The organism is Pseudomonas triticifolii (genome assembly GCF_014358015.1).
Classification (GTDB): Bacteria; Pseudomonadota; Gammaproteobacteria; order Pseudomonadales; family Pseudomonadaceae; genus Aquipseudomonas; species Aquipseudomonas triticifolii.
In genome coordinates this window covers 114,195-171,222 of the sequence record NZ_JACONV010000008.1, presented here as the reverse complement: position 1 = coordinate 171,222, position 57,028 = coordinate 114,195, and the positions used below count along the sequence as shown (strand labels likewise).

52 protein-coding genes (1 of these 52 running past the window's edge) are annotated in these 57,028 nt (G+C 59.7%); 28 read left to right on the top strand and 24 right to left on the bottom strand.

What is annotated here, in order from left to right:
- The 12 genes from H8S56_RS13770 to ssuE all read left to right on the top strand — a co-directional run.
- On the top strand, nt 1-74 hold the final stretch of the coding sequence (locus H8S56_RS13770; protein ID WP_024688849.1) for a low molecular weight protein-tyrosine-phosphatase. It extends 379 nt beyond the left edge of the window; only the last 74 of its 453 coding nucleotides appear in the window; the start codon falls outside the window, past its left edge; it ends in the stop codon at nt 72-74.
- Nucleotides 75-2,291, top strand: a complete 2,217-nt coding sequence (locus H8S56_RS13765) for a polysaccharide biosynthesis tyrosine autokinase (RefSeq protein WP_024688850.1) — start codon at nt 75-77, stop codon at nt 2,289-2,291.
- A 45-nt stretch (nt 2,292-2,336) separates the two neighbouring features.
- The gene (locus H8S56_RS13760; RefSeq protein WP_187518944.1) at nt 2,337-3,125 is read left to right on the top strand and encodes a WbqC family protein; all 789 of its coding nucleotides are present in this window, start codon (nt 2,337-2,339) and stop codon (nt 3,123-3,125) included.
- Between the two features lie 4 nt (nt 3,126-3,129).
- The gene (rfaH, locus tag H8S56_RS13755; protein WP_024696025.1) at nt 3,130-3,642 is read left to right on the top strand and encodes a transcription/translation regulatory transformer protein RfaH; all 513 of its coding nucleotides are present in this window, start codon (nt 3,130-3,132) and stop codon (nt 3,640-3,642) included.
- Nucleotides 3,643-3,769: 127 nt separating this feature from the next.
- The gene (locus tag H8S56_RS13750) at nt 3,770-4,771 is read left to right on the top strand and encodes a glycosyltransferase (protein WP_024688853.1); all 1,002 of its coding nucleotides are present in this window, start codon (nt 3,770-3,772) and stop codon (nt 4,769-4,771) included.
- Nucleotides 4,768-6,018 carry a glycosyltransferase family 4 protein gene (locus tag H8S56_RS13745; protein WP_187518943.1) on the top strand — a complete coding sequence of 417 codons (1,251 nt, stop codon included), beginning with the start codon at nt 4,768-4,770 and terminating at the stop codon, nt 6,016-6,018. Before H8S56_RS13750 ends, H8S56_RS13745 begins: the two co-directional genes overlap by 4 nt.
- A 58-nt stretch (nt 6,019-6,076) precedes the next feature.
- Complete coding sequence (locus tag H8S56_RS13740; protein WP_187518942.1) at nt 6,077-7,390, top strand: hypothetical protein; 1,314 nt, start codon at nt 6,077-6,079, stop codon at nt 7,388-7,390.
- A 79-nt stretch (nt 7,391-7,469) separates the two neighbouring features.
- Nucleotides 7,470-8,585: a glycosyltransferase family 4 protein gene (locus H8S56_RS13735; protein WP_024696022.1), complete on the top strand. Its 1,116-nt coding sequence runs from the start codon at nt 7,470-7,472 to the stop codon at nt 8,583-8,585.
- Between the two features lie 73 nt (nt 8,586-8,658).
- Complete coding sequence (locus tag H8S56_RS13730; protein WP_024696021.1) at nt 8,659-9,879, top strand: glycosyltransferase family 4 protein; 1,221 nt, start codon at nt 8,659-8,661, stop codon at nt 9,877-9,879.
- A 12-nt stretch (nt 9,880-9,891) separates the two neighbouring features.
- Entirely contained in the window at nt 9,892-11,301 is a 1,410-nt protein-coding gene (locus H8S56_RS13725; RefSeq protein WP_187518941.1) for an undecaprenyl-phosphate glucose phosphotransferase, read from the top strand.
- Between the two features lie 164 nt (nt 11,302-11,465).
- Nucleotides 11,466-12,554, top strand: coding sequence for a polysaccharide biosynthesis/export family protein (locus tag H8S56_RS13720; RefSeq protein WP_187518940.1), 1,089 nt, complete (start codon nt 11,466-11,468; stop codon nt 12,552-12,554).
- Between the two features lie 249 nt (nt 12,555-12,803).
- On the top strand, nt 12,804-13,385 hold the full coding sequence (gene ssuE / locus H8S56_RS13715; RefSeq protein WP_187518939.1) for an NADPH-dependent FMN reductase: 582 nt from the start codon (nt 12,804-12,806) through the stop codon (nt 13,383-13,385).
- 228 nt (nt 13,386-13,613) lie between these two features.
- On the opposite strand, the gene H8S56_RS13710 is transcribed toward ssuE, so the two are convergent.
- The 3 genes from H8S56_RS13710 to H8S56_RS13700 all read right to left on the bottom strand — a co-directional run bounded on the left by H8S56_RS13710 (nt 13,614) and on the right by H8S56_RS13700 (nt 15,632).
- The gene (locus H8S56_RS13710; protein ID WP_024694274.1) at nt 13,614-14,222 is read right to left on the bottom strand and encodes a LysE family translocator; all 609 of its coding nucleotides are present in this window, start codon (nt 14,220-14,222) and stop codon (nt 13,614-13,616) included.
- Between the two features lie 125 nt (nt 14,223-14,347).
- On the bottom strand, nt 14,348-14,629 hold the full coding sequence (locus H8S56_RS13705; protein WP_073165555.1) for a hypothetical protein: 282 nt from the start codon (nt 14,627-14,629) through the stop codon (nt 14,348-14,350).
- Between the two features lie 109 nt (nt 14,630-14,738).
- Nucleotides 14,739-15,632, bottom strand: coding sequence for a LysR family transcriptional regulator (locus H8S56_RS13700; protein ID WP_024689221.1), 894 nt, complete (start codon nt 15,630-15,632; stop codon nt 14,739-14,741).
- Between the two features lie 126 nt (nt 15,633-15,758).
- On the opposite strand from H8S56_RS13700, the gene H8S56_RS13695 reads away from it, so the two are divergent.
- The 3 genes from H8S56_RS13695 to H8S56_RS13685 all read left to right on the top strand — a co-directional run bounded on the left by H8S56_RS13695 (nt 15,759) and on the right by H8S56_RS13685 (nt 18,837).
- A complete protein-coding gene (locus tag H8S56_RS13695) occupies nt 15,759-16,460 on the top strand; it encodes a CoA transferase subunit A (RefSeq protein ID WP_004887055.1) in 702 nt (233 codons plus the stop codon).
- Nucleotides 16,461-16,518: 58 nt separating this feature from the next.
- The gene (locus H8S56_RS13690; RefSeq protein WP_024689222.1) at nt 16,519-17,175 is read left to right on the top strand and encodes a CoA transferase subunit B; all 657 of its coding nucleotides are present in this window, start codon (nt 16,519-16,521) and stop codon (nt 17,173-17,175) included.
- A gap of 243 nt (nt 17,176-17,418) precedes the next feature.
- A complete protein-coding gene (locus H8S56_RS13685) occupies nt 17,419-18,837 on the top strand; it encodes a short-chain fatty acid transporter (RefSeq protein ID WP_187518938.1) in 1,419 nt (472 codons plus the stop codon).
- Nucleotides 18,838-18,853: 16 nt separating this feature from the next.
- On the opposite strand, the gene H8S56_RS13680 is transcribed toward H8S56_RS13685, so the two are convergent.
- The 4 genes from H8S56_RS13680 to H8S56_RS13665 all read right to left on the bottom strand — a co-directional run bounded on the left by H8S56_RS13680 (nt 18,854) and on the right by H8S56_RS13665 (nt 21,548).
- Nucleotides 18,854-19,345, bottom strand: a complete 492-nt coding sequence (locus H8S56_RS13680) for a MarR family winged helix-turn-helix transcriptional regulator (RefSeq protein WP_024695622.1) — start codon at nt 19,343-19,345, stop codon at nt 18,854-18,856.
- Nucleotides 19,346-19,466: 121 nt separating this feature from the next.
- On the bottom strand, nt 19,467-19,787 hold the full coding sequence (locus tag H8S56_RS13675) for an antibiotic biosynthesis monooxygenase family protein (protein WP_187518937.1): 321 nt from the start codon (nt 19,785-19,787) through the stop codon (nt 19,467-19,469).
- On the bottom strand, nt 19,784-20,506 hold the full coding sequence (locus tag H8S56_RS13670; RefSeq protein ID WP_214654094.1) for a CTP synthase C-terminal region-related (seleno)protein: 723 nt from the start codon (nt 20,504-20,506) through the stop codon (nt 19,784-19,786). Before H8S56_RS13670 ends, H8S56_RS13675 begins: the two co-directional genes overlap by 4 nt.
- A 109-nt stretch (nt 20,507-20,615) precedes the next feature.
- The gene (locus tag H8S56_RS13665) at nt 20,616-21,548 is read right to left on the bottom strand and encodes a 2-hydroxyacid dehydrogenase (RefSeq protein WP_187518936.1); all 933 of its coding nucleotides are present in this window, start codon (nt 21,546-21,548) and stop codon (nt 20,616-20,618) included.
- Nucleotides 21,549-21,871: 323 nt separating this feature from the next.
- Here H8S56_RS13665 and H8S56_RS13660 point away from each other — a divergent pair, with 323 nt between their 5' ends.
- Both H8S56_RS13660 and pssA read left to right on the top strand, forming a co-directional pair.
- The gene (locus H8S56_RS13660) at nt 21,872-23,026 is read left to right on the top strand and encodes a glycerophosphodiester phosphodiesterase (RefSeq protein ID WP_187518935.1); all 1,155 of its coding nucleotides are present in this window, start codon (nt 21,872-21,874) and stop codon (nt 23,024-23,026) included.
- Between the two features lie 207 nt (nt 23,027-23,233).
- Nucleotides 23,234-24,577, top strand: coding sequence for a CDP-diacylglycerol--serine O-phosphatidyltransferase (pssA, locus tag H8S56_RS13655; RefSeq protein ID WP_024695617.1), 1,344 nt, complete (start codon nt 23,234-23,236; stop codon nt 24,575-24,577).
- 48 nt (nt 24,578-24,625) lie between these two features.
- On the opposite strand, the gene H8S56_RS13650 is transcribed toward pssA, so the two are convergent.
- From H8S56_RS13650 to ku, 4 genes are all read right to left on the bottom strand, one after another.
- A complete protein-coding gene (locus tag H8S56_RS13650; RefSeq protein ID WP_187518956.1) occupies nt 24,626-25,444 on the bottom strand; it encodes an aldo/keto reductase in 819 nt (272 codons plus the stop codon).
- 178 nt (nt 25,445-25,622) lie between these two features.
- The gene (locus H8S56_RS13645; protein WP_187518934.1) at nt 25,623-26,918 is read right to left on the bottom strand and encodes an NTP/NDP exchange transporter; all 1,296 of its coding nucleotides are present in this window, start codon (nt 26,916-26,918) and stop codon (nt 25,623-25,625) included.
- A 161-nt stretch (nt 26,919-27,079) separates the two neighbouring features.
- Nucleotides 27,080-29,677 carry a DNA ligase D gene (gene ligD / locus H8S56_RS13640; protein ID WP_187518933.1) on the bottom strand — a complete coding sequence of 866 codons (2,598 nt, stop codon included), beginning with the start codon at nt 29,675-29,677 and terminating at the stop codon, nt 27,080-27,082.
- A 20-nt stretch (nt 29,678-29,697) separates the two neighbouring features.
- Nucleotides 29,698-30,645 carry a non-homologous end joining protein Ku gene (gene ku / locus H8S56_RS13635; protein WP_187518932.1) on the bottom strand — a complete coding sequence of 316 codons (948 nt, stop codon included), beginning with the start codon at nt 30,643-30,645 and terminating at the stop codon, nt 29,698-29,700.
- A gap of 265 nt (nt 30,646-30,910) precedes the next feature.
- Here ku and ssuD point away from each other — a divergent pair, with 265 nt between their 5' ends.
- Nucleotides 30,911-32,050, top strand: coding sequence for an FMNH2-dependent alkanesulfonate monooxygenase (gene ssuD, locus H8S56_RS13630; protein ID WP_024689234.1), 1,140 nt, complete (start codon nt 30,911-30,913; stop codon nt 32,048-32,050).
- Complete coding sequence (locus H8S56_RS13625) at nt 32,050-33,156, top strand: sigma-54 interaction domain-containing protein (RefSeq protein ID WP_024689235.1); 1,107 nt, start codon at nt 32,050-32,052, stop codon at nt 33,154-33,156. The genes ssuD and H8S56_RS13625 overlap by 1 nt, the downstream gene beginning before the upstream one ends.
- 13 nt (nt 33,157-33,169) lie before the next feature.
- On the opposite strand, the gene H8S56_RS13620 is transcribed toward H8S56_RS13625, so the two are convergent.
- Nucleotides 33,170-33,517, bottom strand: a complete 348-nt coding sequence (locus tag H8S56_RS13620) for an antibiotic biosynthesis monooxygenase (protein WP_187518931.1) — start codon at nt 33,515-33,517, stop codon at nt 33,170-33,172.
- Nucleotides 33,518-33,605: 88 nt separating this feature from the next.
- Between H8S56_RS13620 and soxR the strand changes: the two genes are divergently transcribed.
- Nucleotides 33,606-34,067, top strand: a complete 462-nt coding sequence (gene soxR / locus H8S56_RS13615; protein ID WP_187518930.1) for a redox-sensitive transcriptional activator SoxR — start codon at nt 33,606-33,608, stop codon at nt 34,065-34,067.
- Nucleotides 34,068-34,079: 12 nt separating this feature from the next.
- Here the strand turns inward: soxR and H8S56_RS13610 are convergent, their stop codons facing one another.
- Together H8S56_RS13610 and H8S56_RS13605 are read right to left on the bottom strand one after the other, a co-directional pair.
- Nucleotides 34,080-35,486 (bottom strand): FAD/NAD(P)-binding protein, encoded by a 1,407-nt coding sequence (locus H8S56_RS13610; RefSeq protein WP_187518929.1) that lies wholly within the window; start codon nt 35,484-35,486, stop codon nt 34,080-34,082.
- Nucleotides 35,487-35,531: 45 nt separating this feature from the next.
- Nucleotides 35,532-36,101 carry a helix-turn-helix domain-containing protein gene (locus tag H8S56_RS13605; RefSeq protein ID WP_024689239.1) on the bottom strand — a complete coding sequence of 190 codons (570 nt, stop codon included), beginning with the start codon at nt 36,099-36,101 and terminating at the stop codon, nt 35,532-35,534.
- Nucleotides 36,102-36,203: 102 nt separating this feature from the next.
- Between H8S56_RS13605 and H8S56_RS13600 the strand changes: the two genes are divergently transcribed.
- The 7 genes from H8S56_RS13600 to H8S56_RS13570 all read left to right on the top strand — a co-directional run bounded on the left by H8S56_RS13600 (nt 36,204) and on the right by H8S56_RS13570 (nt 43,365).
- On the top strand, nt 36,204-37,127 hold the full coding sequence (locus tag H8S56_RS13600) for a DMT family transporter (protein WP_187518928.1): 924 nt from the start codon (nt 36,204-36,206) through the stop codon (nt 37,125-37,127).
- Between the two features lie 156 nt (nt 37,128-37,283).
- Entirely contained in the window at nt 37,284-40,202 is a 2,919-nt protein-coding gene (locus H8S56_RS13595) for a monovalent cation/H+ antiporter subunit A (RefSeq protein ID WP_024689241.1), read from the top strand.
- Nucleotides 40,202-40,546: a Na+/H+ antiporter subunit C gene (locus tag H8S56_RS13590; protein WP_024689242.1), complete on the top strand. Its 345-nt coding sequence runs from the start codon at nt 40,202-40,204 to the stop codon at nt 40,544-40,546. The genes H8S56_RS13595 and H8S56_RS13590 overlap by 1 nt, the downstream gene beginning before the upstream one ends.
- Nucleotides 40,543-42,228 (top strand): monovalent cation/H+ antiporter subunit D, encoded by a 1,686-nt coding sequence (locus H8S56_RS13585; protein WP_024689243.1) that lies wholly within the window; start codon nt 40,543-40,545, stop codon nt 42,226-42,228. Before H8S56_RS13590 ends, H8S56_RS13585 begins: the two co-directional genes overlap by 4 nt.
- Nucleotides 42,225-42,713: a Na+/H+ antiporter subunit E gene (locus H8S56_RS13580; protein ID WP_024689244.1), complete on the top strand. Its 489-nt coding sequence runs from the start codon at nt 42,225-42,227 to the stop codon at nt 42,711-42,713. Before H8S56_RS13585 ends, H8S56_RS13580 begins: the two co-directional genes overlap by 4 nt.
- Nucleotides 42,710-42,988 carry a K+/H+ antiporter subunit F gene (locus tag H8S56_RS13575; RefSeq protein ID WP_024689245.1) on the top strand — a complete coding sequence of 93 codons (279 nt, stop codon included), beginning with the start codon at nt 42,710-42,712 and terminating at the stop codon, nt 42,986-42,988. The genes H8S56_RS13580 and H8S56_RS13575 overlap by 4 nt, the downstream gene beginning before the upstream one ends.
- Complete coding sequence (locus H8S56_RS13570) at nt 42,985-43,365, top strand: Na+/H+ antiporter subunit G (RefSeq protein ID WP_187518927.1); 381 nt, start codon at nt 42,985-42,987, stop codon at nt 43,363-43,365. The genes H8S56_RS13575 and H8S56_RS13570 overlap by 4 nt, the downstream gene beginning before the upstream one ends.
- A 19-nt stretch (nt 43,366-43,384) precedes the next feature.
- Here H8S56_RS13570 and H8S56_RS13565 read toward each other — a convergent pair whose 3' ends face one another.
- Nucleotides 43,385-43,852 carry a hypothetical protein gene (locus H8S56_RS13565; RefSeq protein WP_024689247.1) on the bottom strand — a complete coding sequence of 156 codons (468 nt, stop codon included), beginning with the start codon at nt 43,850-43,852 and terminating at the stop codon, nt 43,385-43,387.
- Between the two features lie 443 nt (nt 43,853-44,295).
- Between H8S56_RS13565 and H8S56_RS13560 the strand changes: the two genes are divergently transcribed.
- Complete coding sequence (locus tag H8S56_RS13560) at nt 44,296-44,532, top strand: DUF2789 domain-containing protein (protein ID WP_024695611.1); 237 nt, start codon at nt 44,296-44,298, stop codon at nt 44,530-44,532.
- A 35-nt stretch (nt 44,533-44,567) separates the two neighbouring features.
- Here the strand turns inward: H8S56_RS13560 and H8S56_RS13555 are convergent, their stop codons facing one another.
- From H8S56_RS13555 to iolD, 9 genes are all read right to left on the bottom strand, one after another.
- On the bottom strand, nt 44,568-46,049 hold the full coding sequence (locus H8S56_RS13555; protein ID WP_024689249.1) for a T6SS phospholipase effector Tle1-like catalytic domain-containing protein: 1,482 nt from the start codon (nt 46,047-46,049) through the stop codon (nt 44,568-44,570).
- Between the two features lie 228 nt (nt 46,050-46,277).
- Nucleotides 46,278-47,507 (bottom strand): methyl-accepting chemotaxis protein, encoded by a 1,230-nt coding sequence (locus tag H8S56_RS13550; protein ID WP_408003816.1) that lies wholly within the window; start codon nt 47,505-47,507, stop codon nt 46,278-46,280.
- Nucleotides 47,508-48,034: 527 nt separating this feature from the next.
- Nucleotides 48,035-48,439, bottom strand: coding sequence for a TraR/DksA family transcriptional regulator (locus H8S56_RS13545; protein ID WP_004883780.1), 405 nt, complete (start codon nt 48,437-48,439; stop codon nt 48,035-48,037).
- Nucleotides 48,440-48,752: 313 nt separating this feature from the next.
- Nucleotides 48,753-49,778: an ABC transporter permease gene (locus H8S56_RS13540; RefSeq protein WP_024689251.1), complete on the bottom strand. Its 1,026-nt coding sequence runs from the start codon at nt 49,776-49,778 to the stop codon at nt 48,753-48,755.
- Nucleotides 49,779-49,845: 67 nt separating this feature from the next.
- Nucleotides 49,846-51,423, bottom strand: a complete 1,578-nt coding sequence (locus H8S56_RS13535; RefSeq protein ID WP_187518925.1) for a sugar ABC transporter ATP-binding protein — start codon at nt 51,421-51,423, stop codon at nt 49,846-49,848.
- Nucleotides 51,424-51,485: 62 nt separating this feature from the next.
- The gene (locus H8S56_RS13530; protein ID WP_024689253.1) at nt 51,486-52,415 is read right to left on the bottom strand and encodes a sugar ABC transporter substrate-binding protein; all 930 of its coding nucleotides are present in this window, start codon (nt 52,413-52,415) and stop codon (nt 51,486-51,488) included.
- Nucleotides 52,416-52,891: 476 nt separating this feature from the next.
- Nucleotides 52,892-53,911: a Gfo/Idh/MocA family protein gene (locus tag H8S56_RS13525; RefSeq protein WP_187518924.1), complete on the bottom strand. Its 1,020-nt coding sequence runs from the start codon at nt 53,909-53,911 to the stop codon at nt 52,892-52,894.
- A 67-nt stretch (nt 53,912-53,978) separates the two neighbouring features.
- Nucleotides 53,979-54,989, bottom strand: coding sequence for a Gfo/Idh/MocA family oxidoreductase (locus tag H8S56_RS13520; RefSeq protein ID WP_187518923.1), 1,011 nt, complete (start codon nt 54,987-54,989; stop codon nt 53,979-53,981).
- A 60-nt stretch (nt 54,990-55,049) separates the two neighbouring features.
- Entirely contained in the window at nt 55,050-56,987 is a 1,938-nt protein-coding gene (gene iolD, locus H8S56_RS13515) for a 3D-(3,5/4)-trihydroxycyclohexane-1,2-dione acylhydrolase (decyclizing) (RefSeq protein WP_187518922.1), read from the bottom strand.
- Between the last annotated feature and the right edge of the window lie 41 nt (nt 56,988-57,028).

The following is a 57,028-nucleotide window of genomic DNA, read 5'->3' as shown; positions in this document are numbered from 1 at the left end:
AGCAGACGTACCAGCATCTTTCGCGATGCATCGACGACTGGCTTCCCCATCTTCAGTCAGGAGAAACAAGATAAATGACCGTCATGAACCGTCCTTCCCTGGACTACTACCAGGATCCCCGGATCGATTTGGCAACTATCTTGCGCATGTTGTTCGATCACAAAGCGTTGATCATCTGGATCGTCAGCCTGTTCTTTCTCACGGGGCTGGCCTACGCCATTCTGGCCACGCCCGTGTATCAGGCAAGCGCCATGATCCAGATCGAACCCAAGAAGGTCGGCATTGAGGGCACGCCCGAGGTCAACAACAAGCCGTCATCGGTCTCCCAAGCCACGACTGAAATCGAGTTGATCAAGTCGCGTGCGCTACTGGGCAAGGTGGTCGATGACCTGAAACTGAATCTGGGGCAGACGCCCGACTTTTTTCCGGTGATAGGCCCCTATCTGCACCGCACCTTCCAGCCCGAGTACGAAGGTCAACTGGCCGAACCTCTGTTCGGTTTGACGCAATATGCCTGGGGTGGCGAGAAAGTCGATGTCTTCCAGCTGGAGGTTCCGGAAGCACTCCTGGGCGAAAAGCTGACGCTGGTGGCGGGCAAGCCCGGTCAGTTCTCGCTGTATGACAGCGACCACAATCTGCTGCTCAGCGGTGCCATCAACCGGATCGTCGAAGGCAACGGTGTGAAGATTCAGGTCGCTGCGCTGCATGCCCATCCGGGCACCGAGTTCACGGTATCCCGGCAGCGCACGCTGAACTCGGCGTTGATCTATCAGAATCGTTTGAAGATCACCGAGGCGGGCAGAGACTCGGGGATCATTTACCTGTCCATCGAAGATCAGGACGCCGACAAGGCCAACCAGATTCTGGACGAGGTCAGCCATCTGTATGTACGCCAGAACGTGGAGCGCAGTTCGGCCGAAGCGGCCCAGCGCCTGCAGTTCCTGCGGTCACAGTTGCCCATGGTGCGCAAACAGCTGGAGGCTTCCGAAGTCGCCCTGAACAACTTCCAGACCAGCGCCAAGTCGGTGGACCTGAGCATTGAGACCAAGGGTGTGCTCGATCAGGTCGTCAAGCTCGATTCGATGCTGTCGGAGCTCAAGCTCAAGCGCGTCGAGATCGAACGGCTGTACACCCAGGAGCACCCGACCTATCGCAGCCTGATGAGCCAGATGAGTCAGCTGGAACAGCAGAAACAGGGCCTGCTGAAAAAAATCGAAGCCCTGCCGATGACGCAACAGGAACTCCTGCGCCTGACTCGCGACATGCAGGTCACCAGCCAGACCTACACCCTGATGCTCAACAAAAGCCAGGAGCAGGACATTCTGCGCGCGGGCAGCATCGGTAACGTGAGGGTCATCGACAACGCCGACACCAACGTCGAAAGACCGGTCAAGCCGATGAAGACGCTGGTGGTGTTGCTTGCCACGCTGGTCGGGGCGCTGGTGGCGGTCAGCATCATCTTCGTGCGCCAGGCGTTCTACCGTGGCGTGGAAAGCGCAGAAGCCATCGAAAACAGCGGCATGCCGGTTTATGCGTCACTGCCCTACTCCCGCCAGCAAGACCGTCTGGAGAAAAACACCAGGACCGGCGCCGACCCCAAGGAGTCGAAGCTGCTGAGCATCGCAGCGCCCAACGAGCTGGCCATCGAGTCGCTACGCAGCCTGCGCACCAGCCTGCACTTCGCCATGCTCGAAGCCCGCAACAATGTGCTGATGATCTCCAGCCCCTCACCGGGAGTGGGCAAGTCGTTCGTGTCCAGCAACCTGGCGACGATCATTGCCCAGACTGGCAAGCGCGTGCTGTTGATCGACGCCGATATGCGCAAGGGCTATCTACACCGGATCTTCGGCCTGCAACCCAAACACGGCCTGTCCGACACCCTGGCCGCACGCCTGAAATGCACCGAAGTCATCAACCACACCCGCATCCGTCATCTGGATTTCATCTCCTGCGGCTTTGCAGCACCCAATCCTTCGGAGCTGCTGATGCATGACAACTTCAACAAGATGCTCACCGAATTGTCGCCGCTCTACGACCTGATTCTGGTGGACACCCCGCCCATTCTTGCCGTGACCGACGCCACGCTGGTCGGGCGTCAGGCAGGCACCTGCCTGCTGGTCGCACGTTTTGGCATCACCACGCTCAAGGAGATCGAAGCCTGCAAACGTCGGCTCGGCCAGAACGGAATCCTCATTAAAGGCGCCATTTTCAACGCCGTCGTGCGCAAGGCAACCACGTCCGAATACGACTGCGCGACTTATGGCTACAACTACCACCCCGTCAACAAGTAACTCAAACCGACACCGCTCACCTTCAAGCCCTAAAAGGAATTAATCATGGCCAGAACCGTAGCAATGATGCAGCCCTACCTGTTTCCCTATCTGGGCTACTTCCAGCTCATCGCAGCCGCTGATGTATTCGTCCTGGGCGACGACCTGCAGTACATCCGCGCAGGCTGGGTGAACCGGAACAGGATTCTGAGCAACGGCCAGGCCAGACTGATCACTTTTGCACTAAAAAAAGACCACTTCGAGCTGCCGATCATGCAGCGCAGTCTGATCGACGGTTTTTCCGAAGAAGCCAATCGCCTTATCAACATCATCGCCCAGAGCTACCGCAGGGCGCCGTACTTTGCGCAGGTGATGCCATTGCTGGAACGGCTGATCCGCTACCCGCAGCAGAACCTGGCCCTGTATGCCGAAAACAACTTGCGCCAACTGTGTGCTTATCTGCAGATCGATACCCCGATCCTGCGCGGCTCGGACCTTGCCATTACCGACTGCATCGACAAACAGGATCGCGTCATCCAGGTTGCCCACGCGGTGTCCGCGACCTCGGTGCTCAATCCGCTGGGGGGCATGCATCTCTACGACCGGGATCATTTCGCCCGCAACGGCCTGCTGCTGCGCTTTTTCACTATGCACCCGCTGGCTTACCCGCAATTGGACCAGCCCTTCGTAAGCGATCTGTCGATCATCGATGTCCTGATGTTCAACAGCGTGGAGCGTGTGCAGGCGTTGTTGAACCACTGCACCACCCATGACCTACCAGCGGCAAACGATGCCTTCATGCGAATCGGTAACGACATCGCGCACTCCCACTCTTCACATCTGACCGCGGAGTGATCCCATGCTGCTGCCCGATCATCCCGCCCGTTGGTATCTGATCCAGACCAAGCCCCGCCAGGAAGCACGCGCAGAGGAGCACTTGCAGCGTCAGCATTTCGAGTGCTACCGACCGCTCAACTCAGGTGAAAAAAGACGCAACACAAAGACCCAAACGGACGAAGAGCTGTTTCCCGGCTACCTGTTTATTCGGATGGACCAGGTGCATGACAACTGGTATCCGATCCGTTCGACACGCGGCGTGGCACGCATCGTCACCTTCGGCGGGCACCCGATCCCGGTGCAGGACGAACTGATCGAGCAGATTCGCCAACGCCTGTCAGTGCCTGCACCCAGACTGGTGTTCACCCAAGGCGAGCAGGTGCGAATCAAGGCCGGTGGCTTTTGCGATGTCGAGGCCATTTTTCTGACTGCCGATGGCACTGAACGCGCCGTGATCCTGCTCAACATGCTGCAGCGTCAGCAGAAAGTAGTGCTGCCGATCAGCAGCCTGGCGCGCAGGGAGGCGCGGGCTTAGTACAACACGCGGCCAGGGCCTTCCAAAGATCCTGACAAGGGACTTGTTTGCCAAGCCTGATCACCCCGCTGACCACACAGAACATGAGCACCGCCAGCCTCCTTCACGCCAACAGCGGAATTTGATCATGACCCATCGGACCACCCTGGTGACGCTCACCTATGGGGATCGTTTCAACTACCTGCATACACTGGTCAGCCGTTCGCTGGAAAACCCGCTGATCGAGCGGGTGATTATCGTCAGCAATGCATCGGTCGCGCCCCTGCAAGCGCTGAGCGACAAGTGGCCGGGTCAGGTCGAGGTGATCTGGCTTGAGCAAAACACAGGGTCGGCCCACGGCTATTCGGTCGGGATCAAGGCCGCACTGGACGCCGGGGCCGAGTACCTCTGGCTGATGGATGACGACAACGCACCGACCATCAACGCCATCGAGGTGCTGCATCGGCATCTTCACGAGCGCGAGCGAATCGACGGCAAGGACAAGGCCGCCGTGCTGGGTTTCAGGCCCACTCACCAGGCTGATATCGCATCAGGCGTGCCCAGACGGTTCGCGGTACAACTGAGGTCGAGCTTTTTCGGGTTTCACATTGCGCAACTGCCTTACAAACTTTGGCGGCGTCTGCCCTGGGGCAAGCCTGAGGCGACTCGCGGGTTGCCGCAATTGGTTCAGCTTCCATTCGCCACCTACGGCGGCCTGCTGGCCCATCGCAGCCTTTTCATTAAGATCGGGCTGCCGCTGGAAGCCCTGAAGCTGTATGCCGACGACAGCGAGTACACCTGGCGAATCACGGCAGGCGGAGGGCGGATCTTCCTGGTGCCCGAAGCGCTGCTCGATGACCTGGAAGATTCCTGGAACATCAAGGCACGTACCCGCAACGTCTATGAAAACTACCTGCTGGCAGGCTCGGACCTGCGCGCCTATTACGGCGCGCGTAACCAGGCCTGGTTCGATAAAAATATCTGGGCGTCGTCCCCATTGCTCTACCGACTCAACCGCTGGGTATTTTTCTGCCTGCTGCGCGTAATCGCCAGGCGTTGTGATGCCAGACAGCGTTTGAGCCTGATCGAGCAGGCCATTAGCGATGGCGAGGCTGGCGTGCTGGGCCTGAACAGGTCATACCCCCTATGAAAATCCTCTTTATCAGCAGCCTTTATGCACCCGACGTTGGCGGTGGGGCGGAAATCATCCTGCAGCGTACCGTCGAAGGCCTGCAACTGCGTGGCTATAAAGTTGCTGTATTGGCTACCACCGACCAACAAGGCCTGCACGTGACCACGGTCAATCAGATCAAGGTCTATCGTGCGGGGCTGCACAACCTCTACTGGCATTTCACGGCCCAGCGGCCGGGTCGTCTGGCCCGACTGGGCTGGCACCTGCGTGACCGCTATAACGCCAGCATGCGCGAGCACGTCAGTCGGGTGATGGCACTGGAACAGCCGGATCTGGTGGTCTGCCACAACCTGACCGGCTGGTCGGTCTCGGCATGGGACGAAATCACCGCGTCCGGTCGACCTGTCGTGCAGGTGCTTCACGACCACTACCTGCTCTGCCCGAGCAGCACCATGTTCAAGCAAGGCCACAGCTGCCAGCGGCAGTGCGTGATGTGCAAACAGTTCCGCAAGGGCCATGACGAGCGATCGGCACAGGTCAACGCCGTCGTTGGCGTCAGCCAGTTCATGCTCGACACCCTCCAGGCGCAGGGCTATTTCAACGGTGCCAAACGTTACGTGGTGCACAACGCAAGCCCCGTCACCATAGCGCTGCCGCAACAGCGCAACGTCAGCCCGACGCCTGGCGAACCCGACAACGCGCCCCTGCGCTTCGGCTATATGGGCACCCTGTCAGACCCTAAAGGGGTAGGTTGGCTGATTGATCAATTCCAGCATTTGCCGTTCAACGCCACGCTGCAAATTGCCGGACGCGGTCAGTTGAACGACGAGAAACGCTTCAGGGCGATGGTGACCTCACCCAACATCAGCTTTGTCGGTTATCAGACACCCGAAGACTTCTATAGCCAGATTGACGTCGCCGTTGTGCCATCGATCTGGAACGAGCCTTTCGGCATGGTGGCCGTCGAGGCCTGCGCGTATTCGCGCCCGGTCATCGCCAGCCGTATGGGCGGGTTGACCGAGATCATTCAGGACCAACTCAACGGATTGCTCTGCAGCCCGGATGACCCGGACTCGCTGGGGTTAGCCATGCTCAAGCTGCATCAGCAGCCTCGCCTGCTTGCCCGGCTGAGTGCCGAGGCGCGTAACAGCGTGGCCTCTCTGCTGAACCTGGATCTAATGCTGGACCACTACGAAAGCATCTTTTCCCAAACGTTGCTGGACAGCATCGCCTCACCCGACCAGCCGTTGTATCACAAGGTCTGACGAGATCACGCCGCAGCAGTGACACTCATCGGATCACGCCCCTGCACTGAGACAACACATGCCCAAGCCATCTTTACCCCGTCGGCGACGAAGGCTGACGGTCTTTCTGCTGGGTCTGCTGACCAGCCTTGCGGCATGGGGCGAAGACCCTTTCATCATCGGCGTGGACACCCAACTGATGAACGACGAGGATGCCGCACCCAACGCGTTGGATTTGCTGGAGCGTGCCGGCGTCAACTCGGTTCGCGACAGTGCGTACTGGACGCATGTCGAACCCAGGCGTGGCTTTTTACGGATCGACCCGGCCTGGCATGCCTACCTGCGCAGCGCGCAGAAGCATCGCCTGCGGCCTCTGCTGATGCTGGGTTACGGCAGCCCGTTCTATGAAAATCACGCCAAGCCTCGCCACCCGGCGGTCCGACAGGCTTTCGGCAACTATGTCAGCTTCGTCGCCCAGGAACTGACCGACAATGTCGATCTGTATGAGATATGGAACGAATGGGATCGCGAAAACCCGATCGACGCCTGGGCTGCCAAGGATTACAGCAACCTGATCGAAGAGACCGTTGCGCGCATCCGTCGACAGAAACAGCCGGTCACGGTTCTGGCCGGTGCTGTGACCAGTCTGGGCATGGACCTTGGGTTCGCCGACCGACTGGTGCAGAACGGCCTGCTCAATCAGGTCGACGGGCTGTCGCTGCACCCCTTCGTGCATTGCCGGCAAGAGCAGCACCACACGCCCGAACGCTGGATTGCCTGGCTGCGCTGGATCGACGCTGACTTGCGAGCGTTGGCAACCCGTCCGGTTCCGCTTTACCTCACCGGGATGGGCTGGCCGACCGGCTCGGGCAAATGCAGCGTCAGCGAACGAACCCAGGCAGCGTTTCTGGCGCGCAGTTTCTTTCTCGCCAGAACCCTGCCGGATATCAAAGGGGTGTGGTGGTATGGGCTGATGGACAGCGGTGCGGACCCGCACGATCCGCAACAGAACTTTGGCTTGCTCAGAAAAGACCTGAGCCTCAAACCTGCCTACGAGACCCTCAAAGCGATCAGCAAGACACTGATCGAGTACCAGTACGACGCCGAGCGAAGCCAGGAAACGGACTCGACGTACCTGCTCAGATTCTCCCGCGGGCCCGAGCAGATTCTGGTCGCCTGGACCACCGGCGTGCCACGTCTGACCCATGTCGAGGCCAGCAGCGTGCAGCGCGGCAACGTGCAAATCATCGACAGCGGGCAGCCGGAGAAAGGGCAGTTCGAGACGGATACGCCCTGGACCTGCAACGACGCCCGCTGCTCGGCACAGATCTCGATCGACGAATTTCCGAAAATCATCAGTCTGGGCATCAAGCCTGCACTGTTCGCCCAATAAGAATGGAATCGCAGGCCTCAGGGCCTCTGAAGGCTCACGCTTTCACCCTATATCACCATGACCTTGCAGGATGCTTGAGATGATCTTTATCAATTCCCGGTTTCTTACCCAGGACGTCAGCGGTGTCCAGCGCTATGCGGAACAGATGTGTCTGGCGTTGAAAAAACTGCGCAACGACCTGGTATTCATCGCCCCCCACGGCATCAGGCTGCACGAAAGTGCCAAAGCACTGGACGTGCAATGCATCGGTCACAACAAGGGTCATCTCTGGGAACAACTCGACTTGCCACTGTACCTGCGGCGTCAAAAAAACCCGCTGCTGGTGTCGATCAGCAGCACAGGCCCCATGCTCTACCGCAACCAGATCGCGACGCATCACGACATCAATTACGTGCGCTTCCCACAGAGCTACACCCGGCTGTTTCGCCTGGCCTACCGGACCATTACGCCGATCCTGCTGTCACGTATCAAAACACTGGTCACCAGCAGCAGCTTCTCCAGAAGCGAAATTTCGAGCTTCTACGGATTTGCGGAAAACAAGGTGCTGGTCGTGCCCGCCGCCGTCAGCGACAGCTTCACACCACGCACGCCGCACGCTGAAACACCGAAATACCTGCTGGCCGTCTCTTCACCCGCCGCGCACAAGAACTTCAACCGACTGATTCAGGCCTTTCTCAGCTTGCGCGACCACAACGATCTGCAGTTGCACATCGTAGGTGCGACCACCGGCGTATTTGCCGACCCTAACCTGCAAAGGTTGGCCTGCCGGGATCCGCGCATCCGCTTTTTGGGGCGCCTGAGCGACACCGAACTGATCGAGCAGTATCAAGGCGCAATCGCCTTCGTCTTCCCCTCGCTTTATGAAGGCTTTGGCATTCCACCGCTCGAAGCCCAGGCCTGCGGCTGTCCGGTACTGGCGGCCAATGCGGCCTCCATTCCAGAAGTGCTGCAAGCCAGCGCGTTGTACTTCGACCCGCTGGACGTGGGCCACATGGCAGCCGCGATGCACCGCGTGCTGGTCGATGCTCCGCTGCGCCAGGCGCTGCGGATGCATGGCTTGAATAACGTGAGGCGTTTCAGCTGGAACGTGTCCGCACACCGTCTTTCCCAGCGCATCGACGCCCTGCTGGAACCTGAAATCACCCTGCCCGGCAAGCAAGGCATCAGCCCCGAATCCTCTTCAAGCAAACCCTGACTCAACAACAGCCACGTCAAGGTGCGACCTGTCGCGCCTGCAGTAGAGCGAGCGAACACTGCAAGGAATCTCCATGAGAATTGCGATTGTCCACGACTGGCTGGTGACTTATGCCGGTGCCGAGCGTGTGCTGGCTTCACTGATCAACATCTGGCCCGAGGCCGACCTGTTTGCCGTGATCGACTTTCTGAGCGATGAAGACCGTGTGCACCTGCACGGCAAGGTCGCCACGACCACGTTCATCCAGAACCTGCCAAACGCACGAAAACGTTATCAGCGCTACTTGCCCCTGATGCCACTGGCCATCGAGCAACTGGACCTGTCGGCTTATGACCTGATTATCAGCAGCAGCCATGCCGTGGCAAAAGGCGTGCTCAGCGGCCCGGATCAACTGCATGTCAGCTACATCCATTCACCGATTCGTTACGCCTGGGACCTGCAGCATCAGTACCTGCGCGAGGCGGGCCTGAATACCGGAATCAAAGGCGCGCTGGCGCGGTGGGTCCTGCATTATGTACGCATGTGGGATCAGCGCACTGCAGCAGGCGTCGACGCCTTCATCGCCAATTCGGGGTTTATCGCTGCGCGTATTAACAAGGCCTATCGACGTGAGTCAACGGTCATCTACCCCCCCGTGGACACGACAGGATTCACCGCCCAAGGCAGCCGACAGGCGTTCTATTTCACCGCCTCGCGCATGGTGCCCTACAAGCGCATGCCGATGATTGTCGAGGCTTTCGCGGCCATGCCGGACAAGCGCCTGATCATGATCGGCGACGGCCCTGACTTCATAAAAGCCCAGACCATCGCCAGTCGAGCGCCCAATATAACGCTGATGGGCTTTCAGCCTGCGGCCGTGCTGCGTGAACACATGCGCGCGGCCAAGGCTTTCGTCTTCGCTGCAGAAGAAGACTTCGGTATCAGCCCGGTCGAGGCGCAGGCCTGTGGCACCCCGGTCATTGCATTCGGCAAAGGTGGTGTGCTGGAGACGGTTCGCGGGCTGGATCATCCGCAGCCAACCGGGGTGTTTTATCCGCAGCAAACCGTGCAATCGCTGATGGCGGCGGTCAACGAATTCGAAAGCGCGCAGGCACGGATCACCGCACAGGCGTGCCGCGCCAACGCCGAGCGTTTCTCAGTCGCACGCTTCGAGCAGGAAATCAAAGCATTCGTCGAGACTCGCCTGGCCTCCGCACACCTGTCGCGCCTGCCCTCGCAGCCCTGGACGCCACAGACCTCGCAAAGCCTTGTAAGCGAGTTGCCATCCCGAGTTGTTCCCATCAAATCCGTTTGAGCGAGCACCGTCATGCGCACCTCCGTTCGCGGCATTCTTCATGCCCATCAGTCAGCGCTATCGGTCGCCCATCGCCTGTTGGATCTGGCGGTCATCGTCCTGATGGGTTACTGGCAAAGCCGACTGGCAATGACCGAAAGCAGCGAGGCCTGGCTGCATATCATTCTGGCTGTGCTGGTCTTTCACTGGGTCGGCGAGTACCACCAGCTATACGGCTCCTGGCGCGGCGAGCGAATCCTGCGCGAGCTGACCAAGGTCTTCAATTACTGGGCGCTGACCTTCATCATTCTGCTGTCAGTGGATTATCTGGTGCTCAACCGCGACAAATTGCCCGATGACGGGCAAATGACCTGGTTCGCACTGGTGCTGGCGATTCTGTGCGGTTATCGCCTGCTGATTCGTCTGCTCTTACACAGCCTGCGCCGTCATGGCTTCAACACACGACGCGTGGCGATCGTGGGCACCGGTCAGGTCGGCGAGCGGCTGGCCCAGTCAATTTCCAGCGCGCCCTGGATGGGCTTGAATCTACTGGGCTTCTACGACTCGAATCCGCAACAAATGCAGCTGGGGCGTCAGAGGCGCAGGCTGCCGGTGCTGGGCAATCTGGAGCAACTGATCGACGACGCGCGTGAAGGGCGGGTCGACAAGGTCTACATCACGCTTGCGTTCAGCGCCGAACCGCACCTGCGTGAATTGATCACCGGCCTGAGCGACACCACGGTCTCGGTGTACCTGATACCCGACGTCTTTATGTTCGAGCTGTTGCATGCGCGCAGTGAAAGCATCAACGGACTGGCCAGCATCAGCATTTTCGACTCGCCCATGGACGGCGCCTGGAGCCTGGTCAAACGCGCAGAAGACATCCTGTTGTCGAGCCTGATCCTGATGCTGATCGCGCTACCGCTGTTACTCATCGCACTGGCCATCAAACTGACGTCACCCGGCCCGGTGCTGTTTCGCCAGCGCCGTTACGGGCTGGACGGTCGGCCGATCATGGTCTGGAAGTTTCGCAGCATGAACGTGCAGGAAAACGGCGATGTGGTGCGCCAGGCCACGCGCAACGATACACGCATCACGCCGCTGGGCGCGTTCATGCGCCGCACCTCTCTGGATGAACTGCCACAGTTTTTCAACGTGCTGCGCGGCGACATGTCCATCGTCGGCCCGCGCCCGCATGCCGTGGCCCACAACGAGCAGTATCGCAAACAGGTCAGCGGCTACATGTTGCGTCACAAGGTCAAGCCGGGCATCACCGGCTGGGCACAGATCAACGGCTGGCGCGGTGAAACCGACACGCTGGACAAGATGCGCAAACGGGTCGAGTTCGACCTGGAATACATCGAGCACTGGTCGATCTGGCTGGATCTCAAAATCATTCTGCTGACGCTGTTCAAGGGCTTCTTAAACAAGAACGCCTTCTGACCATTCCATTGACTAAACGACGGCTCCGGCAGCCTTGGCCCGGAGGGAGGTATGTGCGCGCACTAAAAACAATCACGACGTGGACCGGTGCTGCTGCCGGTAGTGGAAATGGACGTAACGACATCATTCAGGTGCAAGGTGCACCGTCACGAAGGAACACACCCATGAATCGAAGCCTGGCTGTCTTGCTGCTCTCCTCTCTGATCCTGCAAGGGTGCGTATTCGCCCCCGGCCAACACATGACACCTGGCGATATCACCACCAGCGACCCGGACGAACCCAAAGCGCAACTGGTCGACATCAGCCCCAAAAGTTTGCAGCAACAACAGCAGCGCATTGCCGCTGATACCAACGGATTGCCGGCCGAACTACTGAACTACAAGACACCGGAGTACATCGTCGGGCCTGGCGACACGTTACTGGTGACGGTCTTCGAACACCCTGAACTGACAGCGCCCGGTTCGCAGGATCAACTGGACGCCAACACCCGGGAAGTACTGAGCGACGGCACGTTGTTTTTCCCCTATGTCGGTCGAATTCGCGCGGGCGGCAAGACCGTCAGCCAGATCCGCGAACAACTGCGCATGGGCCTTGCGCCGCAATACACCGAGGTCAAGGTGGACGTGAAAGTGTTGCGCTACAACAACCAGCGCGTGCTGTTGTCCGGTGCCTTCAAAACCCCTGGGCCGCAATCGATCACCAACATTCCGTTGAGCCTTGTGCAGGCGATCAGCGTGGCCGGCATTGATCTGACCGATGCCAATCTGGCCGGCCTGACCCTGCGACGCGACGGCCGCGACTACCTGATCGACATCGATTCGCTCAACCGCAAAGGCTCGCAACTGAGCCGGATCTTTCTCAAGGACGGCGACTATTTGCACCTCAACAGCAGCTCCAAGAACAAGATCTACGTGCTGGGCGAGGTGCGTAACCCGCAGGTGATTTCGTTCGCTACCACCAGCGTGACGCTGCTTGAAGCCCTGGGCAATGCAGGCGGCCTCAGCCCGGACAGCGCCGATGGCGACGCGGTGTATGTGATTCGCGGCGCAGAGAACTTCGCCGACGCGCCGTCCACGGTCTACCACCTGAACGCCAAGAAGCCCACCGCCTACCTGCTGGCAGGTCAATTCGAACTCAAAGCGCAGGACGTGGTGTTCGTCGGCCCGGCCAACATCACCCGTTGGAGCCGGTTCATCAGCCAGTTGCTGGGTTCGGCCAGCGTCGTCCAGACCGGCGCTGCCTTCAGCAACTGATCAGGCTCATCGCCACACCTCCTCCCTGCAACTTCGGTTGCGGGGATTTTTTTGCCTGCGTTTCGGCACTCGGAGTGTTGCTGGCGCAACAGCCATTCAACACTTGCCCGGCTTATCAGCAGCGAGTGCGATCGCTGCTTTCGTGGGAACAGGGCTTTGACCCCCGTATTCAAGGGGCCCACGCAAAGGCACGCCGGTCTGGCACACAAGCTGCTTTACCGCTGTACGCTTATCGCAAGGAATTCCCGCATGCTCGTTGTGTCACTTTCAGGCAGTCCCTCTCCCAAATCCCGTTCAGGTGTCGTGCTGGCTCATGCTGGCCAATGGCTGCAACGTCATGGCGTCGGCGTCACCACGTTGCGCATTCGCGACTTCAATGCTGAAGATTTGCTGTTCGCGAAATTCGACAGCCCCCAAGTGCTGGAATTTATCGAGGCAGTCCGGCAGGCGGACGGTCTGTTGATCGGCACGCCGGTCTACAAGGCCTCGTTTTCCGGCGCACTGAAAATTCTGCTGGATCTTTTGCCCGAACGCGCCCTGCACGGCAAGGTCGTGCTGCCACTGGCAACCGGCGGCAGCATCGCCCATATGCTGGCGGTGGATTACGCCTTGAAGCCCGTACTGTCAGCGCTCAAATCTCAGGAAGTGCTGCACGGGGTCTTCGCCATCGATACGCAGATCAGTTACAGCGACAACGAAGAAGGCGGCACGCTGGACGACATCCTCACCGAGCGCCTGCATGAAGGGCTTGAGCATTTTTACCTGAGCCTGCAACACCGGTTGCAGGCGCGTCACAAGGCAGCGGGTGGGCATTTGCAGTTGGCGTTGTAACGAATCGCTGGCAAGCCGCCTTCTATCAAACAACGTGTAACCCACTGACGAAACATGATTTTGTGGGAGCGGACTTGTCCGCGAAGAGGCAGGTACATCCGATGAATATTCAGCGACTGAAACACAGTATTCGCGGACAAGCCGAACGTCGCCCGGTCCGCTCCCGGGAAGTTTGCTGCGCGACAGCGAGGCGTCTTAGACGGGGCGGTACCTCCCACGAAAGCAGGCTTAATGCTCGACGATCAGCGGATACAGCGACGCGACCAGCAAGGCTGCCATCACGCCGTTGAAGATTCGCAGCCCCACCGGATCTCGTAAGACATTGCGCAGCAGGCTGCCGAATCCGGCCCAGATGCCCACGCTTGGCAGATTGATCAGGGCGAATACACCCGAGATGATGATCACGTTGGTGAAGTAACCCTGCATCGGCGTGTAGGTGCTGATTGCGCCAATGGCCATGATCCAGGCTTTGGGGTTGACCCACTGAAACAGTGCAGCGCCCATGAAACTCATGGGCTCGCCGCGGCTTTCGGTCGAATCCGATGCCGGGCCGGACGTGGCGATTTTCCAGGCCAGGTACAGCAAATAGGCTGCGCCCACATAACGCAAAAGCGTGTAGAGCATCGGCCAGGCCTTGAACACGCTGCCCAGACCAAACCCCACCGCCAGCACCAGGACGAAAAAGCCGATGCTGATGCCCAGCATGTGCGGCAGCGTGCGGCCGAAACCGAAGTTGACGCCCGAAGCCAGCAACATCATGTTGTTGGGGCCGGGGGTCACCGAGGTGACGAACGCAAATAGCGCAAAGGCCAGTAATAGATCCAGAGAAAATGACATGACGCGGTCCAGGTGTCTGTGAGTCAGGCACTCACCCTATCGAAGGGCGGACAGGAAACACATGGACAGTTAAGCGAAGTTTCTTACCGTACAGTTTCAGGAAAAGCGTTGACCGACACTGACTGTTAACCCTGAGGGTTCTGAGTCAGCGCACCACGATCGACGCTGATCTCACCCTGGCTGTCGAACTCGCGAGCCTGCTGAATCTGCGGGTCCGCCAGTAATTGCGCCTTGCGGGCCTGATATTCCTCGAAGGACAGACCACGACGATTCAGGTCTTCCAGCGCCAGTTGATGGCTCTCTTCAGCCGAGTAAGGCCGCAGCTCGACGGCGTGATGCGTGGAGCAGCCGGAGACCAGTGCGACGGTGAATGACAGGACAAGAGCGAGGGCGAGTATGCGGTTCATGAGGGGCCTCCAGGCTGGCTTCATTTCGGGAATGAAGCAAGGTTACGCCCCGCTCTGTCGCGGCAGAAATCAACCGCCGTGATAGTGGCTATCGACTTTCACGCGCCCTTTAGATCCGCTGTTCACGGGCATGCTCGATCAGCACCTCGCGCAGCGCCTGGGCCGCTGCCGACAGCTTGTGATCGGCCAGCATCATCAAACCGATGCGCCGTTCGATACGCGGTCCTGTCAATGGCACGCAATGCGCGCCCAGCTCCTGCATCTGCGCAATGCACAGCGACGGCACCGCGCTTACACCCAGGCCATTGGCGACCATACGCCCGATGGTCGACAGCTGATGACTTTCGAACGCCACCGATAACTTGCCATGCTGTGACTCGATGGCGTGTTCCAGCAGCAAACGCACGGCGGATGGACGTTGTAGCGCGATGAAATCCTCCTGCAGCAGCTCGGCCCAGGACACCTCGGTGCGCCCCGCCAGCGGTGATTCAGCGCAGACCACCGCGACGAATTGGTCCATGTAGAAGGGTGTGAACGACAGCGCATTGCTGGATTCCGGCTCAAAACCTATGCCCAGTTCGACGCGGCGGTGGCGCACCATCTCCAGCACCTGCTCATTGACCACGTCGTGTACCGCCACGTTGACCCGAGGGTAGCGACCCCGAAAAGTCTTCAACGCCCCCGGCAACAGATTACCTGCGAACGACGGCATGGCGGCAATGGACACCCGCCCCATCTGCAGGGTGAAACGCTGACGCAGCAATTCTTCAGTGTTGTCCCAATCCGCCAGCAACTGGCGCGCCAGCGGCAGCAGCGTCTCACCTTCTGGCGTCAGGCTGACGTTACGCGTAGTGCGCGTCAGCAACTGGCCGCCCAGGTCTTCCTCAAGACTCTTGATCGTCAGGCTCAATGCCGGTTGCGACACATGCAGTCGCTCACCGGCCTGAGCGAAACTCAGGTACTGCGCCACGGCCAGAAACGCGCGAAGCTGTTTCACGTTCATATATTTATATTTCTTATCAATCGATCAGAAAAACAAAATTAACAAATCACTGACGCCGAGAGAAGATACTGTCAACGCGATCCTCCGGCAGCACGTGCCGGTCACAACTATAAAAGGCGGATCATCATGGCTGGACTCGACAAGCGAGTGGCGACTTACGAAGAGGCCCTCGCCGGGCTGACCGACAACATGACCGTGCTGTGCGGCGGCTTTGGCCTGTGCGGCATCCCGGAAAACCTGATTGCGCAGATCAAGCGCATGGGCATCAAGGGCCTGACGGTGGTCTCAAATAACTGCGGCGTCGATGGCTTTGGCCTGGGCATCCTGCTCGAAGACCGCCAGATTCGGAAAATGATTTCTTCCTATGTGGGCGAAAACGCGCTGTTCGAACGTCAGTTGCTGAGCGGCGAGCTGGAGGTCGAACTGACCCCGCAAGGCACCCTGGCTGAAAAACTTCGTGCTGGTGGCGCAGGGATTCCGGCGTTCTATACCGCCACCGGTTACGGCACCCCCGTGGCTGAGGGCAAGGAAACCCGTCAATTCAATGGCCGCAATGTGATTCTCGAAGAAGCCATCACCGGTGACTTCGCGCTGATCAAAGGCTGGAAGGCCGACCACTTCGGCAATGTCATCTATCGTCATACCGCGCAGAACTTCAACCCGGTGGTCGCCACTGCCGGCCGGATCACCGTGGTGGAGGTCGAGGAAATCGTCGAACCCGGCGTGCTGTTGCCGACCCAGATCCACACGCCCGGCATTTATGTCGACCGTGTGATCCAGGGCACTTTCGAAAAACGCATCGAGCAGCGCACCCTCAGAAAATCCTGAGGACGATGGCGCTCCACGCAGCAGGAATCGGCACACAACAACAAAGAGATTTCAGACCATGGCACTTTCCCGCGAACAAATGGCTCAACGCGTCGCCCGCGAACTCAAGGACGGCTACTACGTGAATCTGGGGATCGGCATTCCGACGCTGGTCGCCAACTATGTCCCCCGTGACATCGACGTCATGCTGCAATCGGAAAACGGCCTGCTGGGCATGGGTGAGTTTCCGACGGAAGAAACCATCGACGCCGACATGATCAACGCCGGCAAACAAACCGTCACCGCGCGTGTTGGTGCGTCGATTTTCTCTTCGGCCGAATCCTTCGCCATGATCCGTGGCGGCCATGTGGACCTCACGGTCCTGGGCGCATTCGAGGTTGACGTCGAGGGCAACATCGCCTCGTGGATGATTCCCGGCAAGCTGGTCAAGGGCATGGGCGGCGCAATGGACCTGGTGGCAGGCGCGGATAACATCATCGTGACCATGACCCATGCGTCCAAGGACGGCGAATCCAAACTGCTGCCCCGCTGCAGCCTGCCGCTCACCGGCGCGGGCTGCATCCGCAAGGTATTGACCGATCTGGCCTATCTTGAAATCGAAGACGGCGCGTTCATCCTGCGCGAACGTGCGCCAGGGGTCAGCGTTGAAGAAATCATCGCCAAGACCGCTGGCAAGCTGATCGTGCCGGACGATGTGGTCGAGATGACGTTTTGATCCAGCAACCTGACGGAAACCTGATTTAAGCGACTGCTCTTCAGACAAAAATGTAACTAGCTGAATAAGCGCGATCTCCAGTGGGAGGCGGCTTGCCGGCGATACGTTTTTTCAGGCGCTATCGCTGCGACTGAATTGACGTCATCGCTGGCAAGCCGCTTTCCACAATCCGGTGCTTGTCACGAGAAGCGCCGGAAACTCCCGCACACGTGCACCCCATAATAATGACAACAGGACGCCCAGATGGCCGCCAACCTCGAAGAAAGCCGCTCCGCCCGATTTGCCCTGCGCTGCGCCGCATGGGCTGAACGCTGGTTCCCCGACTCATGGGTCTTCGCCGCCCTGGCAGTGGTGATCGTGACCGTAGCAACGCTGGCCATCGGCGCAAGACCTGCCGAGGCCGCCAAGGCCTTCGGTGACGGCTTCTGGAGCCTGATTCCATTCACCATGCAAATGGCCTTCGTGGTGATCGGCGGCTATGTGGTGGCCAGCTCGCCACCTGCTGTCAGGCTGATCGACCGACTGGCGCGCATCCCGCGTAACGGTCGTTCGGCAGTGGCCTGGGTGGCCTTGATTTCCATGCTCGCGTCCCTGCTCAACTGGGGACTGTCGCTGGTATTCGGGGGGTTGCTGGTACGTGCCCTCGCCCGCCGTACCGATCTGCGCATGGATTATCGAGCCGCCGGTGCAGCCGCCTATCTGGGGCTGGGTGCCGTCTGGGCGTTAGGGCTGTCGTCATCGGCGGCGCAATTGCAGGCCAACCCGGCCAGCCTGCCACCGTCGATCCTGGCGATCACGGGCGTCATCCCCTTCACTGAAACCATCTTCCTCTGGCAGTCCGGTGTGATGCTCGCGGCGCTTGTCGTCATTTCGCTGATCGTTGCCTACGCCACAGCGCCTGGCCCCAACAGCGCCCGCGATGCCAAGGCCTGTGGCGTGGACCCGGCCTTCAACCTGCCACCGCTGCCTGCCCGCTCGCGTCCTGGCGAATGGCTGGAATACAGCCCACTGCTGATCATCCTGATGGTGCTGCTGGGTGCGGGCTGGCTGTTCAACGAGTTTTCGACCAAACCGGCGATCACCGCGATTTCCGGACTGAACACCTACAACTTCCTGTTCATCATGCTGGGCGCACTGTTGCATTGGCGGCCACGCAGTTTCCTGGATGCCGTGGCCCGCGCTGTACCGACCACCACCGGCGTGCTGATCCAGTTTCCGCTCTATGGCTCGATTGCCGCGCTGCTGACCACGGTCAAGGGTGGCGACGCGCAAACCCTGGCGCATTACATTTCGACGTTCTTCACCAGCATCGCCTCGCACGACACCTATGCGGTATTGATGGGCGTGTACTCGGCCGTGCTCGGCTTCTTCATCCCGTCGGGCGGCGGCAAATGGATCATCGAAGCGCCTTACGTGATGCAGGTCGCCAACGAACTGCAGTACCACCTGGGCTGGGCGGTACAGATCTATAACGCTGCCGAAGCCCTGCCCAACCTGATCAACCCGTTCTACATGCTGCCATTGCTGGGCGTGCTGGGATTAAAGGCGCGCGATCTGATCGGTTTTTCGTTCGTCCAGTTGCTGGTCCACGCGCCGCTGGTGTTGTTCCTGCTGTGGGCGCTGGGTACGACACTGACTTACACGCCACCGGTCATGCCCTGACAGCAGCAACGTTGATTCAGACCGAATCTTCGCCATAGTCGGCCGCTGCAACCTTCGCCAGCAAGGTGCGCAGCTCCAAGGCCAGTTCAGGCCCCAGCGCGGTTTCATAACAGCGCTGGGCCTGCTCCCAGAGCGCCTGGGACTCCAGCAGTTTTTCGATGCCCGCCGGAGTCAGGCGCACCAGACGGCTGCGTTTGTCGTCAGGGTCGACATCCACCGACACCAGCCCTTCACGCTCCAGTGGCTTTAGATTCTGCGCCAGCGCCGAACGATCGATGACCAGAATCGTCGCCAGTTCGGTCATGGTCGGTGCCTGATTGCGAGCGATCTGCATCAGGATCGAACGTTGCGTGGAGCGCAAGCCACATGGCGCCATCACCGCGTCGTACAACTGGCAGATGCGTCGGCTCGCCCTGCGCAGGCTGGTGGCGTGGCAAATCACTTGCGCGGGAATGTTCAGGCCTTCCGGAATGCGCAGGGTGCCGTTCGGAGTAAGGTCGTGATTCATAAGGGCTCCCGTGTTAAGAGCCCAATGCTGGCATATCCCCGCAAATTGAAACAGCACCTTGGGTCGCATTCACGGCTTCAACGCCTTTGCTGGCACTGCCCGATCTCAGAATCGCCCGTGATCAAAACGAGTAGTCGCGCTCGACCTTGCAGACCCGCGTCGTAAACGCCTGATACCAGCGCTCACGCCCCCGCTCTCTGACTTCGGCATGCTCGGCGTGATGCTTCCAGGCCTTGATCGCGGCCTGGTCAGCCCAGTACGAGACGGTAATGCCCAGACCGCTTTCATCACGTGCCGACTCCACACCGAGAAAACCCGGCTGCTGGCAGGCCAGCTCAATCATCCGCTGCGCGGCTGCAGCGTAGTCCTGTCCATCATCGACGCTGCGCAGTGACGTGAAGACCACGGCGTAATAAGGCGTGGGGAAACGCGAGGCGATCATCGTGCGTCACCGCCGCACGCCTGAACGAACGCCTTGACCAGCGCTGGCGTCTTGCCCAGCAGCGCCGCTCGCTCAGGCTGAAACAGCGTGGCGACGAAAAAAGGATGCCCTTGCAGTTCCATGCTGCGCACCTCGCCCTCAGGTCCTCGACCCGTGACGTTCATTGCATCGCCGAACACCCGCGACTCCAGCTCATGCAGCAAGCCGTAACGGCAGTGATAACGCTCTTCGATATCCAGTTGGCCATAGGCCTTGGCGATCAAGGTATCCGGAACCAGATGGATAGAGGACAGCGCATCGACCAGTGAACAACTCAGGGGCGCGATGATGACGTTCGGCGAGTCCGGGGCAGACTCCCCGTGCTCGGCATCGCTCCAGCCCAGAACAGTGCGCACGAACTCCAGCAACGCATGCTGAAACCCGCCACAGGTCCCCAGAAACGGAATGCGCAGCTCGCGCGCCAGGCGAATCGCCGTCATGGCGCCCTGCATGTCCTGATAAGGACTGCCTGGTACGCACCACACACCATCGAATTGCGCCAGACAATCGCCATTTCCGATACTTGCCGTCGGTAACCACTCAGCGTCGACCTTTAGCCGCAACGCCTCACCTGCCATCTGCAAGGCTTGAGGTATCGCCTGATGCGCAGCGAACTGCGTGTTGAAATCCCCTACCAGACCGATTCGCACCACCTCGCCCTTCACGCCCACTACGTCCATGCTTTGCTCCCTTGTGAGTGTCATGCGCTATGGCCAGGACTATAAACAGGCATCCACGCAAGCAGAATGGGCGATCAGGCAAGTTATCCATGCAGCCACGCAAGCGCTCTTAACTGTGAACAGGCGTCAGTACCGGCTTGCCAGCGAAGAACGCCAGCAGGTTGTCGTTGACCATCTGTACGCTGTCTTTCGACGCTTCAGGCGAAAGCCCGCCGACATGAGGCGTGAGCACAACATTGCCAAGTGTCTTGAACACATCGGGGACATCAGGCTCGTCGTCGAACACATCCAGCGCGGCCCCGGCAATCCGCTCCTGTTGCAGTGCAGTGACCAGCGCGTCGGTGTCCACGACGCTGGCGCGAGCAATGTTCACCAGAAAACCATCAGCGCCCAGTGCGGCAAGCACCGAGGCATCGACCAAATGGTGTGTGCTGCTGCCGCCCGGTGTGGCGATGACCAGAAAGTCCGAGGCCTCGGCCAATGACTGAGCAGAGGCATGCCAGGTGTAGTCGCAGTCGGGACGCGGCTTGCGGTTGTGATAGGCAATGCCGACATCAAACGCTGCAGCGCGCCGGGCAATTGCCAGCCCGACTGCGCCGAGTCCGATGATGCCAAGACGCTTGCCCGCCAGCGACGGGCGCACGACCTTGCGCCACTCGCTGCGGCGCACCGAGGCATCGGCCTGCGGAATGTCCCGCACCAGCGACAGCAACAATGCCAGCGCATGATCGGCCACGGTGGGCGCGTTAACGCCAGCCCCGTTAGTCACGGTAATGCCACGGGCTTCGGCCGCTGACAGGTCGACTTTCTCAAAGCCTGCGCCACTGACGCAAATGATGCGCAGATTGGGCAGCGCATCCATCTCTTCGGCGAACAATCCCAGCGGCCCGCGCGTCACCACAGCGTCGATGGTGTGCCCATGCGTGGCAATCGCTTCGGCGCGCAGCCCGGCGGTGGGCGCGCGAATCAGCTCGAAGCCGCTGCTTTCCAGAATCGGCAAATAGGTGTTCAGATTTTCGACCAGCACCAAAACCGTTGTCATGCCCACTCCTGCTCGATGATCAAAACAATGACAGTAACCCGAGCAAGCGCGCTTTGGCAGAGGCAGTTGCCGAATGCCGCACCGGCGTTCATACAGTCGTCTCATTCGGCGGACAGACTGTGCGCAAGCCCACTGAGCATAACGCCAGCATGGCATTGCGCCATCGACTTGTGCTGCCAGCGACACTCAGCGCGACATCACGCAACAGGGAACGACACCCCACTTGCCGTATCGAAGGCGATGTTGTTAATGCTTCAGGAGGCGCCTTCGTCTAACAGTGCGAGGCGATCAAACGCTTTCTCAATTCAAGGAATCATCAGCCCATGCAAGGATTTTCCACCTCCCGGTTCACCAAGACTCCGCTGGCTCGACTGCTGGTCGCGACCGCCATGGCGGGTGTGATGCTGTCTTCGGGCGCGGCGTCGGCAGCGGATGCGCCGGGCAAAGTGTTGAGCGAGAAACTGGGCCTGCCGTGGCCTGCCGTGGTAGCCCATCGGGGCGCTTCGTTCGATGCGCCGGAAGAAACCATTCCCGCCTACACCCTGGCGCGCGACCTGGGCGCGGACTATCTGGAAATGGATATCCAGCGCACCAAGGATGGTGTGCTGATCGCCTTGCATGACGACGTGCTGGAGCGCACCACCAATATCGCCGAGGTTTTTCCGAAACGCGCCAAGGACCCGGTCAGCACCTTCACCCTGGACGAACTCAAGCAACTGGATGCCGGTACGTGGTTCAACAAGGCCTATCCGGACCGTGCCCGCGAGGGCTATGCCGGCCTGCAGATCCTGACGCTGGATGAAGTGATCGATATTGCCGAAGGCGGCGCAAACAAGCCGGGGCTGTACATCGAAACCAAGATGCCGTCGCAATTTCCGGGGGTCGAAGCCGACCTGAAGAAAGTCCTCGCCAAGCGCGGCTGGCTCGCTCAGCGCCCCGCCGCAGCGCCGGGGCATGTGAACGTCGCGCACATGCCGGGCCGTGTGGTGTTGCAGACATTCGAAAAGCAGAGCCTGGAACTGCTTCAGAAAGAAATGCCGAAGGTGCCGAAAGTGATGCTGCTGTGGATCGGCAAAGGTTCTATCGAGCCCAAGTCTGACGTAGCGTTCGCCGATTCAGGCTTCAAGGACAAGGCCAGCTACTACGCAGCCCAAGAGGTCAAGTCGCCGGAAGAGTTCGAGCGCTGGATCAACTGGGCCAAGGCGCATGGTGCCATCGGCACCGGTCCGTCGTCACAACTGGCCAAGGGTGGCGACCAGAGCTACATGGACCTGGTCAAACCCTGGATGAACAACCTGACCCACGAAAAAGGCATGGTCATTCATCCGTACACCGTGGATGACGCGGCCGACTTCAAGCGCATCAGCCAGGACGGCGCGGATGGCTTCTTCACCAACCGCACGGCCGAGTTGTTGAAATTCTACGGACGTCCATCCAAGGAAAGCATCGACGCGATCCTCAAGCGCAACGGCTACTGATGCGTTGATCAACCGACCGGCTGCGTCATGTGATGCAGTCGGCCGGTGAGTCAGGTCATGCTCACGACCCGGGTCATACTCTCGAATCATTCCGGGCAGGAAATGCCTTGAAACGCATGCTCACAACCTGAAACAGGACACTGGCGGCGACCTGATGCGTGCTCTGGTGTAAGCTCATGCGCTGTTGGTTATCCCATCGAGAGGCCTATGCAGTCCAACTTCCGACGCTCGACCCTGGCGGCGCTCCGCGGCTTTGACTTGCCGAGCGATGCAATATCCATCGTCCCCTCTGCTGCCGACTATCGGCGTTGCCTGCTAGAAAGAATCGCTTCGGCGACTCGCCGCATCTACATCATCGCGCTGTATCTGCAGCAGGATGAAGCGGGCCAGGAAATCCTCGATGCCCTTTATGCGGCCAAAACTGCACGTCCCGAGCTGGATGTGGTGGTGCTGGTGGACTGGTTTCGCGCGCAGCGTGGCCTGATCGGTGCCGGACGCCAGCCGGGCAACTCGACCTGGTATCAGGCGCAGAACCTGGAGTATGACCAGGAAGTCCCGATCTTCGGCGTGCCTGTTCAGACGCGTGAATTGTTCGGTGTGCTGCATCTCAAGGGCAGCGTGATCGACGACTGCGTGATCTACAGCGGCGCGAGCATCAACAACGTCTACCTGCACAAGCTCGACAAATACCGGCTTGACCGCTATCACCTGATCCAGAGCGCACCGCTGGCGGACAGCTTCGTGGACATGGTGCAGCGCGAAATCCTGCCCTCCCCGGCCGTGCATCGACTCGACCTGCAATCGCCCCCCAGCTCACGCAGCCTGCGCGGCGAGATTCGCGCCTTTCGCAGCAACCTCAAGCGAGCGGCCTATGACACCTCGGCGGGCGAGAAAGAGAACGGCGAGATGCGCGTCGTGCCGCTATTGGGTGTGGGCCCGCGCAACGGCCTGAACCGCACCATTTGCGACCTGATCGCGTCGAGCAAGATCCAGCTGACGATCTGCACGCCCTACTTCAATCTGCCGGTGGCAGTGACCCGCGAGATCAATCGCGCGCTCAAGCGTGGGGTGAACGTCGACATCATCATTGGCGACAAGACCGCCAATGACTTCTTCATCCACCCGGACGAGCCGTTCAAGGTGATCTCTGCCCTGCCCTATCTGTATGAGATCAGCCTCAGGCGCTTCACCCAGAAGCATCGCAAGGCCATCGCCCAGCATCGTTTGAACGTCCATCTGTGGAAGCACGGCGACAACACCTTCCACTTGAAAGGGATCTGGGTGGATCAGCGCTACACCCTGTTGACCGGTAATAATCTCAACCCCCGTGCGTTCAATCTTGATCTCGAAAACGGCCTGTTGATCGACGATCCGCAAGGTCAGTGGATCGCACCGCGAGAAGCCGAGATCGCCCACCTGATGCGCAACACCCAGCGCGTCAGCCAATACGATGAGCTGGACACATTGGCCAGCTACCCCGAAGGCGTGCGCAAGTTTCTGCGCCGCGTCAGTCGTGTCCGGGTAGAGCGTCTGCTGTATCGGATTCTGTAAGCGGTAGTGCAAGGTGTTCGTGGCGTAGTGTCGCGAACACCCTTGCGATCAGCCGACCAGCGCAATCAACTGCTGACGCTGCGCATCGGTCAGTGTCGGGCCAAATCCGGCGCCGACATTCTCAGCCATGTAACGCGGGTTGCCCGTGCCTGGAATCACGCACGTCACGGCCGGGTTGGCCAGCAGAAACTTCAGCGCCAGTTGCGGCCAGCTGTTGACCTCCACCTGCGCAGCCCAGCCCGGCAGAGGCTTGTCCTTGAGCCGCGCTAATAAGCCTCCACCGCCAAACGGCCGGTTGCAGATGACCGCCACGCCGCGCTCCCGACACAACGGCAGAATCCGCTTCTCGGCTTCGCGATCGTCAAGTGCGTAGTTGATCTGCAGAAAATCCAGCGGTTCACTCTTGAGCACGGCCTCTACGTCCGCATAAGCCGAAGCGGTGTAATGACTGATGCCGACGTAGCGAATACGGCCCTGCTCCTTCCATGCTCGCAACGTCGGCAGATGGGTCTTCCAGTCCAGCAGATTATGAATCTGCATCAGGTCGACTCTGTCGGTTTGTAGCAGTTTGAACGAAGCTTCCATCTGCTCAATGCCCTCCTTGCGCCCTCGGGTCCACACTTTGGTGGCCAGAAACGCGGGTGAGCGTGGTTCATGGATCGACAGCAACTCCCCTGTGGACTGCTCAGCGCGGCCGTACATCGGGGAGCTGTCCACCACACTGCCACCGGCGGCGAACAACGCATCCAGCACTGCACGCAGTTGCTTGTAGGCGGAGCTGGATGTCGCCACATCAAAACCGCGGTAAGTGCCCAGGCCCACCACAGGCAAGGGCTCGTTACTGGAAGGAATCGCTCGGGTCAGCATGGTCTTGGCTCCGGGGCTCGATTTCGGGGGGCGTGATGCAGGTGCGGACGGCGACGGCAGCGTCGGTGTTTTTTCGTCGCCTGCGGCCGTATCGAATACCATCGCGGCGGTGACTCCCGCTGCCAGCGTCAGCAGTCGCCTACGGGTCAGGTGATGGGGTGGCGTCATGACGTTCTCCTTATCTATCCTGTTCTGATTCTGCGTTCGTGAGTGACCTGGACCGAGCCAGCAGCGCCTGCCTGCGGGCCAGCCACAGCGACACCCATGCCCACACGGCGGCAAACGGCATGACCAACAGCGCCAGCAGGCCGAAGCCCGCGCCCATCGCGGTCAGGCCGACCGACAGCCAGCCACTGGCGGCGTCACCGCCCCGGTACACCAGCGTATCGATAACGTTCTTGGCCTTGTACTTTTCTTCGCGGCTGACCACCGTCCAGAGCACCTCCCGGGCGGGGCGAACCACGGCGTATTCCACAGCGCGACGTAATCCTTGAGCCAGCGCGACGGTGGTCGGCACCGGCGATAATGCCATGGCAGTGAATGCCACCACCGTGGCCAGCGGCAACGCCAGCAACGCTCCACCCACGCCGACCCAACGGATCAAAGGCGCTGTGAGCAGCAGCTGAAACAGCAGCGTCAGTGTCGAAACCGTCAGATCGACCCATGCGAAGAATCGGGTGCGACTGCTTACATCACCGTAGCTGTCGGCGACGATTCGCCCCTGCTCGAAGTACAGCAGGGTTGCCGCACTGGTATGCAGCAACATGAACAACACCATTCCAAGCAGATAGGGTGAACGCGCGATCAGGCTCACACCCGCCATGACCGCTCCACCCAGCCGACGCTCTTCACTAACCGGAGCCTTGCCTTGGGCCTGGGTTCTGTTCAACAACGCGCGATAGCACAGCACCGCCCCTTCAAGCAGCAAGGCCGCGCCAATACTCAAGGCCAGCGGGCCGAAATAAGTCGCCATGGTCGCCGCCAGCAACGGGCCGATAAAGGTCCCCAACGTGCCTCCGGCGGCGATGAAGCCGAACAGACGTCTACCTTGCTCGCTGGAAAAGCGGTCGACCAGCACACTCCAGAAGATCGAAACAATGAACAGGTTGTAGATGCTGATCCAGACAAAAAACGCCCGTCCCACCGCCACCGGTGCGACGTGATTGGCAATCAGCACGCCGAACAGCAGCATGGAAATTGCGATCAACCGATAGACCAGCGGTACGAAACGCGTGGCAGGCAATCGCGAGACCAGCGCCCCGAAGAGCGGCACCGTCACCAGCATGACCACGAATGTGGCCGTGAACAGCCATTGCAGCTTATCGGAACCACCCTCCAGCCCCAGCGCATCGCGAAGCGGACGCACCAGGTAATAACTGGCCAGCACGCAAAAGTGAAACGCGAACCCCAGCAACAGCGCAGCCCGCTCGCAAGCCTCGACCTTCACCCATTTCAGGAGCAATGCAGCGGGCATGGGGATCTCCTGTGGGATGGGCGGCTATTGTGCAGCGAGCGATGTGCGTTGCCTGAGGGCGGACCTGCGCGCAAGCGTTCGCGCCCAACTTCTGACAACAGCCTCCTCGCGGGAACGGACGGGTCCGTGAAAGCGTAGGCGCATTCGACAAAACCTGTCAGTCAAGCGTCCTGAGGCCTCGTCGCCCCCAACTGCTTCCACATGGTGCGGGTGATTCTCTGCCGGTTGCTGTAGCCGGCCCACGGGTCGTGTTTCAACTGACGCAAGCGCTGTTCAAGGTTAGTAATGTCCCACTGGGCCGACGACGTAAGCCCAGGCAGTTCATCAAGCGCAATCGGCACCGACACCGGCAATCCGGGCCGGGCGCGCACCGAATAGGCGGTGACTGTGCTGCTGCCGCGACTGTTGCGCAGGTAATCGACAAAGATGCGGCCAATCCGGTTTTTCGGGCCCATGGTGGCCGTAAAGCGTTCGGGCAATTGTCGGGTCACGAATTCGGCGATGGCCTTGGCAAAACCTTTGACCGTCTCCCAGTCGGCATGGCGAGCGAGCGGCACAATGATGTGCATGCCCTTCCCGCCGCTGGTTTTCAAAAACGCATCAAGGCCCAGCTCGTCCAGTACCGCCAGCACCATTTGCGTCGCTTCGAGCATGCTGCGCCAGGGCAGCGCCGGGTCAGGATCAAGGTCCAGCACCAGATGGTCGGGCGTTTCGATTCGATCGCGAGTGGCACCCCAGGTGTGCAGTTCAATAGCCCCCATTTGTGTTGCTCCGACCAGCGCCTGAACGGTGTCGATTTCCATCAACGCGGCATGACCCGGGTCGAGCTTGCGGTCCAGTTGGCGGATGTGGGGAATCGCCAGGCGCTCGGCATGCTTCTGAAAGAACTGCTCGCCTTCGATCCCCTCGGGACAGCGCAGCAGTGCCACCGGACGTTTAAGCAGATACGGCAGAATCCATTCACCCATCGCTTCATAGAATTGCGCCAGTTCGATCTTCTGCGTGCCTGTCTTGCTGTCAATCACCCTATCGGGATGGCTGATGCCCACACCTGCCACAGTGACTTTGCCTCGCGCCGATCTGGACGCTACATGGCTATCGGCAGGCTTCGCTTTTCCCGGCTTACCAGTCTTGCGGCGACTGGCAACCTGCGCAGGCTGCGGGTATTCACGCACCACTTCACCTGCGGACTTGTCGTTGCGCACACCGACGAACGCGGCCTGACGCAAGATCCCCTCACGTGTCCACTCGGCGAACTCTGCCTCGCAGATCAACTGTGGCTCTACCCATTGCACGCCACGTCCTTGCGCCGAGGTGAGCTGCTTGTCCAGCGGCGAAGTTTCACGCGCCAGCGGTTGCAACTGCTCATGCAGTTTTTTGAGGGTCAGGTCGTTGAAACCGGTACCGATCCGTCCAGCGTAAACCAGGCCGTTGTCGTCGTTGACCGCCACCAATAACGCCCCGAATCCCGAGCGACTGCCTTGCGGCGCGGTGTAGCCAACGATCACGAACTCCTGGCGCAATCGGCATTTGAGCTTGATCCAGTCGGCGTTTCGTTTACCCACATAGGGACTGCCGGCACGCTTGCCGATCACCCCTTCAAGGCCCATCGCGCTGGCGCTTTCGATGATGTCCTTATGCCCCGAGCGAAAGGCATCGGAAAATCGCAGCAGGCGGCTGCGTTGTTTGCCGAGCACTTGCCCCAGCGCATCACGACGCTGCTCGACGGGCACCTCGCGCAGGTCTTCGCCGCTCAGATAGGGCATGTCGAACAGGTAGTAGAGAATGCCCTTACTGCGCCCGGTCTCAAACGCATTCTGCAACGCCTGAAAGTCCGGCAAGCCTTCATCATTGAGCACGACAACTTCACCATCAAACCAGGTGTCCTGCAGTTTCAGGGCTTTGATCGCCTTGGCCAGTTCGGGCAATCGATCAGTCCAGTCGTGGCCGTTGCGCGTGAACAGCCGCACGTCATCGCCCTGAATGCGCGTCAAAATGCGGTAGCCGTCGAACTTGATTTCGTACAGCCACTCGCCAGCAGGCGGTGCGTCCACCAACGTGGCGAGTTGCGGGGGCAATAATTCGGGGAGACCGCTTTTTGTCCTGGCACGGGACTTTTTCGCTGACGCAGAAGGTGCGTCAGTCTTCGTCGAGCGAGCCTTGGGTGTGGTCGCCGTACCTCGCCCGACGCCGACCTGCGCTCCGCTGATCACACTCAGCGGTTGTTGCTCGGTAATGTCGTATTCGTCGGCAGGCCGGGCAATCGCGTCCTTTTCCTTGATCAACAGCCACTGTTGCTTGCTGCCGCTGCCTTTGAGCCGGGTGCGGACCAGCGCCCATTCACCGGTCAGTTTTTCCCCGATCAGGGTGAATTTAAGCTTGCCCTCCTCGTACGTTTTGCGCGGATCACCATGGGGCTCCCAGACCCCGCGATCCCAGACGATCACGTCGCCGCCGCCATACTGTCCTTTCGCAATGCTGCCCTCGAAGCTGGCGTAATCCAGCGGATGATCCTCGACATGCACTGCCAGACGTTTTTGAGTGGGGTCAAGGCTCGGCCCTTTCGGCACTGCCCAGCTCTTGAGCGTACCGTCCAGCTCAAGGCGAAAGTCGTAATGAAGGTTTCGCGCGTCGTGCTTCTGAATGACGAAGCTCAACGCATGATTCTTTGCTCTGCGCTTCTTGCCCGGGGCCTCGGCAGGTTCCGAGGTGATCCCGAAATTGCGTTTGCGCATGTACTCGCTGACAGGCTTGGACATGGTCGATGTCTCCGTATGGCTCAAGAGGCCTTGCCGGTCTTCTTGCGAGCCGGTGCGCGGCGCTTGGCAGTTGCCGCAGGCTTGGCACTGTCGCTGCTGGAGGTTTTTTCAGCCACCTTGGTTTTCGGCGCAGATCTGGTCGCCTTGCTCTTGCCTGAACCACCCTTGCTCGCACTGCCTTTACCGGCGAGGCTGCGGCGCAACAGGTCGGTCAGGTCGATGACATCGGCGCTCTTGCGCTCGTCCTCGCCCGGATCGGTCTCGACGTCCTGAATCTTGCCCTGCCGCGCCTTGGTTTCGACCAGTTGCATGATCTTGTCCTGAAAGGTGTCGCGGTACTCTTCCGGCTTCCAGTTTGCGCTCATGTCCTTGACCAGACGCCTGGCCATATCGCGTTCGCTCTTGTTCAACTGCACATCGGTGACGGCGTCACTCAGGTCAAGGTCATCAAGCTCGCGTACATCGGCAGGCCAGCGCAGCATTACCAAGACCAGCGCTGACGCCAGAGGCATGACGGCGGCCAGATGTTCCTTGGTGTGCAGCACCACGTTGGCCAGCGCTACTTTTCGGGTGTCGTGCAAGGTTTCACGCAGCAACGCGTAGACTTTTTCGCCGCCTTTGTCAGGTGTCAGGTAGTAAGGCGTATCAATGTTCTGCAAAGGGATCTGCTGGCTGTCGACGAAACCGAAGATGTCGATGGTCTGCGTCGACTTGGGGTGCGCGGCACGGATCTCCTGCTCACTGAGCACCACATAACGGTCTTTTTCGTAATCGACGCCCTTGACGATGTTCTCGCTGGAGACCTCCTTTCCAGTGACCTTATTGACGCGCTTGTAACCCACCGGGTCCATGCTGCGCTTGTCGAGCCAGTCAAAATCGACGCCTTTGGATGATGCCGCCGAGATCAGCGCCACCGGTATATGCACCAGCCCGAAACTGATCGCCCCCTTCCAGATTGCCCTTGCCATTGCCTGACTCCCGTTGACCGTAAAAAAGTGACAGGCCTGGCTGGGCAAAGTTTCGGCTGGATGACGAGCGCCTTGATGGCCCGGCATTCAAGAGGGTTTGGCTGACATATAACCTAAAAATCTAAAAATATGGATTAACGTTCTTTTACGGAATAAATCCGAGTGTCTATAAATGGCGTCACTTCGAAGCGCTGTTGGCCCACTGTTGAGGAGCCAACAGCAGCCTTCACAGACTCAGACCCGGCTGACCACTCAAGGATTTTTCATGAACGTTTTCTGGTTTCTTCCGACTCATGGCGACGGCCACTATCTGGGCACCACCAAAGGCGCGCGCCCGGTCACGCTCAATTACCTCAAGCAAGTGGCTCAAGCGGCTGATGATCTGGGTTACTACGGCGTGTTGATCCCCACCGGACGCTCCTGCGAGGACTCCTGGGTGATCGCCTCGGCACTGGTGCCGCTCACCGAGAGGCTGAAATACCTGGTCGCGATTCGTCCGGGCATTATTTCTCCTACGGTGTCGGCACGCATGGCCGCCACGCTGGATCGTCTGTCTGGCGGGCGTCTGCTGATCAACGTAGTGACTGGCGGCGACCCGGATGAAAACCGTGGCGATGGCAGCTTTCTCGACCACAGCGAGCGTTACGAAGTCACCGACGAATTCCTGAAGATCTGGCGTCGCGTGCTGCAAGGCGAAGCGGTGGACTTCGAAGGCAAACACCTGCGCGTACAGAACGCCAAGGCGCTGTACCCACCGATTCAGAAACCGTATCCGCCGCTGTATTTTGGCGGTTCCTCGGACGCCGCTCATGACCTGGCTGCCGACCAGGTGGACGTGTACCTGACCTGGGGCGAGCCGCCAGCAGCGGTCGCCCAAAAACTGGCCGATGTGCGCGAGCGCGCGGCGCGCAAGGGACGGACCGTGAAGTTCGGTATTCGCCTGCACGTTATCGTGCGCGAAACCAGCGAAGAAGCCTGGAAAGCGGCCAGCACGCTGATTGAACACATCAGTGACGAGACCATCGCGGCGGCACAGAAATCCTTTTCACGCTTTGATTCCGAAGGGCAACGCCGCATGGCCGCCCTGCACGACGGACGTCGCGACAACCTGGAAATCGCGCCTAACCTCTGGGCGGGCGTTGGCCTGGTGCGCGGCGGAGCTGGCACGGCGCTGGTGGGCAATCCCGAAGAAGTGGCCGCGCGCATCAAGGAATACGCAGACCTGGGCATCGAGAGTTTCATTTTCTCCGGCTACCCGCATCTGGAAGAGGCTTATCGCTTCGCAGAACTGGTGTTCCCGTTGCTGCCGGAACCTTACGCCAGTCTGGCGGGACGCGGCATTACCAACCTGACCGGCCCGTTCGGCGAGATGATCGCCAACGATTTGCCGCCGCAGGCCAAGTGATGTCAGTGCAACTGCTGACCCTGCCGCACTCGCCTGCGCTGGCCACCTCGATCAGGGCCACTGCGCAGGTGTTCGAAGACCCCAAGTCACGAGCCCTGCTGGAGCATGTTCGACAGGTCGCACCGAGTGACGCCAGCGTTTTGATCATTGGCGAAACGGGCACCGGCAAGGAGCTGGTCGCACGGCATGTGCATGAACTCAGCGCGCGCCGCGACAAGCCATTCGTGGCGGTTAACTGCGGAGCGTTTTCCGAAAGCCTGATCGAGGCAGAGTTGTTCGGTCACGAGAAAGGCGCGTTCACCGGCGCGGTCGGGGCCAAGGCCGGGTGGTTCGAAGAGGCCAATGGCGGCACGCTGTTTCTCGACGAGATCGGCGACCTGCCCATGAGCCTGCAGGTCAAGCTGCTGCGCGTGCTACAGGAACGCGAGGTGGTGCGCCTTGGCTCGCGCAAGAGCATCCCGATTGATGTGCGAGTGCTGGCAGCCACCAACGTGCAGTTGGAAAAAGCCATCAACGCCGGGCATTTTCGGGAGGACCTTTACTACCGACTGGACGTGGTCAATCTGGAGTTGAGCCCGCTGCGTGAGCGACCGGGCGACATCCTGCCGCTGGCGCTGCACTTTATTCAGGTCTACAGCCAGCGTCTCAGACATGGCCCGGTCCAGGTAAGCCCCGAGGCCGAGCACAAGCTTAGAACCTACAGTTGGCCGGGCAATATACGCGAGCTGGAAAACGTGATTCATCACACACTGCTGGTCTGTCGCGACGGCGTGATCCAGCGTGATGATCTGCGCCTGTCCAACCTGAGAATCGAGCGCCAGGACGAGTATTCCCACCACGAAGAATCCCCGGAACAACTGTTGAACCGGGCCTTCCAGAAACTGTTCGAGGAACAGGCTGGTGCCCTGCACGAAAAGGTCGAGGACGCCCTGCTCAGGGCCGCTTACCGTTTCTGCCACCATAACCAGGTGCACACCGCCAGTCTGCTGGGACTGACGCGCAATGTAACCCGCACCCGCCTGATCAGAATCGGTGAACTGGCCGTCAACAAACGCAGGCCGGGCGAAACGCTGCAGGGTGACCGGATGCTGCACCTTTCCGTGTAACCCACTCTGTCGCTCAAGGACGAGCTGATACCTGCCCCATCATCCGAAAGCTGCCAAACGTCGCACTCGTGGCCCGACAGCGGCGCATCAGCACGTGCAGGTCCATCTCGCAGGTTTCGACATTGAGCCCCGCGTCTTCGCACTGCGGTCTGGATTGCCAAAGCACGTAATGCAATACCCGCAGACCGTCCTCGCTGGCCTGCACGCTTGAACTGATGAAACCTGGGCAGGTTGAAGTGAAACAATCGTCTCGTGCTATCAGGGCATTGATCAGCGCAGGCTGGTGCTGCGCATCGACGACAAACTCCACGAGCTGGCTGTAGGGCTGGTTGTGTGGCTGTTGAGTAACGGATGATCCCATGACGCTCTCCCCGCTGGGCGCTGTTGCTAACAAAGTGCAGGCAGGGTAAAACCTCTACTTAAATAGAGGTCAAGCGAACAGTGTGCATATGAACACTCATCCCGAAACAAAATCTCCCGCAATGCTGACCGTGGGCCAACTGGCAGCGCGCAGCGGTGTAGCGGTGACGGCCCTGCATTTTTACGAAACCAAAGGTCTGATCAGCAGCCAGCGAAATGCTGGCAATCAAAGACGCTATCCACGAGAAACGCTGCGCCGGGTTTCGTTGATCAAGGTCGCGCAGCGCCTGGGCATTCCGCTGGCAAGCATTCATGCTGCGTTTCAGAACCTGCCCGAAGGCCGCTCGCCGAGCGCTGCGCACTGGCAGAAGCTGTCCGAACAATGGAAAGCCGAACTGGATGAACGGATCAGCAGCCTGATCGCTCTTCGCGATCAACTGACGGGCTGCATCGGTTGTGGTTGCCTGTCGATGGACGCCTGCCCATTGCGCAATTGGGGAGATGAACTGGGCAAGCGCGGCGCAGGTGCCCGCCTCCTCGAACAGCCCTGAGAAGGCCCCATGTCAATCCGGGAGATGAAGGGCCAGCGCCTTGGCCTGGATCGCCACATCAGTGACGGCCGTGCTTTCCCACCACATGCCACGCAACGGCGGGCCCATGGCGAACAGGCGTGACGAATAGTCGCCTTGGGCATCGAGAACGGCACCGTGAGCATCGGCAGCGATACCCAGCGCCAGGGGGCCTGGCTGAATCAATCCTCGGGCAAGCAACTGACGCGGCAAAGGTCGATCCACACGGCGCCAGTCGTATTCGATGCCCGTTGAGTTGATCAGTGCATCACCTGTGACCTGCGACGGCAGCTCATCGCCCCGGTAACGCAGTCTGACCTGCACCTGCCCTGACGCCTGGGTCGCAACGCCTTGCAGCGATGCCGCCTGGATGGACAGTCGTCCTTCCCTCACCAATCGCGCCACTAACGCTGCACTCGGCGGCGGCGAGCGATGGTGATGGCTTTCCCACCAGGGACGGACGTGGCGAACGAATTGCCGCCGCTGCCTGTCGGAAGCCTGATTCCATAGCCTGCCGATATTGGCGCGCACGGTGTCCAGTGGCGCCTGCCAGTCGATGCCACTCTCGATCGCCAGTTCACATTGCTCGCGCACCTTGCGAACCAGCTGCCGAGTGCTGCGAATGCTGTGGTCCTGCCCGAGAAAATCCGACCACTCAGGTGGCTGACGCCTCACATGCGGCAACAACCCATGTCGGGAGTAGACCTGAATCGGACCGCGATGCCCGGACGTCTGCAAGGAGACCACCGCGTCGACCATGGTCAGCCCGGAGCCGATGATCAGCACACGCGACTGAGGATCGAGCCGGCGCATGGCCGCGACGTCCCAAGGGTCGAGCGCAGCGGCATTGAGTTCGTTCGATTCGCGCTGAGGTGTTCGCGCTGCGGCATACATGCCGGTGGCCAGAACCGTGAAGCGCCCCTGCAACTCCCGACCATCGCCCAGCGTCGCACGCAGAACCTCGGCATGTACCTGCAAGTCGACGACCTCGCCACGCACGTGCTCCAGGACCGAACCGTGGGCCGCGCCCACCGCCTGGGCTTCGCGCAAACGTTGCTGTACATAAAGCCCGAACACCCCGCGTGGCGGGAACAGCTCGGCAATGGGCACGTGTTGTAAGGCGGACTCAGGCCACCCGCCGTCGGCCAGGTACTGGGTCAACCAACGCGTGAGATCGTCGGCATCGTCCGGGTCGACACTCATGCGCGCTGCATTCCCGTTCAGGGTGTGTCCCGGCTCAGTCGCGCTGTAGGCCTCGCCGCGGCCCAATTCCGGCCGGGGTTCGACGATCAGGATTCGACGTGACCCCGGCCTGCGCAGCAATTGCACGGCGAGCATACTGCCACTCAGGCCGCCGCCGATGATCAGAACATCGGCAGTCGTGTGCTTGTCTTCGATCATCGAACATGGCCTCGGCAGGTGCTGCTGTGAGTGGAAGTGGGTGCGTTACAGCACCACGTTGCGCACAAAGCGCAGCGTCACGGTGCCTTCGTTGCAATAACGGTGTGGCTGGCTGCTGGGGAACATGTAGAACTCGCCAGGGCCAACGGGCCGGGCCTCGACGGACTCGGCAAAGCGAATCATCAGGTGACCTTCGACGACATAGACCTGCTCGCTCCAGCCCTCAGGGTCAGCATCGGCGGCGTACAGGTCACCCGGCTCCAGGCAGAATTCCCACAACTCTACCTCCCGTCGAGCGTTGGCCTTGGCCAGCAACACCGCCTTGCTGCCATGGATCGCACCCGCCCAGGCCAGTTCGTTGATACGACTGTGGTCACGGATATCAGGCGCCTGGATCAAATCGCTAAAGGCAACCCCAAGCCCTTCGGCCACACGATCGAGCGTGGCCAGGCTGACGTTCTTTTCTCCGGCCTCGATGGCCACCAGCATCCGTCGACTGACGCCGGACCTTTCTGCCAGAGCGGTCTGGCTCAAGTCCGCGGCATTACGCAAACGGCGCACGTTCTGGCTGACGTGCTGCAAAACCGGAGCGCGCGGGGAATTTTCTTTGTCCATGGGAGTGCTTATCCGAATCAATTGCGCATTATACTGCACACTTTCGCGACGCTATTGTGTGTCAACGCCCTCGTCACAAAGATCACGGGATCTGGAAACGACATGAAGTCTATCAGCCGTACACCCCGCATCAGCAAGGCAGAAGCCGTACTTATTTTCATTACCATGCTCTGGGGCGGCACCTTCCTGCTGGTCCAGTTTGCCATGACGATGAGCGGCCCGATGTTTTTCGTCGGTTTGCGCTTCGCGGCGGCAGCCCTGTTTGTCGCGCTTTTCTCGATGAAGGTCATGCGCGGACTGACCCTGTTCGAGCTCAAGGCAGGGGTATTCATCGGCACGGCCATCATGCTCGGCTATGGTCTGCAGACCATTGGTTTGCAGACTATCCCCAGCAGTCAGTCAGCCTTTATCACCGCCCTTTACGTACCCTTCGTACCGCTGCTGCAATGGATGGTACTGGGGCGTCGTCCAGGCCTGATGCCCAGTATCGGGATTGCGCTCGCGTTCACCGGCCTCATGCTGCTGTCCGGCCCACAAGGGGCCTCGTTGCACATGAGCGCCGGTGAAATTGCGACGTTGATCAGTGCCGTGGCCATTGCCGCAGAAATCATCATGATCAGCGCCTACGCAGGTCAAGTGGATGTGCGCCGGGTGACGGTCATTCAACTGGCAACGGCGTCGGTGCTGGCCTTTCTGATGGTCGTGCCCACGCAAGAGAAGCTGCCGGACTTCTCCTGGCTGCTGGTGCTGATCGCTGTCGGCCTGGGCGCAATGAGCGCCATTATTCAGGTGGCCATGAACTGGGCACAGAAAAGCGTCTCCCCTACTCGCGCCACCGTCATTTATGCAGGTGAACCCGTATGGGCCGGCATTGTCGGACGACTGGCTGGCGAGCGTTTGCCGGGCATCGCGCTGTTGGGTGCGGCACTGATCGTGGTCGGTGTGATTGTCAGTGAAATGAAGCGTCGTCCTGCGCCCGTTGAACAACCGGGCCTTGATAAGGAAGGTATGAAAGAGCCGGACTGACCGGCTTTTCCGACGCTGCAACTGACATCACATGTCGTAATGATGGCTTGTAAGTCGCTACCAGACATTTTTTGTAGGAAATTTAAAAACTGTCCCTTTGGTATCGAAGTGTCTGGCACGTATGATGCTTGATATTTCCCTGCAGATTAGAAGCCTATGTCCCTGATAGTTCTACTGCTTCTGCCTTTTATAGGCAGCTGTCTGGCGGCATTTTTGCCGCACAATGCGCGTAACGCAGAATCCCTTCTTGCAGGTCTGGTCGCCTTGATCGGCGCAGTCCAGATGGCGCTGTGGTTTCCGCAGATTGCCGACGGCGGCGTGATTCGTGAAGAGTATTTCTGGCTGCCCAGCCTGGGCCTGAATTTCGTCCTGCGCATCGACGGTTTTGCCTGGCTGTTCTCGATGCTGGTGCTGGGCATCGGTGCTCTGGTGTCCTTATACGCCCGCTATTACATGTCCCCGGATGATCCGGTGCCACGCTTCTTCGCGTTTTTCCTGGCATTCATGGGGGCCATGCTCGGCCTCGTCATGTCCGGCAACCTGATCCAGATTGTGTTTTTCTGGGAATTGACCAGTGTTTTCTCGTTCCTGCTGATCGGCTACTGGCACCATCGCGCCGACGCCAGGCGCGGTGCTTACATGGCGCTGATGGTCACCGGCGCAGGTGGCCTGGCGCTGCTCGCGGGGATGATGATCCTGGGCCACATCGTCGGCAGCTATGACCTGGACCGCGTGCTGGCCTCCGGCGACGCGATTCGCGCTCATGCGCTGTACCCGGTGATGCTGACACTGGTCCTGATCGGCGCGCTCAGTAAAAGCGCGCAGTTTCCCTTCCACTTCTGGCTACCCCACGCGATGGCCGCCCCCACACCGGTCTCGGCGTATCTGCACTCTGCAACCATGGTCAAGGCCGGAGTGTTTCTCATGGCGCGCCTGTGGCCCGCCCTTTCCGGCACCGAACAATGGTTCTGGATCGTCAGTGGGGCCGGGGCCTGCACACTGATTCTTGGCGCTTACGCGGCGATCTTCCAGAACGACCTCAAGGGCCTGCTGGCCTACTCGACCATCAGCCACCTCGGCCTGATCACTCTGCTACTGGGCCTCAACAGCCCGCTGGCTGCGGTCGCTGCAGTCTTCCACATTCTCAACCACGCCACCTTCAAGGCCTCGCTGTTCATGGCAGCGGGCATCATCGACCACGAAAGCGGCACTCGGGACATCCAGCGCCTCAGCGGACTGATAAAGCTGCTGCCCTACACCGCGACGCTGGCCATGGTCGCCAGCGCCTCCATGGCTGGCGTACCGCTGCTCAACGGTTTTTTGTCCAAAGAAATGTTCTTCGCCGAAACGGTGTTCATTTCTGCCACGGCCTGGGTGGAAATCGCGCTGCCTGTGGTGGCGACCATCGCGGGCGTGTTCAGCGTGGCCTACTCGCTGCGCTTCACCGTGGACGTCTTCTTTGGCCCGGCCGCCAAGGACCTGCCGCACATGCCCCATGAACCGCCACGCTGGATGCGTGCGCCGGTGGAGTTTCTGGTACTGGCCTGCCTGGTCGTCGGCATCTTTCCAGCTCAATCGGTTGCGCCTCTGCTCGCCGCAGCCGCGCAACCCGTGGTGGGCGGCACGTTGCCCGAATACAGCCTGGCGATCTGGCACGGCTGGAACGCCCCCATGATCATGAGCCTGGTGGCCATGGCGGGCGGCATTCTGCTCTACCTGCTGTTGCGCAACTCCCTCAAGAGCGACCGATTCCCGGTCCCGCCCCTGATAGGACGCTTGAACGGCAAACGCTTTTTCGACCGCAGTCTGGTGGTCGTGATGCACTGGGCGCGACGCTTCGAGCGCAAGGTCAGTACCCGACGGCTGCAGCCGCAATTGTTTCTGCTGGTGCTGGCGGCTGTCGTCGGCGGCTTCATACCTATGTTCTTCAATGGCGTGACCTGGGGGGATCGCCCGAAGATCCCGGGTTCCGGGGTTTTCGTGACCCTGTGGCTGATCGCAATCGTCTGCGCGCTGGGTGCAGCCTGGCAAGGTAAATACCATCGCCTCGCCGCCCTGATCATGGTCAGCGTGTGCGGACTGATGACTTGCATCACGTTCGTCTGGTTCTCGGCACCCGACCTGGCGCTGACCCAACTGGTGGTTGAAGTCGTGACCACGGTACTGATCCTGCTCGGCCTGCGCTGGCTGCCAAGGCGTAACGAGGACGTCGCTGCCACCAGCACACGCCTGAGAGCCCGCACTCGCCGGGTCCGCGATTTCGTGCTGGCGGTCATGGTCGGTCTCGGCATGGCGATCCTGTCGTATGCCATGCTGACCCGTCAGACACCCAATGCCATTTCTTCGTTCTACCTGAGTCGCGCCCTTCCGGAAGGCGGCGGCACCAACGTGGTCAACGTGATGCTGGTCGACTTCCGGGGCTTCGATACCTTCGGCGAGATCACGGTACTGGCTGCCGTGGCGCTGACCGTGTTTGCCTTGCTGCGCCGCTTCAGACCGCCCAAGGAAAGCATCGCGCTGCCCGCACAGCAGCGTTTGCTGGCGCGTGATGTGGTGACCGACCTGATCAACCCGCGCAGCGCCAGCGATACCGCACTGGGCTTCATGATGGTGCCCGCCGCGCTGGTCCGCCTGCTGCTGCCGATTGCCTTCATGATCTCGATGTACCTGTTCATGCGGGGCCACAACCAGCCGGGCGGCGGCTTCGTTGCAGGTCTGGTGATGTCAGTGGCGTTCATCCTGCAATACATGGTCGCAGGCACTCAATGGGTCGAGGCCCAGATGAGCCTGCGGCCGTTGCGCTGGATGGGTACGGGGCTGCTGTGTGCAGTGCTGACCGGCGCAGGCTCCATGGCGCTGGGCTATCCGTTTATGACGACCCACACCGCGCATCTGCATCTACCGATCCTGGGTGACCTTCACTTCGCCAGCGCGCTGTTCTTCGACGTGGGCGTCTACGCGGTCGTCGTGGGTGCAACGCTGTTGATCCTGACCGCCCTGGCTCACCAGTCCGTGCGCAGCCACCGCCCGACCGTGCTGCCCAAGCCTGTTGCCAACCCGCAAGGAGTCCTCTGATGGAAGAAGTGATTGCAATTGCCATCGGCGTACTGGCAGCGTCTGGCGTCTGGCTGATGCTGCGCCCCAGGACCTTTCAAGTCGTGATGGGGCTGTGCCTGCTGTCCTACGGCGTCAACCTGTTCATCTTCAGCATGGGCAGCCTGTTCATTGGCCGGGAGCCGATCATCAAGGACGGCATCCCGCAGGACCTGCTCAACTACACCGACCCGCTGCCGCAGGCACTGGTACTGACCGCTATTGTGATCAGCTTCGCCATGACTGCGCTGTTTCTGGTGGTTCTGCTCGCGTCGCGAGGACTGACCGGCACCGACCACGTTGATGGCCGGGAGCCCAAGGCATGAGCTGGCTGAATCAACTGATCATTGCACCCATTCTGCTGCCCCTGCTGACCGCTGGACTGATGCTGTGGCTGGGCGAGAAGCACCGCCCGCTCAAAGGCCGAATCAATCTGCTGTCCAGCATGCTGGGGCTGGGCATTTCCATCGCGCTCATGCTCTGGGTACAGAAAAGCGGCACCAGCGGCTCCATCGGCGTTTATCTGCCAGGCAACTGGGGAGTGCCGTTCGGCATCGTGCTGGTGGTCGATCACCTGTCAGCCTTGATGATGGTACTGACCGGCATCGTCGCGGTCTGCGCGCTGCTGTTCGCTCTGGCGCGCTGGGACAGGGCCGGGGCCAGCTTCCATGCCCTGTTCCAGATTCAATTGATGGGGCTGTACGGCGCATTCCTGACGGCCGACCTGTTCAACCTGTTCGTGTTCTTCGAAGTCCTGCTGGCCGCCTCCTACGGTTTGATGCTGCATGGCTCCGGTCGGGCCCGGGTTTCGTCGGGCCTGCATTACATTTCCGTCAACCTGCTGGCGTCCTCGCTGTTTCTGATTGGTGCTGCGCTGATCTACGGTGTCACGGGCACGCTGAATTTCGCCGACCTGGCAATAAAGATTCCGCAGGTTTCGGCAGCCGATCAAGGCTTGCTGCATGCAGGTGCCGCCATTCTGGCCACCGCATTTCTTGCCAAGGCTGGCATGTGGCCGCTGAACTTCTGGCTGGTGCCTGCGTACTCCGCCGCCAGCGCTCCGGTTGCCGCGATGTTCGCGATCATGACCAAGGTCGGCGTCTACACCTTGCTGCGTCTGTGGACACTGCTGTTCTCGGGCCAGGCCGGCGCTTCTGCGTTTTTCGGGGGCGACTGGCTGATCTACGGCGGCATGGCGACCATTTTCACGGCGGCCATCGCGATCATCGCCGCACAACGACTGGAACGTATGGCGAGCCTGAGCATTCTGGTGTCGGCGGGCATTCTGCTGTCGGCCATTGGCTTCGCACAGCCGAGCCTTACCTCAGGCGCGCTGTTCTACCTGGTCAGCTCGACCCTCGCCCTGAGCGCAATGTTTTTGCTGGCCGAGCTGATCGAGCGCTCGCGCTCGGCCAACGAAATTCCCCTGGAAGAAGATGTTGACCAGCTACCGCGCACGCTGGAATCACTGCATCCGCCTCCCGGCACCAACCTGGATGAGCAACAGAAAGTCGTGGTCGGACAAGTCATTCCCGTCACCATGGCGTTTCTGGGCCTGAGCTTTGTGATCTGCGCCCTGCTGATCATCGGCATGCCGCCGTTGTCAGGCTTCATCGGCAAGCTGACGTTACTCAGTGCTCTGATGAATCCGCTCGGCCTCGACGTGGCGCAGGATGAAGCGCTGTCGCTGGCGTCCTGGATGCTGATCGCCCTGCTGATCTTTTCCGGGCTGGCCTCACTTATCGCCTTCTCAAGACTGGGGACTCAGCGTTTCTGGACGCCGTACGAACGCCCCTCACCGGTACTGCGCCGCAACGAATGCCTGCCGATCATCATTTTGCTGAGCCTGTGCGTCGGCCTGACGTTCAAGGCCGAACCTTTGCTGCGCTACACGCAGGACACCGCAGCAGCGCTGCATGAACCCAAGCAGTACGTGCAGTCGGTTCTGGCTGCGCGTCCGGTGCCAGGTCCCAACAGCAATGCGGGCACACCGGAGGTACAACCATGAAGCGTCTGTTCCCTGCGCCGGTCTTTTCACTTGCCCTGTGGGTGCTGTGGCTGGTTCTGAACCTGTCGATCAGCCCCGGTCAACTGTTGCTCGGTGCCGTGCTGGCCTTTCTCGCGCCGCTGCTGATGGCACCCTTGCGGCCAATACCGGTGCGTATTCGAAAGCCCGGCACAATCCTGAAGTTTCTGCTGATGGTGGGACGCGGCGTGGTGGTTTCCAACGTGCAGGTGGGCTTGAGCGTCTGGAGACTCAAGCACCGTCCACCGCGCTCGGCTTTCGTGCGGGTGCCGCTGGACCTGCACAATGCCAACGGCCTGGCCGCTCTGGCGATGGTGACGACAGTGGTGCCCGGGACGGTCTGGTCGGAGCTGGCGCTGGACCGCAGCGTGCTGCTGATGCATGTCTTCGATCTGGAAGACGAGGCGCAATTCATTGAGCATTTCAAGACTACCTATGAGCGTCCCTTGATGGAGATCTTTCAATGAGTGCACTGCTCGACAACGCCATCCTGATCAGCCTGCTGATTTTCGCGCTGGCCATGGTCGTCACGCTGCTGCGCCTGCTCAAGGGGCCTTCGGCTCAGGACCGCGTCCTGGCGCTGGACTACCTCTACATCACGGCGATGCTAATGATGCTGGTGCTGGGCATACGTTATGCCAGCGATACCTATTTCGAGGCGGCGATGCTGATCGCATTGTTCGGCTTCGTCGGCTCGTTCGCCCTGGCCAAGTTCCTGTTGCGCGGAGAGGTAATTGAATGACCGGCATATCGTTGCAAGTGCCCTTCTGGGCAGAAGTCCTGACAGCTGTGCTGCTGGTAGCCAGCAGCCTGTTCACCCTGACCGGCGCGCTGGGGCTGCTGCGCCTGAAAGACTTTTTCCAACGCATGCACCCTACCGCCCTGGCCTCGACGCTGGGGGCATGGTGCGTGGCGCTGGCGTCGATCATCTACTTTTCTGCACTCAAGTCCGAACCGGTCATTCACGCCTGGCTCATTCCTGTCCTGCTGGCGATAACGGTCCCTGTCACGACACTGTTGCTGGCGCGCACCGGTCTGTTTCGCAAACGCATGGCTGGCGAGGATGTGCCCGCGGAAGTCAGCGGCGGGCGTACCGAAGGTGAATCAGCAGGCGGTTGAAGCGCCGCCCAGGCTCGCCTTATTCGCTGGCCTTGAACGCGAGTTCGCCCTTGCGCCATTTGGCGGCCTTGCCAACGGCGGTCTTCAACGTCTTGCTCATGCCTGCCTGCAACTGCTCGGCAGCTGCAAAGACCATGAGTACCGTATGACCTTCCTTGAACACGATGCCGTGACCTTCGGCGGTGTCGACAAATGCATATTCACCCAACCCATAAACGGTCAGTTTGATCTCGCGAAACTTCAATTCAAACTTTCCGCCTTCGCGGCTGGGTAATACCGACGCCCGAAAATGATCGCCGACCTTGAGTTCAAGACGGGGCTTGTCATCAACGACCAGAGCAGTTTCGGTGTCGATTTCAGCGATATAGATGCCTTCGGCCGATTGTTCAACGACATAAACGAAACGCGATTGAAATTGCTTGACCAACTGTGCACGCAAATCGCCGAGCACAAACAGAGCGTGAGTATCCAGGTTGCTTACAGCCAAAGTACAAACCCCCAAACGTGATAAATGAAGCTGCCAGGTATTCAGGCAGTTAAAAGTCGTTCATCCGTGTTGCCGCCGGGTGCGGCCAAGACCTGTTGATACGCTGCACTCCAGACTGCCGGGCAGGCCAGCCGAGCCCCTGTGCAGGCTGGGCACGGATTCTACCGGCTCGCAGCATCAACGGGATATATGCCTTTTGTACAAACGATGTCGCGCACGCTACGCCTTCAACCTGAAGACATTGCCGTGACAACCGAAGAGTAGCTGAACAGACAGAAACCGGCTTCGACAGGGTTCATCAGCGTGCAGAACATATCACCTGACCTGCCTGGGTAAAAGAGCAGCGTCACATCACGGTAAAATGCATCGAACTCTCATCGCCTCACGAGACTCCGATACAGAACCAATGACTGTACGAGGCAACCCCTCGTCGAGGAGATGACATGGAATTGCCGAACCCGACTCTGGCTGGACTGTTTGATCAATTGGGACTGCCCTCGGATGAAGACGACATTACAAAGTTTGCCCAGGCCCATCAATTGCCTGACGACGTCAAACTGGTCGACGCCGATTTCTGGACAAGACAGCAGGCAGACTTTCTGAAAGAAGAACTGCGCAGCGATGCGGAGTGGGCCCCTGTGGTGGACGAGTTGAACGCCCTGCTGCACAAGAGCCCTTGATTCGAAAAACCGTTGACGTGTTCAGTCACCGGGCCTCACTGGGGATAGCCGGGCTGTCCGATGTTGGGATGAAGTATCCGGCCCCCCGGCTCAGGCGCATGCACGAACACGGCATCGCCAAGACTGCCCAGGCTTCCGATGGCAGCCCCCCAATGCGCCGAATGATGAATGTAGCGCCAGCGCAACACCTGCTCTTCATCGTCACTCAGTGAATACGGCTCGCCCCGCGCGTAGTCGATCAGTTTGCGTGCGATCCCTTCAAGCTCTCCCGGCAGTTGGAGATCCTGTGTCAAGGGAATGGGGTCGAACGGTACGCCTTCGTCCAGCGCCAGCGCATGCATGACCCGCAGATGCACGCGAGACAAGTGACCAAAAACCTGCCGTCGCAAGCACGCCGCCACCACAGCTGAACGCCCACCCAATGAAGAGCGGCTTGCTTTGTAGAACGTATCGCAGGCCTGCACCTGCAACATCGCCTGAGCATCCTGAGGGTCAAGCCAGCGCTCGGCATCGAGCTGTTGCAACTCCAGGCGAGCTTGCAGCCAGGCACAGGTCGATGCGGTTGGGTGGTCGGTGCAACCATTGTCGACACGGGGTCGGGTCAACAGCACGTTTTCCTGCATTTGCGGCGGATAACCCCCTCCGATGTCGGAGTGCACGCCGGGCAGCACGATCTCACGCGACCACACAGGTCTGATGCTGTTGAGTGCAAAGTTGCGACGCAACTCGTCGCGGGCCACCAGATGGAAGATTTGCTGAGCACAGCCAGGGGGCAGATAAAGGTTCACCCGACCATTGGCGAAATCACTGACATTACCCAGATCTTTCAAACTGCCTATGGCCGCGACTGTGTCGAATAGACCGACCACCTTGATCCGCACGCTGTCATTTGCCCAACTGAAATCCTCGCTCAGGCGCACTTTTCTACTCCGCAGCACGGGCTCAAGCATCCCTGTCGTTTTCTTGAGTATTTCATTGACGAAATGCCTGGCCGACGCGCCGCCGCGGCTAAAACCGAATACATCCAGTTCGAGGGCCGCGATCACACACCCGGGATTTTCATCGGTAAATGCCCGGCAACGTGCGTCCAGCTTCTTGAATGCGCGCTCGACTTTGGCCACGACGCCGGTAGGGCCTCTGCCGAAGCTCTGCCCGGGCCACAACGAATCACGACACCCCGAGGTTGTTCCGGCACCACTGACGTACACAGGCCAATACACCCTCAGGCCATGTCCATCGTTTGCCGCAACAGGCTGATGACGATACAGATCGGCAAGCCTTGCAATATTACTGAGGTCGTTACTGTAACTACTGCCTGGATCAGCGTGACGCCCTGCACACTCTTTGATGTGACGATCGCCATTAACCTCCATCAGCGCCTGACAATCAGCGCCAATCCGGCTATTGATACGATTATTACCCGTACCATCGAAGAAAAGACCTACACGAACGGTCACCCTTAACGCAGCAGCATCGGAGACCGCCCCCCTCTCTTTAACATCCCTTGTAGTTTTCATTTTATTTCCGTCCTTGAATCGGCCCTGTATTAGCCGCCTTAAAATCAACAAATCATTACGTTGATTTAAGTAGCTTGCTCAGCGCGAGCAAACAGTCAAGTTACGGAGAAGCTTTTCAGAAAAGTCCTACATATTAAAAATACGGCATTTAACCGGAATAGCGCTGCCATTCAGGATAAGCCGATAACTATATACATCGTTATCCTTAGTTACAGACACAACAAGTCACTACTTCGCGACAGCACTTTCAGGCTTGTAGCCCAGCCGCAGCCCACCCCAATGCCGCCCCTTGATCAGGATCGGCACTGAGAGATCATGCATCAGCTCGCCAGTGTCTCGGGTGTAGGTTTGCAGCAAGACCGGCTGCTGATGGCTGCCGCAACGAATACCGGTGCGGTCATCAAATTTTCGTTTACTGCGATTGCGAGCGTTGTCCACCAAGGGATCGCCGGTCAACGGCTGGTTGAACGCATTGTTGTGGGTCGGCACGTAGCCCTGCTGGGTACAGGCTATCGCAAACACCAGACCATCGTGGCGCGTCAATAAGGGTTCCTGAATACCGGGCAGCACCTGATCGGTGTATCGGTCGAAGCGGGTGTTGAAGCGCGTCGGTGAGGTGTCGGGAATGGGCTTGTACTGTCGATCGAACAACTCGTCGAGGCTGACCGTCCCGCGCTCTATGTCGGCTTCGAACTTCGCCGCGATCTGCTGCGCACCCTCGCGAGCCAGGTCATAGATACGCTGGTGATAATCATCCAGGCCAACCTCGGCCAGGCGCTGACTGATGGACTCTGCCTGCCCTTCCATCTGTACCGCGGCCCTGGCCAGATGCCGCGTCTGCTCATCGCTGACCGCAAGGTCACTGCGCATGCGTTCGACTGCCACGAACAAACTGGCCAACTGGTCCTGATTGGTTTGCGCGCCTTGCGCGATTTCACCCACCTGGCTTTCCACCTCTACGGCCAGGCGCGCAATACTTTCCAGATGCTGTCCGGTGAGTTCGACCTGTTCGACACCGGCATCCAGATCGGTTGAGAGCTGACGTATTTGCCCTACGACCTGCGAGGTGCGCTGCTGGATATCGGCCACCATCTGCCCCACTTCCCGGGTCGCACTGGCGGTACGCCCGGCCAGCCCACGAACCTCGTCGGCCACAACGGCAAACCCTCGACCCTGCTCGCCCGCACGAGCCGCTTCAATGGCTGCATTGAGCGCCAGCAGGTTGGTCTGACTGGCGATGGACTCGATCACCATCGTTACACGTTGAATTTCTTCGCTGCGCTGGCTTAACGCCTCGATCAGCTCGCGACTGTGCACAGCTCCCTGACTCAACCGATGCATGCGCTGAATAGACTCGGTCAGCACCCCGCTGCCAGCATCGCTGCGTTGACGCGCCTGGCTGGCAGCAGACAAGGCGCGCTGACTCAACTGGGCCGCCTGTTGCTCAGTCGCGATCATCAAATCGGCACTGCTGACCACCTGTTCGGCGGTGTCGAGTTGCGACTGGACCTTGCCCGCCAGTTGGCGAACGGCAAACGCCACCTGCGCGGCGGACAGCGCGTTGTGGCTGGTGGTGTGAGAAAGGTCGCGGGCCAAAAGCCCGATGGCGTTATCGTTCGCTGGCGCTGAAGGTCGGGCAGTGCTTCTTTGTAGCAGACGCGGTAGCCAGAGCAGCAACAGGCCAGCGGGAACGGCGAAATAAAACGACAGGCCTGCGAAGGTCATAGCCGCCAACAGCACACACAGCATGACGCTCTGCACTGCAGGAACCCACCAACGGACCGCTTCCAATGCGTTCTCGGACATGCCGTGTCACCCCTGTTTTTATTTGTCGTTATTGCCCTCATTAAACGCCAGAAAACGGCAATGTGCCATGAGCCGATAGTTGTAAACGGGTATGAGGGGCACGACAAATTTCAGGCATAACAAAACCGGGAGGCAATCTCTTGCGTCCCGGTTGCATTGCACCCCAAGGTTCCTGTGAATCAGGCCTGGCGCTGGTGCTTGTCGATCTGCTCGTGGCGCTCTTGCGCTTCGATGCAATACTTGGTCGTCGGGCTGATCAGCAGGCGCTTGAGGCCGATAGGCTCGCCGCTGTCATCGCACCAGCCGAAGGTGTCTTCAGCAATGCGCGACAATGCCATTTCCAGCTGCGGAAGCATGCGCTGATCACGGTCAATAACATTGACCAGCCAGTGACGCTCTTCTTCAACGGAAGCAGCATCGGCAGGGTCGGCAGGCGTGTCCAGGCTTTCGATGGCAATACGGCTCTGCTCGATTCGCTCGTGGATCTCGACCTTCATGTTCTGCAACAGCTCGACGAAGAAAGCGTGCTGCTCGGCGTTCATGTAGTCATCGGCCGGCATGGCCAGCAACTTTTCCTTTGTCATTGATTTCTCTATAAAAAAACGTGCATTGAGGAGCGGCTCAACGTTGCCGTTCAAGCGCCATAATCTCCAAGCGCCACCTGGCACTCAATTTACGAGGGGCGGCAGTCTAAGGCCGCCTTGCGCACTCGGCAACACAATTGAAGGCATTTTGCACAACAATTGCGCGTTAGCCCCTGAAAACCCGGCACCAAACCTGTATTGGGCTCGGCTGGATGAGGGTCTGACCGACGCAGAACCCATCGGTTCCAGCTTCCTTAATGATGCACAAAAGGGCCTCAAAGGCCCTTGTGCGTATCGTTTGCTGCGGTAGGGCTCAGCGCTTGGTCTTGCGCTTGTTGCGATATTGATCGATCACGACCGCCACCACAATGATCAGCCCCTTGATGATGTCCTGAACGTAGGCGTCAACCCCGACGAAGGTAAACCCGCTCGCCATCACCCCGAGGATCAACGCACCAATGACGGTCCCGGTGATGCGCCCTACTCCCCCGGCCAGACTGGTGCCGCCGATCACCGCTGCAGCAATGGCGTCCAGCTCATACGACATGCCCATACCCGCCTGACCTGTGGCAGCACGCGCCGAGGCGACAACGCCTGCAAGGCCCGCCAGCAGACCGGCGATGCTGTAGACAATGACCAGATGACGCTTGACGTTGATCCCGGACGTGCGGGCCGCCTGCATGTTGCCGCCGATGGCGTAGGTGTACTTGCCATATTTGGTGTAACGCAGCGCAATGTGGAAGATGACCGCAACCACCAGAAAGATGATCACCGGCATCGCGCCCTGACCGATAGCGGTGTAGGAGTCCGAGAGCATGCTGACAGGCTGGCCTTCCGTGTAGAAGCGCGCCAGCCCACGGGCCGACACCATCATCCCGAGCGTGGCGATAAAAGGCGGAATGCCAGTGATGGCGATGATACTGCCGTTGATTGCGCCAGCCAGTAACCCGACACCCAGACCGACCACCACCGGAATCCACACGGGCAGATCGGTCAACGAAGGGAATACCGCGCGCGAGAAATCCGACGTCTGCGCCAGACTCGCGGCAATCATCGCCGACAAGGCCAGCACCGAGCCTGACGACAGATCGATACCCGTCGTGATGATCACCTGGGTCACGCCAATGGCCAGCAGGCCGATGACCGACACTTGCAGAATCATCAGCACCAGCCGTTGCGAGTTGAGCAAAAAGCTCTGATCGCGAACGATCCAGCCAAACAGTTCGAAAATCAGCCCGATCCCGATCAGCACCAGAAAGATGCTGAGTTCGGTCGGCAACCGTCGTTTGCTTTTGGTCGGCGCCAGGGCCGGTTTGTTCTGCAGGATTGCGTTGCTCATGTTCTTTCCCTCTGGCTCTTGTTCTTTTTCTGGCGAGTTCTGATGGCAATCGTCCGGTGGTGCGAACTCAAGGGTTCGAATGCCCGGACGCCAGATGCATGACCTTTTCCTGGGTTGCTTCGCTGCGCGGCAGGATGCCCATCATCTCGCCCTCGTGCATGACCATGACCCGATCGCTCATGCCCAGTACTTCGGGCAGCTCGGAGGAGATCATGATGACCGCCATGCCCTCACTGGCCAGGAAAGCAATCAGGCGATAGATCTCGGCCTTGGCGCCGACGTCGATACCGCGGGTAGGCTCGTCGAGAATCAACACCCTGGGGTTGGTCATCAGCCAGCGAGCCAGCAAGGCCTTCTGTTGATTGCCGCCTGACAATGTATCGATGCACTGTTCCAGCGATGGCGTCTTGACCCGCAACTTTTTGCACATGTCTTCGCACAGCGCGCGCAGGGCCTTTTGCTTGACGAAGCCATTGCCGGCGTAATTGGCCAGCACTGCCATTTCCATGTTTTCCATCACTGAAAGGCAGGGAAACAGCCCCGTGAGTTTGCGATCCTCTGTCAGCAGCGCAAACCCCAGGCCGATAGCCTGATGGGGGTCGCCGATACGCACGGCTGCGCCATCGAAGTGAATCTCGCCGCCATCACTGGGCGTGATGCCGAACAGTGTTTCTGCAACATTGGTCCGGCCCGAGCCCATCAGACCGGCAATGCCCAGCACCTCTCCGGCATGCAGGTCGAAAGACACACCCTGGAAGATCCCGTTCAGGCGCAGGTCCCGAACCGAGAGCAGCAGATCCCCCACCGGCTTTTCACGCTCTGGAAACAGCTGGGTCAGCTCACGGCCCACCATCATCGAAATCAGGCTGTCGCCATCCATGCTTTCGGCACGTTGCAGACCGATGTAGCAGCCATCACGAAACACGGCCACCTCATCGGCAATCTCGAACACTTCATTCATCTTGTGGGTGATGTAAATGATGCCCTTACCCTGGGCGCGAAGGTCACCAATGATCGAGAAAAGATGCGCGACTTCGGTCTCGGTAATGGCCGAGGTCGGCTCGTCCATGATCAGTACATCGGAGTTGTAGGAGACCGCCTTCGCAATCTCGACCATCTGCCGCTCGGCGATGCTCAGGTTGCCAACCAGCTCTTGCGGGTCCAGTTTTATACGCAGGCGCTCCAGCAGTTGGGCCGTGCAACGGAACATTTCCCGGTGATCGATCATGTGCAAGCCGTTGAGCTGTTCGCGACCGATCCAGATGTTTTCCGCGATGCTCATGAAGGGCATCAGGTTCAGTTCCTGATGGATCATGGCGATCCCTGACTGCAGGGCCGCAAGCGGTGTATCAAACGTGACGGGGTTACCCCGCAGACGGATTTCGCCTGCGTCCGGCTGATAGATACCGGCAATAATCTTCATGAGGGTGGATTTGCCGGCGCCGTTCTCGCCCATCAGCGCCAATACGCTGCCGGGGCGGACCCGCAGTTGCACATCGTTGAGTGCAATGACGCCAGGAAAGCCCTTGCTGATATTGCTGATTTCCAGCAGATAAGGTGGCTGGGCATTCAGGGCGTCTTGACCTGCACTACCGGAAGAGGAATCGCGCTGGGCGGGCGGAGTGGCAGTAGCTGAACCGGACATGATGACAAGCTCCTCATGCGACAGGGCCGGGACGCAGTAACTGCCCGGCCTGTCGGCTGTTCTTATTTGAAGGAGACCACGTTTTCAGGCGTGATCAGGCGGTACGGAATGACAATGGCCTGGGTCTCGAGCTTTTCCTTCCTGGCCATTTTGACGGCTGCATCGATAGCGCCGTCGGCCTGGCCTTTCGCGTCCTGGTAAACCGAAACGGTCAGATCCCCTCGGGTTACCGCATTAAGGCCATCAGGTGTGCCGTCGACGCCTGCGACGAATACCGTGCCTTGCTTGATACCGGCCTGCTTGAGCGCCATGGCTGCGCCGATCGCCATTTCGTCGTTATTGGCCATCACCGCGTTGAATGTTCTGCCCTGGGTGATCCAGTCATTGGTCAGGTCCATGCCTTTCTGGCGCAACCAGATACCGGTCTGCTCCTGATCGATCTTGATACCAGGGTATTTTTTCAGCACTTCCTTCACGCCGTCTGTACGACCCTTGGTGGAGTTGTTGGCCAGATCGCCCATCAAAATCATCACGCTGCCCTTGCCGCCCATCTTCTCGGCGATGTACTCCATCTGCAGTCGACCTGCCTCTACGTCATCGGAGGTGACCGTCGCGACGCCCACAGGCAGTTTGAGGTCATCGGGACGACGATTGACATACACCAGTGGAATACCGGCAGCCACGGCCTTCTTGGTGATTTTGGCCGTTGCGGCGGTGTCTACCGGATTCACGATCAGAGCGTCGACTTTTTTGCCGATCAGTTCCTCGACCTGATCGAGCTGTTTGTTCACGTCTGCACGGGCATCGACGAACTGCAGCGACACACCATCGGGCATGGTCTTGGCCTTGGCGCTCATGTCTTCACGCAGATAGGTCAGCCAGGTGTCATCAAACTGCGACATGGCCACGCCCACCTTAAGATCGGCCAGGGCAGCGCCACTGCCAAGCATCAGGGCCAGGGTCAGAGCAGTGAAGCGAATCGGGGTCTTCATGAAAGTCTGTCTCCAAATTCTTGTTGTTGTTCGGACTTGGTAACGACGTAGCCTTGAAGCGGTCCGGCAAGCGGTCTATCGCGGCAGGCGAACACCGGTCGCGCCGGGCATGCAGAACAGCAGCGCATCCTTGTGATGCACGCACATGCCGCGTGCGACGAGGGTAAGGAACCGCTCCATGAGCCGGATCCAGAATGCAGAGGGCGCGGGTACGCCAGAGGTGGGGGTTTTCATCGACAGTACCTATCTTGTTTTGTTTTTGTTGGCTTGCTACCTGTGATGTTCAGACGTATCTGACAGCAAAGGTGATTCGATAGTCGGCAACCTGAAAACGACTCTATTGGAAAATATTTTCCAATTCAACTGATTTTAGAATTTATTCTGTTTTTATTTTATCTGGCTGAAAATGTCAGAAAGCCCGACGTCCTGAGGGGCGCCGGGCTGTCTGAAAGCTGTCTATTCATCCACTCAAAACGTTACAACACCACGACACGCCCCTCGCGGGCACTCAATCGCGCGGCGTCCATGACCGTTGCTGACGCGACTGCGTCCCGTGGATTGACCGGCACCTGGCCCTGGCCGTCGACCGCGTCCTGGAGCTGGTGATAGAACGCCAGCCAACAGCCACGTTCGGAAGGCACCCGCTCCCGATGATCGCCCTGCTCGAACCAGCCCCAGCGGCGATGTTCTTCCACGCCCCAGCGCTCGCCTTCGGAGCGTGGCGTCAAACCGGCAAATGCAGCTTCCTCCTGACCGTCCAGCCCATCGACGCTGTAACAACCCAGCGAGCCGCTGACCCTGAAACGCGGTTTGGGCGTGTTCTGCAGGCAACTGCCGGACAGGTGCGATACCACGCCATTGGCATGGCTCAGCGATACAAAAAAGGTATGGTCCAGCTCGTCGTCCGGTGCCGGGAACTGCAGCTCGGCATAGACCCGCTCCGCCGGCCCGAACAGCACCAGCGCCTGATCCACCAGATGACTGCCCAGATCCCGCAACATACCGCCGCCACTGGCCTTGCCCACAGAGCGCGGCGAATAGCGTTCGATGCTGGATTCAAAGCGGCTGATCGAGCCCAGCACCTGATTGTCGATCAGCTTGCGAAGCGTCAGAAAATCCGAGTCCCAGCGCCGGTTCTGGTAAACACTGAGCAGCACGCCCCGCCGCTCGGCAGCCTCGACCAGCTCGCGCGCCTGGGCCGCGTCATTGGCAAAGGGCTTGTCGCTGACCACGCCAACTCCCAGCTCGATGGCTTCCAGTATCAGGGCGCGGCGCGACGCCAAGGGCGTGGAAATCACCACCACATCGACACCGGCAGACACCATCTGCGCCAGCGTGTCGAACGTCGGCACCCCGGGATGATCGTGGCTGACTTGCTGCTTGCGTTCGGGCGATCCGGTTACCACACCCACAAACGTTGCACCGGGCAAACTTGAAATCAACGTCGCATGGAAGTAACGCCCTCCCTTGCCGTAGCCCACCAATCCTGCTCGCATGGCTTTCTCCTGTACTCGTTGAACGTAACGCGCCCCTGATTCAGGCGCGTTACTGCGACGTTATGGGTCAGCCGTAAAACGCAGGACGCTGCTCCAGACTGATCGGCACAATGGCACCACTGCCCTGTGCCTCGACACAAGCGTCGGCGGCGACCGCGGCGCAGTAACCGTCCCAGGCCGATGGACCCGTGAGTGTGCCAGCCGCTACGCCGTCAATAAAAGCCTGCAACTCGACGTCATAAGCGGCAATGAACCGGTCCTTCCAGTCCATCAGAATGGCGTTCGACAGCTTGGCGTCGCTGCGCAACTGGACTTGCGACGGCTCAGGCAGTTTGGCAATGCCCGTTTCGCCGACCACTTCGCACTGAATGTCGTAGCCATACTGGCAATTGACGAAGACTTCGACGTCGATGCGCGTACCCCGTGCGGTTTCCAGCATGACGATCTGTGGGTCGCGAAGATGCGCCAGCGCCTTGCTGGTCTTGCGCGGAAAAACCACCTGCACCGAGACGTAGTCGTCATTGAGCAGCCAGCGCAGCACATCGAGTTCGTGGATCAGCGTGTCGGTGATCGCCATGTCGGTCTTGTAGTTCTCGCCGACCCTCGGGTTGCGATGCGCGCAATGCAGCATCAACGGCTCGCCGATCTGGCCACTGTCGATGACCGCCTTGAGGGCGCGATAGCCATGATCGTAAGGCCGCATGAAACCGACCTGTACCAGACGTTTTCCGCCTGCAATCTCGGCTTCGACGATGTGTCGGCAACCCGCAGCGGTCACAGCGAGTGGTTTTTCACAAAACACCGGCTTGCCCGCTGCGATGGCAGCCAGCACGTACTCTTCATGGGTCGCGCCCCAGGAGCAGACCAGCACCGCTTCCACATCAGGCGCAGCGATCAGCGCATGGCCGTCGGCATACACCTCGGCGCTGATGCCCAGGTCGCTGACCACTTTTGCGGCCTGTTCCAGATTGATGTCTGTCACGGCCACCACCTGACTGCCGATCAAGGCTTTGCTGCAACGCCGGATATGATCCTGACCGATTGCGCCCGTACCGATCACACCTAGTTTCAAAGTCATTTCACTGTCCTGTATGAATGATTGTTCTTGTTGGAAGACGGTTTGCAAAAACGCGGATGATCAATACTGGCGAGCCTTGGCCAGTTGCTGGTTGAGTTTTTCGTGCGCTTGGGCCGTGGTGCCGGTGGTCGACACTTCGGCCACGCCGACCCGCCACCACGACAGGTAGTTGTGAATCATGGTCTTGGGCAGGACCTTGATATCGATCAGGGTCGAGACGGTCTGTCGCTGCGCATCCACCAGCGCGTCGTGCAACTGTTCGGCGGTACTGACCTTGTAAGTCTTGCAACCATAGGCCGCTGCGCTCATGGCAAAATCCACCGGCACGAAGTCGCCATCGAGCTGGCCAGTCTGCTCATTGCGGAAGCGGAACTCGGTGCCGAAGCTGTTCATGCCGTGTCCCATCTGCAGGTTGTTGATGCAGCCGAACGTCATGTTGTCGAGCAGCACGATGTTGATCTTGCGCCGCTCCTGAATCGAGGTGGCCAGCTCGGAATGCAGCATCATGTAGGAGCCGTCCCCCACCAGCGCGAAGACCTCCCGATGCGGCTGCGCCAGCTTCACACCCAGCGCAGCATTGACTTCGTAGCCCATGCAGGAATAGCCGTATTCGACGTGGTAGGTGTCAACGCCCGTGCTGCGCCAGGCGCGCTGCAGGTCGCCCGGCAGACTGCCCGCAGCGGCAACGATCACCGCATCGGCGGGCAGGCTCTGATTGAGAATGCCCAGCACCCGACTCTGCGTGAGGCACGAACCGGTCAGCTCAATGAACTCGCGCAACACCGACGGATCCATGTGGTCGTTGATTTCAGGAACGAAATCCTCATGCTGGTATTCGACGGCATACACGCGATCGACTTCGGCCTCCAGCTCGGCTTTGGCTGCCGCGGGCGCATCGCCCCAGGCGGCCCGATAATCGCGGGTTTGGAGTTGTTCGGTCAGTGCCTGCAAGGCAACCTGGGCGTCCGCTAACACCTGCACGCCGTCCAGCTTCTGAACATCGAACGTGCCGACGTTGAGGTTGAGAAACTGCACGTCCGGGTTCTGGAACAGCCACTTGGACGCCGTGGTGAAATCGCTGTAACGCGTGCCGACACCGATGATCAGGTCCGCTTCCTTTGCCAGCCGATTGGCCGCGACCGTACCCGTCTCGCCGATACCGCCCATGTTCAACGGGTGTGCCGACACGATGGCACTCTTGCCCGCCTGGGTTTCCGCGAAGGGAATGCCGAAGCGTTCGGCGAACGACTGCAATGCCTGCGCTGCGCCGGAATAGCGAACGCCACCGCCGCAGATCAACAACGGCTTGCGTTTGCCCACCAGCAACGCCAGCGCGTCGTCGAGCATCGCCTTGCTGGGCGGTCGACGGTCAATCCGGTGCACGCGTTTGTGCAGGAAGCTGTCCGGGTAATCCCAGGCTTCGGCCTGGACATCCTGGGGCAGCGACAGCGTGACAGCGCCGGTATCGGCCGGGTCGGTCAGCACGCGCATCGCATTGATGGCCGCGCTCATCAACTGCTCGGGACGGTTGATGCGATCCCAGTATTTGCTCACAGCCTTGAACGCGTCGTTGGTGCTGATGCTCAGATCGTGGAACTGTTCGATCTGTTGCAGCACCGGGTCCGGCTGGCGGCTGGCATAGACATCGCCCGGCAGCAGCAGCAATGGAATGCGGTTGGCCGATGCAGTGGCCGCTGCGGTGATCATGTTCGCCGCCCCCGGCCCTACCGACGAAGTACAGGCGTAGATCTTGCGACGCAGATGCTGCTTGGCGAAACCGATGGCCGCGTGGCACATGCCCTGTTCGTTGCGGCCCTGATGGACGACCAGCTCGCCGTGGTCCTGCTCCAGTGCCTGACCCAGGCCCAGCACATTGCCGTGACCGAAGATGGTGAATACGCCAGCGACAAACTTGCTCTGTACGCCATCGACTTCGACGTACTGGTTATCGAGAAACCTCACCAGAGCCTGAGCCATGGTCAGTCGGGTAGTACTCATGCTCGCACCTTGTTGTTGTGTGAGGTGGAAGGTGTTGTCAG

Excerpts from the sequence above, each read along its gene's own strand:
- H8S56_RS13580 (WP_024689244.1), top strand. The coding sequence starts at position 42,225 with ATGAAGCGTCTGTTCCCTGCGCCGGTCTTTTCACTTGCCCTGTGGGTG.
- H8S56_RS13730 (WP_024696021.1), top strand. The coding sequence starts at position 8,659 with ATGAGAATTGCGATTGTCCACGACTGGCTGGTGACTTATGCCGGTGCC.
- H8S56_RS13605 (WP_024689239.1), bottom strand. The coding sequence starts at position 36,101 with ATGGACAAAGAAAATTCCCCGCGCGCTCCGGTTTTGCAGCACGTCAGC.
- ligD (WP_187518933.1), bottom strand. The coding sequence starts at position 29,677 with ATGTCCAAGCCTGTCAGCGAGTACATGCGCAAACGCAATTTCGGGATC.
- soxR (WP_187518930.1), top strand. The coding sequence starts at position 33,606 with ATGAACACTCATCCCGAAACAAAATCTCCCGCAATGCTGACCGTGGGC.
- iolD (WP_187518922.1), bottom strand. The coding sequence starts at position 56,987 with ATGAGTACTACCCGACTGACCATGGCTCAGGCTCTGGTGAGGTTTCTC.
- ku (WP_187518932.1), bottom strand. The coding sequence starts at position 30,645 with ATGGCAAGGGCAATCTGGAAGGGGGCGATCAGTTTCGGGCTGGTGCAT.
- H8S56_RS13740 (WP_187518942.1), top strand. The coding sequence starts at position 6,077 with ATGCCCAAGCCATCTTTACCCCGTCGGCGACGAAGGCTGACGGTCTTT.
- H8S56_RS13650 (WP_187518956.1), bottom strand. The coding sequence starts at position 25,444 with ATGCTGACCCGAGCGATTCCTTCCAGTAACGAGCCCTTGCCTGTGGTG.
- H8S56_RS13575 (WP_024689245.1), top strand. The coding sequence starts at position 42,710 with ATGAGTGCACTGCTCGACAACGCCATCCTGATCAGCCTGCTGATTTTC.
- H8S56_RS13545 (WP_004883780.1), bottom strand. The coding sequence starts at position 48,439 with ATGACAAAGGAAAAGTTGCTGGCCATGCCGGCCGATGACTACATGAAC.
- H8S56_RS13645 (WP_187518934.1), bottom strand. The coding sequence starts at position 26,918 with ATGCCCGCTGCATTGCTCCTGAAATGGGTGAAGGTCGAGGCTTGCGAG.
- H8S56_RS13745 (WP_187518943.1), top strand. The coding sequence starts at position 4,768 with ATGAAAATCCTCTTTATCAGCAGCCTTTATGCACCCGACGTTGGCGGT.
- H8S56_RS13660 (WP_187518935.1), top strand. The coding sequence starts at position 21,872 with ATGCAAGGATTTTCCACCTCCCGGTTCACCAAGACTCCGCTGGCTCGA.
- H8S56_RS13685 (WP_187518938.1), top strand. The coding sequence starts at position 17,419 with ATGGCCGCCAACCTCGAAGAAAGCCGCTCCGCCCGATTTGCCCTGCGC.
- H8S56_RS13525 (WP_187518924.1), bottom strand. The coding sequence starts at position 53,911 with ATGCGAGCAGGATTGGTGGGCTACGGCAAGGGAGGGCGTTACTTCCAT.
- H8S56_RS13690 (WP_024689222.1), top strand. The coding sequence starts at position 16,519 with ATGGCACTTTCCCGCGAACAAATGGCTCAACGCGTCGCCCGCGAACTC.
- H8S56_RS13675 (WP_187518937.1), bottom strand. The coding sequence starts at position 19,787 with ATGATCGCCTCGCGTTTCCCCACGCCTTATTACGCCGTGGTCTTCACG.
- H8S56_RS13530 (WP_024689253.1), bottom strand. The coding sequence starts at position 52,415 with ATGAAGACCCCGATTCGCTTCACTGCTCTGACCCTGGCCCTGATGCTT.
- ssuE (WP_187518939.1), top strand. The coding sequence starts at position 12,804 with ATGCTCGTTGTGTCACTTTCAGGCAGTCCCTCTCCCAAATCCCGTTCA.
- H8S56_RS13555 (WP_024689249.1), bottom strand. The coding sequence starts at position 46,049 with ATGAAAACTACAAGGGATGTTAAAGAGAGGGGGGCGGTCTCCGATGCT.
- H8S56_RS13610 (WP_187518929.1), bottom strand. The coding sequence starts at position 35,486 with ATGATCGAAGACAAGCACACGACTGCCGATGTTCTGATCATCGGCGGC.
- H8S56_RS13725 (WP_187518941.1), top strand. The coding sequence starts at position 9,892 with ATGCGCACCTCCGTTCGCGGCATTCTTCATGCCCATCAGTCAGCGCTA.
- H8S56_RS13535 (WP_187518925.1), bottom strand. The coding sequence starts at position 51,423 with ATGTCCGGTTCAGCTACTGCCACTCCGCCCGCCCAGCGCGATTCCTCT.
- H8S56_RS13595 (WP_024689241.1), top strand. The coding sequence starts at position 37,284 with ATGTCCCTGATAGTTCTACTGCTTCTGCCTTTTATAGGCAGCTGTCTG.
- H8S56_RS13760 (WP_187518944.1), top strand. The coding sequence starts at position 2,337 with ATGGCCAGAACCGTAGCAATGATGCAGCCCTACCTGTTTCCCTATCTG.
- rfaH (WP_024696025.1), top strand. The coding sequence starts at position 3,130 with ATGCTGCTGCCCGATCATCCCGCCCGTTGGTATCTGATCCAGACCAAG.
- H8S56_RS13550 (WP_408003816.1), bottom strand. The coding sequence starts at position 47,507 with ATGATCGCGACTGAGCAACAGGCGGCCCAGTTGAGTCAGCGCGCCTTG.
- H8S56_RS13560 (WP_024695611.1), top strand. The coding sequence starts at position 44,296 with ATGGAATTGCCGAACCCGACTCTGGCTGGACTGTTTGATCAATTGGGA.
- ssuD (WP_024689234.1), top strand. The coding sequence starts at position 30,911 with ATGAACGTTTTCTGGTTTCTTCCGACTCATGGCGACGGCCACTATCTG.
- H8S56_RS13750 (WP_024688853.1), top strand. The coding sequence starts at position 3,770 with ATGACCCATCGGACCACCCTGGTGACGCTCACCTATGGGGATCGTTTC.
- H8S56_RS13520 (WP_187518923.1), bottom strand. The coding sequence starts at position 54,989 with ATGACTTTGAAACTAGGTGTGATCGGTACGGGCGCAATCGGTCAGGAT.
- H8S56_RS13735 (WP_024696022.1), top strand. The coding sequence starts at position 7,470 with ATGATCTTTATCAATTCCCGGTTTCTTACCCAGGACGTCAGCGGTGTC.
- H8S56_RS13600 (WP_187518928.1), top strand. The coding sequence starts at position 36,204 with ATGAAGTCTATCAGCCGTACACCCCGCATCAGCAAGGCAGAAGCCGTA.
- H8S56_RS13620 (WP_187518931.1), bottom strand. The coding sequence starts at position 33,517 with ATGGGATCATCCGTTACTCAACAGCCACACAACCAGCCCTACAGCCAG.
- H8S56_RS13765 (WP_024688850.1), top strand. The coding sequence starts at position 75 with ATGACCGTCATGAACCGTCCTTCCCTGGACTACTACCAGGATCCCCGG.
- H8S56_RS13625 (WP_024689235.1), top strand. The coding sequence starts at position 32,050 with ATGTCAGTGCAACTGCTGACCCTGCCGCACTCGCCTGCGCTGGCCACC.
- H8S56_RS13540 (WP_024689251.1), bottom strand. The coding sequence starts at position 49,778 with ATGAGCAACGCAATCCTGCAGAACAAACCGGCCCTGGCGCCGACCAAA.
- H8S56_RS13710 (WP_024694274.1), bottom strand. The coding sequence starts at position 14,222 with ATGTCATTTTCTCTGGATCTATTACTGGCCTTTGCGCTATTTGCGTTC.
- H8S56_RS13695 (WP_004887055.1), top strand. The coding sequence starts at position 15,759 with ATGGCTGGACTCGACAAGCGAGTGGCGACTTACGAAGAGGCCCTCGCC.
- pssA (WP_024695617.1), top strand. The coding sequence starts at position 23,234 with ATGCAGTCCAACTTCCGACGCTCGACCCTGGCGGCGCTCCGCGGCTTT.
- H8S56_RS13590 (WP_024689242.1), top strand. The coding sequence starts at position 40,202 with ATGGAAGAAGTGATTGCAATTGCCATCGGCGTACTGGCAGCGTCTGGC.
- H8S56_RS13670 (WP_214654094.1), bottom strand. The coding sequence starts at position 20,506 with ATGGACGTAGTGGGCGTGAAGGGCGAGGTGGTGCGAATCGGTCTGGTA.
- H8S56_RS13680 (WP_024695622.1), bottom strand. The coding sequence starts at position 19,345 with ATGAATCACGACCTTACTCCGAACGGCACCCTGCGCATTCCGGAAGGC.
- H8S56_RS13700 (WP_024689221.1), bottom strand. The coding sequence starts at position 15,632 with ATGAACGTGAAACAGCTTCGCGCGTTTCTGGCCGTGGCGCAGTACCTG.
- H8S56_RS13585 (WP_024689243.1), top strand. The coding sequence starts at position 40,543 with ATGAGCTGGCTGAATCAACTGATCATTGCACCCATTCTGCTGCCCCTG.
- H8S56_RS13665 (WP_187518936.1), bottom strand. The coding sequence starts at position 21,548 with ATGACAACGGTTTTGGTGCTGGTCGAAAATCTGAACACCTATTTGCCG.
- H8S56_RS13570 (WP_187518927.1), top strand. The coding sequence starts at position 42,985 with ATGACCGGCATATCGTTGCAAGTGCCCTTCTGGGCAGAAGTCCTGACA.
- H8S56_RS13720 (WP_187518940.1), top strand. The coding sequence starts at position 11,466 with ATGAATCGAAGCCTGGCTGTCTTGCTGCTCTCCTCTCTGATCCTGCAA.
- H8S56_RS13705 (WP_073165555.1), bottom strand. The coding sequence starts at position 14,629 with ATGAACCGCATACTCGCCCTCGCTCTTGTCCTGTCATTCACCGTCGCA.